The organism is Tsukamurella hominis, assembly GCF_965137015.1.
In the GTDB taxonomy this organism is placed as follows: domain Bacteria; phylum Actinomycetota; class Actinomycetes; order Mycobacteriales; family Mycobacteriaceae; genus Tsukamurella; species Tsukamurella hominis.
In genome coordinates this window covers 55405-110257 of sequence record NZ_CBCRZG010000011.1, presented here as the reverse complement: position 1 = coordinate 110257, position 54853 = coordinate 55405, and the positions used below count along the sequence as shown (strand labels likewise).

Annotated in this window: 53 protein-coding genes, 2 tRNA genes and 2 pseudogenes (2 of these 57 running past the window's edge); 25 read left to right on the top strand and 32 right to left on the bottom strand. The window is 71.3% G+C overall.

Annotated features, from left to right (window positions below; genetic code table 11):
• Window positions 1-347, bottom strand: partial view of an HhH-GPD-type base excision DNA repair protein gene (locus ACM9LD_RS15145; RefSeq protein WP_415677438.1) — the 5' portion only. Its footprint begins 229 nt before the window's first position; only the first 347 of its 576 coding nucleotides appear in the window; the start codon lies at window positions 345-347; the stop codon falls past the left edge of the window.
• Window positions 348-447: 100 nt separating this feature from the next.
• Here ACM9LD_RS15145 and ACM9LD_RS15140 point away from each other — a divergent pair, with 100 nt between their 5' ends.
• Entirely contained in the window at window positions 448-1239 is a 792-nt protein-coding gene (locus ACM9LD_RS15140) for a crotonase/enoyl-CoA hydratase family protein (protein WP_415677437.1), read from the top strand.
• A 39-nt stretch (window positions 1240-1278) separates the two neighbouring features.
• On the opposite strand, the gene ACM9LD_RS15135 is transcribed toward ACM9LD_RS15140, so the two are convergent.
• Window positions 1279-1947 (bottom strand): response regulator, encoded by a 669-nt coding sequence (locus tag ACM9LD_RS15135; RefSeq protein WP_415677436.1) that lies wholly within the window; start codon window positions 1945-1947, stop codon window positions 1279-1281.
• Entirely contained in the window at window positions 1944-3137 is a 1194-nt protein-coding gene (locus tag ACM9LD_RS15130) for a sensor histidine kinase (protein WP_415677435.1), read from the bottom strand. Before ACM9LD_RS15130 ends, ACM9LD_RS15135 begins: the two co-directional genes overlap by 4 nt.
• A 174-nt stretch (window positions 3138-3311) precedes the next feature.
• On the opposite strand from ACM9LD_RS15130, the gene ACM9LD_RS15125 reads away from it, so the two are divergent.
• On the top strand, window positions 3312-3464 hold the full coding sequence (locus ACM9LD_RS15125) for a hypothetical protein (RefSeq protein ID WP_415677434.1): 153 nt from the start codon (window positions 3312-3314) through the stop codon (window positions 3462-3464).
• A gap of 61 nt (window positions 3465-3525) precedes the next feature.
• Window positions 3526-5022 (top strand): cytochrome P450, encoded by a 1497-nt coding sequence (locus ACM9LD_RS15120; RefSeq protein WP_415677433.1) that lies wholly within the window; start codon window positions 3526-3528, stop codon window positions 5020-5022.
• Window positions 5023-5049: 27 nt separating this feature from the next.
• Here the strand turns inward: ACM9LD_RS15120 and ACM9LD_RS15115 are convergent, their stop codons facing one another.
• Genes ACM9LD_RS15115 through speB form a run of 4 tightly spaced genes read right to left on the bottom strand, consistent with a single transcriptional unit; the run spans window position 5050 to window position 9975 of the window.
• On the bottom strand, window positions 5050-6750 hold the full coding sequence (locus ACM9LD_RS15115) for a flavin monoamine oxidase family protein (RefSeq protein WP_415677432.1): 1701 nt from the start codon (window positions 6748-6750) through the stop codon (window positions 5050-5052).
• 23 nt (window positions 6751-6773) lie between these two features.
• Window positions 6774-7565, bottom strand: a complete 792-nt coding sequence (locus ACM9LD_RS15110) for a carbon-nitrogen hydrolase family protein (protein ID WP_415677431.1) — start codon at window positions 7563-7565, stop codon at window positions 6774-6776.
• Entirely contained in the window at window positions 7562-8998 is a 1437-nt protein-coding gene (locus ACM9LD_RS15105) for an amino acid permease (protein ID WP_415677430.1), read from the bottom strand. The genes ACM9LD_RS15110 and ACM9LD_RS15105 overlap by 4 nt, the downstream gene beginning before the upstream one ends.
• Window positions 8995-9975: an agmatinase gene (speB, locus tag ACM9LD_RS15100; protein ID WP_415677429.1), complete on the bottom strand. Its 981-nt coding sequence runs from the start codon at window positions 9973-9975 to the stop codon at window positions 8995-8997. Before speB ends, ACM9LD_RS15105 begins: the two co-directional genes overlap by 4 nt.
• A gap of 138 nt (window positions 9976-10113) precedes the next feature.
• Between speB and ACM9LD_RS15095 the strand changes: the two genes are divergently transcribed.
• A complete protein-coding gene (locus ACM9LD_RS15095; RefSeq protein WP_415677428.1) occupies window positions 10114-10674 on the top strand; it encodes a helix-turn-helix domain-containing protein in 561 nt (186 codons plus the stop codon).
• On the opposite strand, the gene ACM9LD_RS15090 is transcribed toward ACM9LD_RS15095, so the two are convergent.
• The 3 genes from ACM9LD_RS15090 to ACM9LD_RS15080 are packed head-to-tail and all read right to left on the bottom strand — an operon-like array spanning window position 10671 to window position 13911.
• Entirely contained in the window at window positions 10671-12287 is a 1617-nt protein-coding gene (locus ACM9LD_RS15090; RefSeq protein ID WP_415677427.1) for an FAD-binding protein, read from the bottom strand. The two genes, ACM9LD_RS15095 and ACM9LD_RS15090, sit on opposite strands and share 4 nt — an antisense overlap.
• Window positions 12288-12338: 51 nt before the next feature.
• The gene (locus ACM9LD_RS15085) at window positions 12339-13139 is read right to left on the bottom strand and encodes a crotonase/enoyl-CoA hydratase family protein (RefSeq protein WP_415677426.1); all 801 of its coding nucleotides are present in this window, start codon (window positions 13137-13139) and stop codon (window positions 12339-12341) included.
• A 10-nt stretch (window positions 13140-13149) separates the two neighbouring features.
• Window positions 13150-13911: a helix-turn-helix domain-containing protein gene (locus tag ACM9LD_RS15080; RefSeq protein ID WP_415677425.1), complete on the bottom strand. Its 762-nt coding sequence runs from the start codon at window positions 13909-13911 to the stop codon at window positions 13150-13152.
• Window positions 13912-13991: 80 nt separating this feature from the next.
• On the opposite strand from ACM9LD_RS15080, the gene ACM9LD_RS15075 reads away from it, so the two are divergent.
• Window positions 13992-14780, top strand: a complete 789-nt coding sequence (locus tag ACM9LD_RS15075) for a sulfite exporter TauE/SafE family protein (protein WP_415677424.1) — start codon at window positions 13992-13994, stop codon at window positions 14778-14780.
• Between the two features lie 3 nt (window positions 14781-14783).
• Here the strand turns inward: ACM9LD_RS15075 and ACM9LD_RS15070 are convergent, their stop codons facing one another.
• The 4 genes and pseudogenes from ACM9LD_RS15070 to ACM9LD_RS15055 all read right to left on the bottom strand — a co-directional run bounded on the left by ACM9LD_RS15070 (window position 14784) and on the right by ACM9LD_RS15055 (window position 17960).
• Window positions 14784-15521: an ArsR/SmtB family transcription factor gene (locus ACM9LD_RS15070; RefSeq protein ID WP_415677423.1), complete on the bottom strand. Its 738-nt coding sequence runs from the start codon at window positions 15519-15521 to the stop codon at window positions 14784-14786.
• Window positions 15511-16878: pseudogene (locus tag ACM9LD_RS15065) on the bottom strand (MFS transporter); the annotation flags it as partial. The gene ACM9LD_RS15070 and the pseudogene ACM9LD_RS15065, both read right to left, overlap by 11 nt.
• Before the next feature lie 85 nt (window positions 16879-16963).
• Window positions 16964-17037: transfer RNA gene (locus ACM9LD_RS15060), tRNA-Gly, on the bottom strand.
• A gap of 86 nt (window positions 17038-17123) precedes the next feature.
• A complete protein-coding gene (locus tag ACM9LD_RS15055) occupies window positions 17124-17960 on the bottom strand; it encodes an NAD(P)H-binding protein (protein ID WP_415677422.1) in 837 nt (278 codons plus the stop codon).
• Window positions 17961-18066: 106 nt separating this feature from the next.
• Between ACM9LD_RS15055 and ACM9LD_RS15050 the strand changes: the two genes are divergently transcribed.
• A complete protein-coding gene (locus ACM9LD_RS15050) occupies window positions 18067-19335 on the top strand; it encodes a proline-rich domain-containing protein (protein WP_415677421.1) in 1269 nt (422 codons plus the stop codon).
• A 9-nt stretch (window positions 19336-19344) separates the two neighbouring features.
• Here the strand turns inward: ACM9LD_RS15050 and ACM9LD_RS15045 are convergent, their stop codons facing one another.
• From ACM9LD_RS15045 to ACM9LD_RS15035, 3 genes are all read right to left on the bottom strand, one after another.
• Window positions 19345-20538 (bottom strand): acyltransferase, encoded by a 1194-nt coding sequence (locus tag ACM9LD_RS15045; protein ID WP_415677420.1) that lies wholly within the window; start codon window positions 20536-20538, stop codon window positions 19345-19347.
• Window positions 20539-20639: 101 nt separating this feature from the next.
• Window positions 20640-21773, bottom strand: coding sequence for an alkaline phosphatase family protein (locus tag ACM9LD_RS15040; RefSeq protein ID WP_415677419.1), 1134 nt, complete (start codon window positions 21771-21773; stop codon window positions 20640-20642).
• Between the two features lie 74 nt (window positions 21774-21847).
• Entirely contained in the window at window positions 21848-22486 is a 639-nt protein-coding gene (locus ACM9LD_RS15035) for a Type 1 glutamine amidotransferase-like domain-containing protein (RefSeq protein ID WP_415677418.1), read from the bottom strand.
• Between the two features lie 152 nt (window positions 22487-22638).
• On the opposite strand from ACM9LD_RS15035, the gene ACM9LD_RS15030 reads away from it, so the two are divergent.
• Window positions 22639-23205 carry a hypothetical protein gene (locus tag ACM9LD_RS15030; RefSeq protein WP_415677417.1) on the top strand — a complete coding sequence of 189 codons (567 nt, stop codon included), beginning with the start codon at window positions 22639-22641 and terminating at the stop codon, window positions 23203-23205.
• On the opposite strand, the gene ACM9LD_RS15025 is transcribed toward ACM9LD_RS15030, so the two are convergent.
• Entirely contained in the window at window positions 23202-23714 is a 513-nt protein-coding gene (locus tag ACM9LD_RS15025; protein WP_415677416.1) for a helix-turn-helix domain-containing protein, read from the bottom strand. The two genes, ACM9LD_RS15030 and ACM9LD_RS15025, sit on opposite strands and share 4 nt — an antisense overlap.
• A gap of 22 nt (window positions 23715-23736) precedes the next feature.
• Here ACM9LD_RS15025 and ACM9LD_RS15020 point away from each other — a divergent pair, with 22 nt between their 5' ends.
• A complete protein-coding gene (locus ACM9LD_RS15020; protein ID WP_415677415.1) occupies window positions 23737-24921 on the top strand; it encodes a benzoate/H(+) symporter BenE family transporter in 1185 nt (394 codons plus the stop codon).
• Here the strand turns inward: ACM9LD_RS15020 and ACM9LD_RS15015 are convergent.
• Window positions 24910-26310, bottom strand: coding sequence for a protein kinase domain-containing protein (locus ACM9LD_RS15015; RefSeq protein WP_415677414.1), 1401 nt, complete (start codon window positions 26308-26310; stop codon window positions 24910-24912). The two genes, ACM9LD_RS15020 and ACM9LD_RS15015, sit on opposite strands and share 12 nt — an antisense overlap.
• 274 nt (window positions 26311-26584) lie before the next feature.
• On the opposite strand from ACM9LD_RS15015, the gene ACM9LD_RS15010 reads away from it, so the two are divergent.
• Window positions 26585-26995, top strand: a complete 411-nt coding sequence (locus ACM9LD_RS15010; protein WP_415677413.1) for a hypothetical protein — start codon at window positions 26585-26587, stop codon at window positions 26993-26995.
• 60 nt (window positions 26996-27055) lie between these two features.
• Here ACM9LD_RS15010 and ACM9LD_RS15005 read toward each other — a convergent pair.
• Window positions 27056-27129: transfer RNA gene (locus tag ACM9LD_RS15005), tRNA-Pro, on the bottom strand.
• Window positions 27130-27382: 253 nt separating this feature from the next.
• On the opposite strand from ACM9LD_RS15005, the gene ACM9LD_RS15000 reads away from it, so the two are divergent.
• The 3 genes from ACM9LD_RS15000 to ACM9LD_RS14990 are packed head-to-tail and all read left to right on the top strand — an operon-like array spanning window position 27383 to window position 28958.
• On the top strand, window positions 27383-27919 hold the full coding sequence (locus ACM9LD_RS15000; RefSeq protein WP_415677412.1) for a GNAT family N-acetyltransferase: 537 nt from the start codon (window positions 27383-27385) through the stop codon (window positions 27917-27919).
• A gap of 30 nt (window positions 27920-27949) precedes the next feature.
• Window positions 27950-28615 carry a DUF1361 domain-containing protein gene (locus tag ACM9LD_RS14995; RefSeq protein WP_415677411.1) on the top strand — a complete coding sequence of 222 codons (666 nt, stop codon included), beginning with the start codon at window positions 27950-27952 and terminating at the stop codon, window positions 28613-28615.
• A 19-nt stretch (window positions 28616-28634) separates the two neighbouring features.
• The gene (locus tag ACM9LD_RS14990) at window positions 28635-28958 is read left to right on the top strand and encodes a hypothetical protein (RefSeq protein WP_415677410.1); all 324 of its coding nucleotides are present in this window, start codon (window positions 28635-28637) and stop codon (window positions 28956-28958) included.
• Between the two features lie 16 nt (window positions 28959-28974).
• Here the strand turns inward: ACM9LD_RS14990 and ACM9LD_RS14985 are convergent, their stop codons facing one another.
• From ACM9LD_RS14985 to ACM9LD_RS14950, 8 genes and pseudogenes are all read right to left on the bottom strand, one after another.
• Window positions 28975-29103 carry an MFS transporter small subunit gene (locus tag ACM9LD_RS14985; RefSeq protein ID WP_255602921.1) on the bottom strand — a complete coding sequence of 43 codons (129 nt, stop codon included), beginning with the start codon at window positions 29101-29103 and terminating at the stop codon, window positions 28975-28977.
• On the bottom strand, window positions 29100-30515 hold the full coding sequence (locus ACM9LD_RS14980; protein WP_415677409.1) for an OFA family MFS transporter: 1416 nt from the start codon (window positions 30513-30515) through the stop codon (window positions 29100-29102). The genes ACM9LD_RS14985 and ACM9LD_RS14980 overlap by 4 nt, the downstream gene beginning before the upstream one ends.
• Before the next feature lie 58 nt (window positions 30516-30573).
• Window positions 30574-30942 carry a DUF488 domain-containing protein gene (locus tag ACM9LD_RS14975; RefSeq protein WP_415677461.1) on the bottom strand — a complete coding sequence of 123 codons (369 nt, stop codon included), beginning with the start codon at window positions 30940-30942 and terminating at the stop codon, window positions 30574-30576.
• Between the two features lie 27 nt (window positions 30943-30969).
• Window positions 30970-31713 (bottom strand): annotated as a pseudogene (locus ACM9LD_RS14970) (uracil-DNA glycosylase); the annotation flags it as partial.
• A 179-nt stretch (window positions 31714-31892) separates the two neighbouring features.
• Window positions 31893-33170, bottom strand: a complete 1278-nt coding sequence (locus tag ACM9LD_RS14965; protein WP_415677408.1) for an ATP-binding protein — start codon at window positions 33168-33170, stop codon at window positions 31893-31895.
• An 87-nt stretch (window positions 33171-33257) separates the two neighbouring features.
• A complete protein-coding gene (locus ACM9LD_RS14960; RefSeq protein ID WP_415677407.1) occupies window positions 33258-34595 on the bottom strand; it encodes an MFS transporter in 1338 nt (445 codons plus the stop codon).
• Between the two features lie 66 nt (window positions 34596-34661).
• Window positions 34662-35087, bottom strand: a complete 426-nt coding sequence (locus ACM9LD_RS14955; RefSeq protein WP_415677406.1) for a tautomerase family protein — start codon at window positions 35085-35087, stop codon at window positions 34662-34664.
• 32 nt (window positions 35088-35119) lie between these two features.
• On the bottom strand, window positions 35120-35821 hold the full coding sequence (locus ACM9LD_RS14950; protein ID WP_415677405.1) for an SDR family oxidoreductase: 702 nt from the start codon (window positions 35819-35821) through the stop codon (window positions 35120-35122).
• Between the two features lie 88 nt (window positions 35822-35909).
• Here ACM9LD_RS14950 and ACM9LD_RS14945 point away from each other — a divergent pair, with 88 nt between their 5' ends.
• On the top strand, window positions 35910-36434 hold the full coding sequence (locus tag ACM9LD_RS14945; protein WP_415677404.1) for a winged helix-turn-helix transcriptional regulator: 525 nt from the start codon (window positions 35910-35912) through the stop codon (window positions 36432-36434).
• Here the strand turns inward: ACM9LD_RS14945 and ACM9LD_RS14940 are convergent.
• From ACM9LD_RS14940 to ACM9LD_RS14930, 3 genes are all read right to left on the bottom strand, one after another.
• Entirely contained in the window at window positions 36394-37149 is a 756-nt protein-coding gene (locus tag ACM9LD_RS14940; protein WP_415677403.1) for a YoaK family protein, read from the bottom strand. The two genes, ACM9LD_RS14945 and ACM9LD_RS14940, sit on opposite strands and share 41 nt — an antisense overlap.
• 98 nt (window positions 37150-37247) lie before the next feature.
• A complete protein-coding gene (gene speG / locus ACM9LD_RS14935) occupies window positions 37248-37772 on the bottom strand; it encodes a spermidine N1-acetyltransferase (RefSeq protein WP_462933952.1) in 525 nt (174 codons plus the stop codon).
• Between the two features lie 128 nt (window positions 37773-37900).
• A complete protein-coding gene (locus tag ACM9LD_RS14930; protein WP_415677401.1) occupies window positions 37901-38284 on the bottom strand; it encodes a DUF1304 domain-containing protein in 384 nt (127 codons plus the stop codon).
• 190 nt (window positions 38285-38474) lie between these two features.
• Between ACM9LD_RS14930 and tig the strand changes: the two genes are divergently transcribed.
• The 4 genes from tig to clpX all read left to right on the top strand — a co-directional run bounded on the left by tig (window position 38475) and on the right by clpX (window position 42761).
• On the top strand, window positions 38475-39887 hold the full coding sequence (gene tig, locus ACM9LD_RS14925; protein WP_415677400.1) for a trigger factor: 1413 nt from the start codon (window positions 38475-38477) through the stop codon (window positions 39885-39887).
• 135 nt (window positions 39888-40022) lie between these two features.
• Window positions 40023-40616: an ATP-dependent Clp protease proteolytic subunit gene (locus tag ACM9LD_RS14920; protein ID WP_415677399.1), complete on the top strand. Its 594-nt coding sequence runs from the start codon at window positions 40023-40025 to the stop codon at window positions 40614-40616.
• Window positions 40617-40659: 43 nt separating this feature from the next.
• Window positions 40660-41301, top strand: coding sequence for an ATP-dependent Clp protease proteolytic subunit (locus ACM9LD_RS14915; RefSeq protein WP_068525836.1), 642 nt, complete (start codon window positions 40660-40662; stop codon window positions 41299-41301).
• Window positions 41302-41486: 185 nt separating this feature from the next.
• On the top strand, window positions 41487-42761 hold the full coding sequence (gene clpX, locus ACM9LD_RS14910; protein ID WP_415677398.1) for an ATP-dependent Clp protease ATP-binding subunit ClpX: 1275 nt from the start codon (window positions 41487-41489) through the stop codon (window positions 42759-42761).
• Window positions 42762-42831: 70 nt separating this feature from the next.
• On the opposite strand, the gene ACM9LD_RS14905 is transcribed toward clpX, so the two are convergent.
• Window positions 42832-44451: an ABC-F family ATP-binding cassette domain-containing protein gene (locus tag ACM9LD_RS14905; protein WP_415677397.1), complete on the bottom strand. Its 1620-nt coding sequence runs from the start codon at window positions 44449-44451 to the stop codon at window positions 42832-42834.
• Window positions 44452-44562: 111 nt separating this feature from the next.
• Here ACM9LD_RS14905 and ACM9LD_RS14900 point away from each other — a divergent pair, with 111 nt between their 5' ends.
• The 8 genes from ACM9LD_RS14900 to obgE form a co-directional block, all read left to right on the top strand.
• A complete protein-coding gene (locus ACM9LD_RS14900; protein ID WP_415677396.1) occupies window positions 44563-47250 on the top strand; it encodes a valine--tRNA ligase in 2688 nt (895 codons plus the stop codon).
• Window positions 47247-48665, top strand: coding sequence for a bifunctional tetrahydrofolate synthase/dihydrofolate synthase (folC, locus tag ACM9LD_RS14895; protein ID WP_415677395.1), 1419 nt, complete (start codon window positions 47247-47249; stop codon window positions 48663-48665). Before ACM9LD_RS14900 ends, folC begins: the two co-directional genes overlap by 4 nt.
• Window positions 48662-49063 carry a DUF4233 domain-containing protein gene (locus ACM9LD_RS14890; RefSeq protein ID WP_415677394.1) on the top strand — a complete coding sequence of 134 codons (402 nt, stop codon included), beginning with the start codon at window positions 48662-48664 and terminating at the stop codon, window positions 49061-49063. The genes folC and ACM9LD_RS14890 overlap by 4 nt, the downstream gene beginning before the upstream one ends.
• 19 nt (window positions 49064-49082) lie before the next feature.
• Window positions 49083-49496: a nucleoside-diphosphate kinase gene (ndk, locus tag ACM9LD_RS14885; RefSeq protein WP_068524796.1), complete on the top strand. Its 414-nt coding sequence runs from the start codon at window positions 49083-49085 to the stop codon at window positions 49494-49496.
• Between the two features lie 320 nt (window positions 49497-49816).
• The gene (locus ACM9LD_RS14880) at window positions 49817-52909 is read left to right on the top strand and encodes a translation initiation factor IF-2 N-terminal domain-containing protein (RefSeq protein WP_415677393.1); all 3093 of its coding nucleotides are present in this window, start codon (window positions 49817-49819) and stop codon (window positions 52907-52909) included.
• Window positions 52910-53057: 148 nt separating this feature from the next.
• On the top strand, window positions 53058-53369 hold the full coding sequence (gene rplU / locus ACM9LD_RS14875) for a 50S ribosomal protein L21 (protein ID WP_146562262.1): 312 nt from the start codon (window positions 53058-53060) through the stop codon (window positions 53367-53369).
• Between the two features lie 45 nt (window positions 53370-53414).
• The gene (gene rpmA, locus ACM9LD_RS14870; RefSeq protein WP_013126135.1) at window positions 53415-53678 is read left to right on the top strand and encodes a 50S ribosomal protein L27; all 264 of its coding nucleotides are present in this window, start codon (window positions 53415-53417) and stop codon (window positions 53676-53678) included.
• 123 nt (window positions 53679-53801) lie between these two features.
• Window positions 53802-54853 carry the 5' portion of a GTPase ObgE gene (gene obgE / locus ACM9LD_RS14865; RefSeq protein WP_415677392.1) on the top strand. It continues 409 nt past the right edge of the window, so the window shows 1052 of its 1461 coding nt (coding positions 1-1052); the start codon lies at window positions 53802-53804; the stop codon falls past the right edge of the window.

The following is a 54853-nucleotide window of genomic DNA, read 5'->3' as shown; positions in this document are numbered from 1 at the left end:
ACCAGATCGGCGCCGGACGCGGCCTCCGTCCAGATCCGCTCGGCGTGCCCGTCGTACTCGTCGACGACGATCTGGGCGAGGGTCTGCAGGCGCGCGGCCATGGCACGGCCGTACCGGTGGATCGCGGGCGGCGTGGTGCACAGTTCCTCGAACCGGACCGGGTCCGCGACCGCGATGTCGCGCGGGTCGATACTGCCGAACCTGTCGAGGACCTTCCACGGGCCCGCGAACGCGCGTTCCATCGGGAACTGCTGATCGAGAAGCATGCCTGCGAGCAGCGCGAACGGATGCTCCGAGAGCACCGCGTCCGACTCGGGTTCCCCCGTGATGTGCAACGTGACCGCCATGAGCGCCACTTTACTTCAGCCGTGCCTTCCCATACGGGGACCGACGCGGCGGCTAGGGTTGCAGAAGACGGCCAAGGCGAGGCGAAACGAGGAGAAGCGGATGTCGAACATCGACTACGAGGTGCGCGACGAGGTCGCCCATGTGCGGATCAACCGGCCCGAGAAGCACAACGGCCTCACCCTGGACATGATCGACGACCTCGCGAAGGCCGCCGACCGCGCGAAGAACGACCGCTCGCTGCGTGCCGTGATCCTCTCCGGCGAGGGCAGCTCGTTCAGTTCCGGCCTCGATTTCGCGTCCGCGGGCAAGGAGCAGCGCCGCCTGCTCATGAACTTCGTGCCCAAGCGCATCTCGGCCGCCAACAACTTCCAGGCCGCCGGCTGGGCGTGGCGCAGCGTGCCCGCGCCGGTCATCGCCGTGGTGCACGGCCACTGCTACGGCGGCGGCCTGCAGATCGCGCTCGGCGCGGACTTCCGCTACGCCTCCAGCGAGGCGGACTTCTCCATCCTCGAGGCCAAGTGGGGCCTCATCCCCGACATGTCGATCTCGGCGTCCATCGCGCAGCTCACCACCATCGACGTCGCCAAGCGCCTCACCATGACCGGCGAGATGTTCTCCGCGAAGCAGGCGCTGGACTGGGGCATCGTGACCGGTGTGTCCGCCGACCCGATGAAGGACGCCCTGGAGCTGGTGGAGAAGCTCAAGGAGCGCTCGCCCGACGCGGTGGCCGCGTCGAAGGCGCTGTTCGAGAACACCTGGTACAGCGGCTCGCGCCTGTCCTTCCCCGTCGAGCAGGCCCTGCAGCTGGGCCTCATCCGCGGCAAGAACCACGTGATCGCCCGCACCGCGGCCGCCAACAAGGAGAAGCCGGTCTTCATCGAGCGGCAGTAAGCACTCTCCACCCGTTCTAGCGCGTCAGGCGCCGGGCCGTCAGCCGCCGGGCCGGACGATTCCGTGATCGAACGCGAAAACTATCGCTTCCGCGCGGTTGCGCACGCCGAGCTTGGTGAAGATCGAGCCGATGTGGCTCTTCACGGTGACGATCGAGATCACCAGTTCGGCGGCGATGTCGTCGTTGGACAGCCCGCGGCCGACGAGCTCGAGCACGTCCACCTCGCGGGACGTCAGGCGCGTCGCCTCGCCCGATGGTGCCGCCGGCGCCGGTGCGGCGGTGCGGTAGGTCTCGAGCACGCGGCCGGTGACCGCGGGGTCGAGCACCGCCTCGCCGCCGGCGACGAGCCGCACCGCGCGGATCAGCTCCTCCGCGGGCGAGTCCTTCAAGACGAATCCGGACGCGCCCGCGCGAAGGGCCTCGGAGAGCAGGTCGTCGTCGCGGAAGGTGGTGAGCACCAGCACCGGTGGCGCGCCCGCGGACGCGGTGAGGCGCCGGGTCGCCTCCATCCCGCTGACCCGCTTCATCCGCAGGTCCATGAGCACCACGTCCGGTGCGGCCGCGGCGACGGCCGCGGTCACCTCGTCGCCGTCGGCGCACTCGCCGACCACCTCGAACCCGTCGCGGCGGCGCAGGATCCGGCGCAGCCCGAGGCGCACGAGGTCCTGGTCGTCCACGAGGAGCAGTCGGATCGGTCGGTCGGTCACGGTCGTTCTCCTTCGATCGAATCGGTTGCGCCGGAACCGGTCCCGGTCGGGAAGGATGCGTCCACCAGCCAGGTGCCGTCGACGGGGCCGGCGCTGAGCGTGCCGCCCGCGCTCTCCACGCGCGCCCGCATGCCCGTCAGCCCGGATCCCCCGGGGGCGCGCCGGGCACCGTCGGGCACGGGGCACGAGACCCGGACGCCGAGCCGGCCGGCCGGTCCCGGCCCGACGCGGACGGAGACCTGCGCGCCCGGCGCATGTTTCACGGCGTTGGCGAGCGATTCCTGCACCACCCGGAAGGCCGCGAGCCCCGCGCTCGCGGTGAGCTCGGTCGACGGTGCCCGGTGCTCCAGGTCCACGGCGAGGCCGGCGCGCTCGAACGACGCGACGAGTTCGGGGACGTCCGTGAGACCGGGCTGGGCCGATCCGGCCCCGTCGGTGCGCAGCAGCTCGATGGTGGTGCGGATGTCCTTCATCGCGGAGCGGCCCTGGGTCTCGGCGTCCCGGAGGGCGTCGACGGCCTCGTCCCGGTCGTCGCCGGATTCGAGTGCCCGACGGGCTGCGGTCACGTTGAGCAGCACCACGGCCAGCGAGTGCGCCACCACGTCGTGCACCTCGCCCGCGATGGTCGCGCGATCCAGGGCGATCCGCGACGCGTGGGCGTCGCGCTCGGCGCGGAGCAGTAGCAGTTGGTTCTGCAGCAGCTGCCCGACGGCGGCGCCGAAGCAGACGGTGAGCGCGATGAGCCAGGCCTGGTGGATCGCGCCGAGCAGGCCCGCGGTGATCACCACGGCCAAGTAGGCCACGAGGTGCGCCACCGTCACCCGCAAGGGCGTCACGGCCGCGACCTGGGTGATGCCGAGGATCACGATGAGCGGCACCACGTCGAACGGCGTGGGCGCGCACCAGAACAGCGCGGAGGCGGTCAGGACGGCGATCGAGTGCGCGGTGAGGGAGACGCTGCCCTTGCGCAGGAGACTCGCCGCGGTGTGCACGAGCGACAGCACGACGGCCGCGGTGAGGAACCCCCACTGCGCACCCTGCGGCCCCGCGAGGTAGCGGGGGACCGCGGCCTCGACGACCAGCGCGAGCATCGCCGCCTCGGTGATCATCATGTAGTACGGCGGGTACTCGTAGCCGAGCAACTCGAAGTCCCGCCGGTACCGCGCCTCCAACCACCGCAGCCAGCGCATGGTGTGCATCGTAGCCGCGCGGGGCCGCCCGGTCGCCCACCCTGGGGCGGATCCGCGCGCCCGCCTCCGGGCGGACCCGGATTTCCTTCCTGGGCACGCTGACCTGCGCGGATCGGGTTCGTAGCGTCGAAGGCGACCCGGAACACCGACCGGGCACCGGAGAAGGAGAAGGCCATGATCACCGTTCTCGTCCTGGCAGCGTTCGTCCTCGCGATCCTGTGGCTCACCCACGATCGCGACGGCCTCGACTTCGGCGCGCGCGACATCCACCGCGCGATGGCCGCCCGGGATCGCCGGACCGGCCCCGGGGGCACCGTCGTTCCCTGACGATCCCGACGGCCCGCCCGCGCGCCGCGTTCGGCGTGCACAATCGACGTAGGAGGACGCCATGACCACGATCACACGAGCCTTCCGGACCGGTATCGGCACCGGGCTCGGCGGCACCGTCGCGCGCACCCTGTCCATCCCCGAGCCCGAATGGCACCTGCGCGATCCCGCGCGCCCGGGCCTCGACGGCCGCAACGCCGCCGAGGCGGGTCCCGTCGGCGCCGGGGAAGCCGCTGCCCTGCGCGCCGCCCCGTCGCTCCCGATGGGCCCGCTCCGGGCCTCCCTCAGCTACACGCTGCGCGAGGGCGATGTGACCTTCCGCGCCGCGGAGCGGTACGGCGACGTCTTCCGGTCCGAGTTCGCCGGCGGCCCCGGGCAGATCGTGATCGTGTCGAACCCCGCGCACGTCGCCTCGCTGATGTCGCGGCCCGACGAGGCGCCGTCCGCCACCCGCTTCTCGCCGCTGCGGCCCATCGTGGGCCCGGACTCGGTGCTCACGGCGCTCGGCGCGCGGCACAAGCAGCAGCGCGGACTGCTACTGCCGCAGTTCCACGGCCGGGCGGTCACCGAGTACCAGCGGCGGATCGACGCCGCCACCGCGCACCGCATCGACGAGTGGCCGACGGGCGAGCCGGTGGCCCTGGCGGACATCGGCCAGCAGATCACGCTCGACGTCATCATGTCGGCCGTCTTCGGGATCGAGGACGAGGCGGGTGCCACCGCCGCCGAGAGTGGGGTCCGCACGTCGATGATCCGGCTGCTGCAGCTCTCGACGCACCCGCTCGCGACCGCCGTGCAGTTGGTGAACGCGCGCAGCCCCGAGCCGCGGGGCGTGTTGAAGATGATCCTGCGTCCGCTCGACCGCGCCATCTACGCCGTGATCGCCGAGCGGCGGCGCGAGGGTGCCGACGGCCCCGACGGGGCCGGCCGCTCGGACATCCTCACCGTGCTCATGGCGGCCCGCGGCGACGACGGTGCGCCCCTGGCGGACAGCGAGATCCGCGACGAGCTGCTCACGCTGGTCCTCGCCGGGCACGAGACGACCTCGAACTCGGTGGCGTGGACCTTCGAACGGCTCACCCGCAACCCCGAGGTGTACCGCCGCTCCGTGGAGGCCGCCCGCTCCGGCGACGACGCGTACATCGAGGCGCTCATCAACGAATCGATGCGCAACCGCCCGGTGGTACCGGTCGTCGCGCGGGAACTGCTGTCGGACTGGCGGTTCGGGCCGTACGTCGTGGAGCGCGGCGTGATCGCGCTGGTCTCGATCCTGCTTCTGCACCACCGCGAGGACCTGTACCCGCGGCCCTACGCCTTCGACCCCGACCGCTTCCTCGGCGTGAAGCCCTCGCCGCAGAAGCTGATGCCCTTCGGCGGCGGCACCCGCCGTTGCCTCGGCGCCGGCCTGGCGATGGCCGAGTTGCGGGCGGTGATCACGCAGATCCTGCTGCGCGTCGATCTGGCGATGACCGACGCGCCCGCCGAGCAGCCGCGGCACCGCAACGTCACCATGATCCCCGCCGACGGGGGCGTGGTGACCGCGCTGCGCCGCGACTGACCGCGCCGACCGATCTCGCGACCGACCTCAGGCGCGCGCGCCCCGCTCGTCGCCGAGCCGGACCGGGGCGATGTCGGCGAAGACGTCGCCCGGCCCGGGGTTGGTCTCCGCCGTACCCCCGCCGAGGTGGTGCACGACGCCCCAGACCGCGTTGAGCGCCGTCTGCAGCGCGCCCTCGGCCCACCCGGCGGTCCACGAGATGTCGTCGCCGGCCAGGAAGAAGCCGCGGTGCCGCGGGTCGAGGGTCTCCTGCATGAAGTGGGTGTACAGCCGCTCCTGGTAGCGGTAGTGCCCGGGCAGGTTCGCCTTGAAGGCGCCCATGAAGTACCGCTCCGTCTCCCACGAGACCGTCTTGGGGGTGGCGATGATGTGGCTGCGGATGTCGACGCCGGGGTAGATCTCGCCGAGCGACTTGAGCATGAGGTCCAGCCGCGCGTTCACGTCCAGCGGCAGGACCTTGAGCGAGTCGTCGGACCAGGTGTAGGACAGGCAGATCACGCCGGGCCGGTCGGGCCCGTGGTCCAGGAGGTAGGTGCCGCGGCTCATGCGGTCGGTGAGTGTCATGGACATCGTGTCGCGGCCCGTCGCCGGGTCGACGTCGCGCCAGAAGGGGCGGTCCACCAGGGCGAAGACCTTGGAGCTGCCCATGTAGTGGGTGCGCTCCACCGCGGTCCAGTGGTCGATCGGCAGTAGGTCGTCGTCGCAGTCGATCGTGTTGAGCAGCATCCACGCCTGGCCGGTGAAGACCGCCGCCGGGAAGGTGCGGGTCTCGCCCGCCGCGTCGGTCAGGGTGTACGCCGGGGCGCCGCCGGGGCCGGCGGTGCGCCGGATCGCGGTGACCGCGGGACGGTGCGCGCCGTCGTTGAGGTCCCGGACGGACCGCGCACCGTCGAACGGGCTCTCCCACAGGTGCTTCGGCAGCCGGTCCGCGCCGCCGACGATGCCGCGGTGGTGGTCGTCGGCCGCGGTGCAGGTGACGCGGAGGATCTCCAGCATCGAGTTGGGGTAGTCGGTGTCCCAGCCGCCCGTGCCGAATCCGACCTGCCCGAACAGCTCCCGGTGCGCGAACGAGCGGAAGTGCTTGGAGGCGGTGAGGAAGCCGTAGAAGGTCTGGTCGTCGAGTTCCTCCACCAGGCGCGACCACACGGCGCGGATGCGCGGGACGTCGCGCGCGCGGATCGCGTCCTGCAGCTCGGCGGCGTCGGCGTAGTCGGCGAGCGTCGCGTCCCAGGCGCGGGCGACCTCGGCGAACTCGGGCGGGAGATCGGCGGTGGTGCGGGCGTAGTGGCTGCGGCCCTTGAGGTCGATGACGGTGCTCGGCGTCGCCTCGGCGAGGGGGTTGGGGAAGGCCTCGGTCTCCAGACCCGCGAGGTCGAGGTAGTGCTGCAGCGTGGTCGACGACGGCGGGAAGCGCATGGCGCCCATCTCCGCGACGAGGTCGTCGGCGTAGCCGTCGAAGCGCTCGCTGCGCATCCGCCCGCCGATCCGATCGGCCTCGTAGACCACGGGTTTCAGTCCGAGCCTGGCCAGCTCGTAGGCGGCGGTCAGCCCGGCGAGCCCAGCACCGATGACGGCGACCTCGGTGCCGCGCACCTCGTCGGGCACCGTACCCAGGCCGTCGGGGTGCGCGACCCAGTCGTCGTAGGCGAAGGGGAAGTCGGGCCCGAACATCGTCAGGGGAGCGTCGGAGGCGGACGGTTCGTGGGCGGGCATGGCGGGCTGGGTCATGTGGGCTCCTGGGGTGGCGGGGCTCAGTACAGGTCGGTACGCCGGTCGCGCAGGTAGGTGTTGGCGATCCGCGCCGCGCGCAGCGCTTCGAGGTCGGCGGTGAAGACGAGCAGTTCCTCGTCGCGCCCGGCCCGGGCCACGACGTCGCCGTCGGGTCCCGCGGCGGTGCTCAGGCCGCAGTACTCGAGGGAGGTCTCGCGGCCGCAGTGGTTGGTGTAGGCGATGTACAGCTGGCTCTCGAAGGCGCGGACGGGCACGACCTGTTCCGCGATGCGGCCGAACGGCTCCATCAGTCCCGTGGGGATCAGGAGCAGGTCGGCGCCCGCGTCCGCCTGGGCGCGTACGGCTTCGGGGAACTCCACGTCGTAGCAGATGAGGAGCCCGCACCGCAGGCCGCCGAGGTCGAACTGCACGGGCAGCTCGCCGCCCGGCGCGAACATCGCGCGGTCGAGCTCGCCGAACAGGTGCGTCTTGCGGTAGTGCGCGAGCTCGGCGCCGTCGGGCGCGACGACGGTGACGGCGTTGAAGACGGTGCCGTCGTCGAGCTCCGGGTAGCCGGCGACGATCGCGACGCCGTGCCGGCCGGCGATGCCCGCGATCGCCGCGTGGTATTCGCCGCCGCGCGGGCGGGCGAGGGCTCGTGCGGCCGTTCCGATGTCGTAGCCGGTCACCGACATCTCGGGCGTGACCAGGATCTGGGCTCCCGCGGCGGCCGCGCGGGCGGCGGCGCCGTCGATCGCCGCCAGGTTCCGCGCGACGTCGGGCTCCGGACCGAGGCCCTCCGGCCCCTGGAACATCCCGACGGTGACCGTCATCGCGCGTCCTTCGCGAGGTCGACGTCCTGCCGCAGCCGTGAGTGCTGGTAGCCGTAGGCGAAGTACACCGCGAGGCCCACCGCGGACCAGACGGCGAAGGCGATCCAGGTCTGCACCTCGAGCTGGAGCATGAGGTAGATGCAGAAGCCGATGCCGAGCACCGGGATCAGGGGGAACAGGGGCGTCTTGAAGCTGCGAGGCAGATCGGGGCGGTTGATGCGCAGCAGGATCACACCGACGTTGACCAGCGCGAACGCGAACAGCGAGCCGATCGACGTGGCGTTCGCGAGTTCGCCGAGGGGGACGAAGCCCGCGAGCACGGCGATGATCACGCTCACGATCACGATGTTGCGGACCGGCACGAAGGTGCGGGGGTTGACCTTGGCGAAGACGCGAGGGACCAGGCCGTCGCTTCCCATCGTGTAGAGGATGCGGGTCTGCCCGTACATGACGGCGAGCACCACGCTGGCGATCGCGATCACCGCGCCGATGGAGAGGATCACCGCGGGCCAGGTCTGGCCCGTGACGTCCGTGAGGATCTTCGCGAGGGACGCCTCGGTTCCGCCGAACTCCTGCCAGGGCATCGCGCCGACCGCCGCGAGCGCGACGAGGCAGTAGAGCACGGTGATGATGCCGAGCGAGAGGATGATCGCGCGCGGCAGGTCGCGGGTGGGGTTCTTCGCCTCGTTGCCCGCGGTCGAGGCCGCGTCGAATCCGATGTAGGAGAAGAAGACCATCGCCGCCGCGGCGGTCATCCCGTCGACGCCGAAGGGCATGAACGGGCTGAGATTGCCGGACTTGAAGGCGGTGAAGGCGATGGCGCAGAAGAAGACCAGGACGCACACCTTGAGGACGACCATCGCCGTGTTCAGGCGAGCGCTCTCGGTCGCGCCGCCGACGAGCACGAGGCAGGCGAGGGCGACGATCACCATGCTCGGGATGTTGACGATGCCGCCGTCGCCCGGGGGTGCGGCGATCGCGGTCGGCAGCTCGATGTCGAAGAGGGTGCGCAGGAGCTCGTTGATGTACTGGCCCCACCCGACGGCGACGGCGGCCACGGAGACGCCGTACTCGAGGAGCAGGCACCAGCCGCAGACCCACGCGAAGAGCTCGCCGATGGTGGCGTAGGCGTAGGAGTACGAGCTGCCGGAGACGGGGATGGTGCCCGCCATCTCGGCGTACGAGAGCGCGGAGAACAGCGCCGTGACCGCCGCCAGGATGAAGGCGACGATGACGGCGGGCCCCGCCTTGGGCGTCGCCTCGCCGAGGATGACGAAGATGCCGGTGCCGAGCGAGGCGCCGATCGACAGGGCGGTGAGGTGGCCGAGTCCCATCGAGCGCTTGAGTTGCGGGCCCTCGTGCGCGGCGGCGCTGTCGGCGAGGATGCGATCGACGGACTTGCGGGCGAGGAGACTCTCGGTGAAGGTGCTCATCGGGCGTTCACCGCGAGCACGGACAGCAGCTCGTACGCCACGTGGGCGGCGGCGACGCCCGTCAGTTCGGCGTGGTCGTAGGGCGGCGCGACCTCGACGACATCCGCGCCCACCACGTCCGTGCCGACCAGGGCGCGGAGCGTGTTCAGCAGCTCGCGGCTCGTCATGCCGCCGGCCTCGGGGGTGCCGGTGCCGGGCGCGTGCGCGGGGTCCAGCACGTCGATGTCGACGGAGACGTAGACGGGGCCGCCGGCACCGTCGGGCCCGGCGAGGCGCCGACGCATGCGCTCGATCACGCTGGCCAGGCCGTCGTTCTCGTAGTCGTCGGAGCGCACCACCTGGAAGCCGAGCACGCCGTCGGCGGTGAGGTCCTGCTCGCCGTAGAGCGGGCCGCGGATGCCGATGTGCATCGAGCGTTCGAGGTCGATCAGGCCTTCCTCGCTGGCCCGCCGGAACGGGGTGCCGTGCGTGTACGGGGCGCCGAAGTAGGTGTCCCAGGTGTCGAGATGCGCGTCGAAGTGCAGCACGGCGACGGGGCCGCGGTCGGCGGCGACGGCGCGCAGGATCGGCAGCGCGAGGGTGTGATCGCCGCCGAGGGTGAGCACCTTGGACCCGCCTCCGCGCAGGCGCGTGATCTCGGCCTCGACGGTCCCCAGCGCCTCGACGATGTCGAACGGGTTCACCGCGAGATCGCCCGCGTCGGCCACCTGGTGCACCGCGAAGGGCGAGACGTCCAGCGCGGGGTTGTAGGGCCGCAGCAGCTTCGACGAGGCCCGGATGTGGCCGGGGCCGAACCGCGCGCCGGGGCGGTAGCTCACGCCCGAGTCGAAGGGGATCCCGAGGACGGCGACGGCGGCACCGTCGACCTCGTCGAGGCGGGGCAGGCGGGCGAAGGTCTCCGGCCCGCAGTAGCGGGGGATGAGGCTCGCATCCACCGGTCCGCGGGGCTGAGAAGGGCGCTGGGTTTCGTCAGACACGGATGGATCCTCTCGCAGGGGCTGCTTTTGTGGGCCGGATCACATAGTGTGGGACGTCGACCGACTTGTCAACTCGAGTTTCCTGAAAGGAAACATCTGTTGGATGCCATTGCTGTGCGGGCGGATGACGTTCTCGCCGTGCCGGATCAGGTGGGCGCCGCGCTGAAGGCGGCACGCCGGGCCCGCCGCCTGACGCTCGCGGACGTCGCGGAGCGCATCGGCGTCACCAAGGGCTATCTGTCCAAGGTGGAGCGGGGCCTGGCGGCACCGTCGATGGCGGTGCTGGTCCGGTGGTGCGAGGCCCTGGAGGTCCCCGTCGGATCGCTCTTCGACGGTGGCGCCGCCGGCTCGATCGTCCGCGCGGGCGCCTATCCGCAGGTGCGTTTCGGCGGCGACGGCCTCGCGGAGTTCCTGCTGACCCCGTCGGGGGAGCAGCGGGTCCAGGTGTTGCTCAGTGACGTCGAGCCCGGTGGCGGGAGCGGCGACGAGGCTTACGCCCTCCCCGCCGAAGTGTCGTTCGTCCTGGTGCAGCGCGGCGAACTGCGGCTCGCGTTCCCGCCGGAGCCCGGCGTCGACCTGGCCGCGGGGGACGCCATGACCTTCGACCCGGGGCGGCCGCACACGTTCGTCGCGGGCCCCGACGGTGCCCGCGTCCTGTGGGTGATGGCCCCGGCGCTGCCCGCCGGGGAGCGGCGCTAGGCCCCGTCGAGCGCGGCGGACGGCGTGACGGCGGCGGCGCCCGCGCGCCGGCCCGAGAAGATGCAGTCGGCCAGCGAGAGGCCGCTGACGTAGGAGTTCGAGCAGATCCCCACGGCGGTGCGGCCCGCGGCGAACAGGCCCGGGATCGCGGTGCCGGCGTCGGTGCGGACCGCGCCGGAGTCCTCGTCGACGACCAGCCCGCCCAGCGTGAGCATCGGCATGGGGTAGGTCATCCGGTCGGTGAACGAGATGTCGAGCAGGGTGAACGGGGCCCTGGTTGCGGGCCGGCGGAGGTCGTCGGGCTTGCCGAACGGGTCCGGCCGGCCCTGCGCGATCGCCTCGTTGTGCGCGTCGACGGTGCGCCGCAGCCCGGCGGGGTCGACCCCCGCGCGCCGCGCGGCCTCCTCGACGGTGGGCGCGGAGACGCTGCCGATGCGGAGGAGGCGTTCGAACTGGAGCCGCTGGAACCACACGGTCTGCTCGCCGATCTGCTCCCGCACCCGGGCCGCGAGATCGGCGTCGACGAGCAGCCAGGCGCGGTGCCCCGGCGCGTCCGCGATCGCGGCGCCCAGGGCGGCGCCGTACCGGGACTCGTCGACCATCCGGCGCCCCTCCGCGTCGACGGCGAGCGCGCCGAGATAGCCGCTGGGCGGCGCGATGAACCGCCAGTTCGAGAGGGAGTCCATGCGGTCGGTGGCGCCGCCCGCCGCGATGCCCAGCCGGATGCCGCTGCCGTCGTCGCCGGCGGTGCCGAGCGGCAGGCCCTGTGACCAGGGGTAGCCCGGCGCGTGCTCGCCGACCATCGCGCCGTTGGCGATGAACCCGCCGGTGCTCAGGACGACGCCGGAGCGGGCGCGGATGCGGATCGGCCGGCCGTGGCGGCGTTCGATCCGGTCCAGCAGGCGCTGCATCGTCGCGCGTAGGCCCTGATGGTAGACACCGGGTTTCGCCGAGATCCGGGTGAGGAGGGCGAACCGTCGGCGGACCGCGGCGGGCGCGTTCTCGATCGTCCGCGCCTCGACGCCGACCACCCGCCCGTCCTCGAGGATCAGGCCGGTCGCGCGGGTGCCGGTGCGCACGCGGACGCCGTGCGCCGCGGCCGATGCGGCGAGTGGCCCGTAGAGCTTCTTGCCCGAGACGCCGGGGCCGTGGGCGCGGTGGCCGCGCTGCCGGGGCACCGCCGCGTCGCGGAAGCCGCCGGAGTTCTCGCTGCCGGAGAAGTACAGGTAGTAGTCGTCGGTGGGGTAGGACGTCTTGAACGGGCACAGTGACGGGTCGAAGGGCACGCCGTGGTCCATCAGCCAGTCGATCATCGCGGGCGACTGCTCGCAGAAGCGCCGCAGCGTCTCCTCCGATACGGCATCGCCGACCTCGAGGCGCAGGTAGGCGAGCATGTTCTCGACGTCGTCGGCGACGCCCGCCGCCCGCTGGATCCGGGTGCCGCCGCCGGCGTAGACGATGCCGCCCGACAGGTTCGTCGCGCCGCCGCCGAGATACCGATCCAGCGCCAGCACGTCGGCCCCGGCCTCGCGGGCCGCCAGCGCCGCCGCCGCGCCCGCGCCGCCGAATCCGACCACTACCACGTCCGCCGTCGCGTCCCAGTCCTGCGCCATGCGCGGACTATAACGTGTTCTAGAAATGTGCGGGATCGGTTCCCGCGAAGGTCAGTTCCCGGTGAACCGCGGCGGCCGCTTGTCGAGCATCGCGGCGACGGCCTCGTGGTGATCCGCGGTGGAGTGCGCGATCGTCTGCATGGCCGCCGAGAGCTCGAGCAGCGCGTCGAGGCTCTGGTGCTGGCCCTCGCGGAGCAGGCGCTTCGTCATGCGCAGCGCCTGCGGCGGATTCGCGGCCACCCGGTCCGCGAGCGCCCGAGCGGCAGCGGGCAGCTCGTCGGGCTCGACGACGCTCGAGACCATGCCCCAGTCCAGCGCGGTCGCCGCATCGACGGCCTCGCCGGTGAGCGCCATCTCCGTGGCCCGCGCCATGCCGACGATGCGCGGCAGCAGCCAGGCACCGCCGTCCCCCGGGATGAGCCCCACCTTGACGAAGCTCTCGGCGAAGACCGCCTTCGTGGACGCCACCCGCAGGTCGCACATCATCGCGAGGTCGCAGCCCGCGCCGATCGCCGGGCCGTTCACGGCCGCCACCGTCGGGACCTCGCAGTGGTACAGCGCGCGGGGGATGCGCTGGATGCCGTGCCGATAGCCCTGCCGCTGCTGCGCCGCGGTGCCGCCGAACATGCCCTCCTTGTCGCGCATGTGCTTGACGTTGCCGCCGGAGCTGAACGCCGAACCGGCGCCGGTGAGGATCGCGACCCGCACCTCGTCGTCGCGGTTCACCGCATCCACGGCGCGCTCGATCGCCTCGATCATGGCCTCGTCGGAGACGGGGTTGCGGGCCGCGGGATCGTTCAGGGTCCAGGTGACGACGGGGCCGTCGCGCTCGATCAGGAGTGGTTCGGTCATGGGGGAGACCCTATGTGGTTCGGAACCGCGACGGGGGCGTCCCGAACTCGGCGGTGAAGGCCGCGGTGAACGCCGCGGGCGTCGCATAGCCGAGCAGCCCCGCGGTCTCCGTCACGGTCGCGGTGCGCAGGACCGGCAGCGCGGCGAGCAGCCGCGCCCGTCGCCGCCACACCGCGGGACTCGTCCCCGTCGAGGCGCGGAACCGGGCGGTGAAGGCGCGCTCGCTGAGCCCGCACCGCTCTGCCCACGTGGCGTTGTCGACGGCGACGTCCGGCGCGGCGAGGTAGTCCCGGCACAGGGCGCGCACTTCCGGGTCCGCGGGGAGCGGCACGTGCAGCGGGAGCGGTGCCAGCGCGGCGATCTCGTGCAGCAGGAGCGAGGCGATCGCCCCGTCGCGGCCGGCCTCGTCGTACTCGGCCTCGAGGTCGACGGCAGCGAGTAGGAGTTCGCGGAGGAGGGGCGTCACGTCGACCACCGTGCACCGCGAGGGCCACCACGGCGCCGCGGCCGGCTCGATGTACAGGCTGCGCGTGCTCACGCCGGAGTAGCGGACGCCGTGCGGCACGCCGGGCGGGATGAGCACGCCGCGGTCGGTCGGCACGGTCCACGCCCCGTCGTCGGTGTCGACCTCCATGACGCCCGTGGCGGCGTACAGGAACTGCGCGCGCCGGTGACGGTGCCGGGCCTGCGCGTAGCCGTCGGGGTAGTCGGTGCCGACGGCGAGCAGGTCGCGCGGGAGGTCCTCCAGCGTCGCGACGGGGATGTTCCGCATGGCGACAGGCTACCGAGATTCGAAGGTATCGAACCGAACTTCGATTGCCGGAAGGGGCGCCGTGCGGTGGACTCGGAGCAGTGAGTGCACTGATCCTGATTCTGGTGGGCGCCGCGTCGGGCGTCACCACGGCCCTCTTCGGCTTCGGCGGCGGCTTCGTCGCGGTGCCCGTCCTCGTCTGGGCCGACGCCGCCCTCGGCGGCGACGCGCCCCGCGTCGCCGTCGCCACCTCGTCCGTGCTGATGGTGATCGCCGCCGCGGTCGCGACGGCCTCCACGTCGCGCGCCGTGCTCGCCGAGCTGCGGGGGAGCGCGCGCCTGCTGATCCTGTTGGCCCTCGGCGGCGCGGCCGGTGCCGTGGCGGCGCGGCACGTACCCGGCGACGTCATCGCTGTGGGCTTCGTCGCGTACCTCCTGCTGACGATCGTCTCGGTCACCGTCCGGCGCGGATTCCTTCAGGCCGGGGACGACGGTGCGCGCCCGATCCGGCCCGGCGCCGGCCTCCCGATCGGCGCGGTGGCGGCCTTCCTGGGCGTCGGCGGCAGCGTGCTGACGGTGCCCCTGATGCGCCGCAACGGCCACCGGATGGCGGTCGCGACGGCCCTGGCGAACCCGCTGACCCTGGCGGTGGCACTGCCCGCGACGGCGATCTTCCTCCTGCTCTCGGGCGGACGGCCCGCGGGCGCCGGGACCGGTTTCGTGGGCGCCGTGGACATCCGCGCCGCCGTCGCGCTCCTCGTCGGCTCGCTGCCCGTGATCGTGCTCCTGCGTCGCCGCGGCCCGCGCTTGTCCGACCGCGCGCATGCCCGCTGGTACGTCGGGCTGCTGGTGGCGGTCACCGCCGCCATGGCGGCGACGCTGTTCCGGTGACGGTCAGCCGGGCCAGTCGACGGCGAAGCGCCGGGCCAGGACGCGCTCGCCCGCAGTGGTCACGCGGACGGCGCGGTACGTGGGGAGTCGCTCCGCCCATCCGGCCGCGAAGAAGCGGTCGCACAGCGCGCGCCCGGCGCCGCCCGCGAGGTGGTGCCGGGTTTCGGTCCAGTCGATGCAGTACCGCACGACGGGGCGGGAGGATCCGTCGGGCAGCGCGACCCCGAGATCCGCGAGGAAGGCGTGCCCGTCGTCCGTGAGCCGGTAGTCGAGCTCGCGGCCCGCGGAGGCGGGGCGGTCGGCGCCGTCGGCGTGGAAGAGCCCGTCGCCGCCCGTGATCCGGCCGTGGTCGAGCAGCGAGCCCATGATGGCTACGCCGAGCCGTCCGGCGAAGTGGTCGTAGCAGGTGCGGGCGGTCCGGAGCCGGTCGGCGCGGGTGGACGCCTTGAGCGACGCCACCGGCAGCGGCGGCGCCAGCGCCGCGAGCCGCTCGACGAGGTCGCCGACCTCCGGCCCGGCGATCCGGTACCAGCGGTGGCGGCCCTCCGCGCGGACGGCCAGCAGCCCACCGTCGACCAGCTTGCGCAGGTGGCCGCTCGCGGTGGGGCGGGAGACGCCCGCCTCGTCGGCGAGGACGCCGGCCGCCAGCTCGCGGCCGCCCAACAGCGACAGGAGGATCCGGCTGCGGGTGCGGTCGGCGAAGAGCTCACCGACGCGCGCCAGATCCGCGTCACCCGACATCGCAGCCCACCTCCGTCCGGTCCGTCGCGGTGGCGCTGATGCTGGTGGCCACCCCGACCACGAGTATGGCTGCGGCCACGCCGAAAGTGAGCCCCAAGGCCGTCGAGGAGCGGCCCGCGGCGTTGTAGACGGCCCCGAGGGCGGCGACGCCGAGTGCGCCGCCCGCCTGGCGTGCACTGTTGAGCACGGCACCGGCGAGGCCGGTGCGCCCAGGCGGGGCGGCGTCGAGGGCGACGGCGGTCATGGCGGGCATCCCCAGCGAGACGAGGCCGAGCACCGTCATCCCGGCGACGATCGCGGTGGGGTGCGCGGCCCCGGCGGCGACGATGAGCGCGCCCGTCGCCGCGTAGGCGAAGCCTGCGATCATGGGCGCGCGAGGTCCGGTGCGGGCGGTGATCACGCCACTCGCCATGGAGCCGATCCCGACCAGGATCGTCATCGGCAGGATCGCTGCCGCCGTGCCGACCACGCTGACGCCGTGCACCTGCTGCAGCCCCAGGCCGACCACGAACAGCGCGCCCCACGGCGCGAAGTTGAACAGCAGACCTGTGATGACTGCGCTGCGGAACGGGCCGCGGGCCAGCATGCCCGGGGGTATGACGGTGTCCCGCACACGACGCCGCGACGCGACGAACGCGCCGGCCGCGGTCGCCGCGGCCACGGTGAAAGTCAGCGCGAGGGCTCCACGGCCTTGTCCGAGCTCGATCAACGCCGCGATGCCGCCGCCGAGTGTCATCGATGCCAGGGCGGTCCCCACCAGGTCGAGCGGCTGTGCGCGACGGGGGGACTCGGGCACGATCCGCGCGACGACGATCCCGGCGAGGACGGCGACCGGAGCGCCCACCCAGAACGCGGCCCGCCATCCCGCACCCGACGCGAGGAAGCCGCCGATCGGCGGGCCGGCGGCGAAGCCCGCGCTCGCGATCCCGCCCCAGATCCCCAGCGCGCGGGCCCGCTCGGCGCCGTCGGGGTAGAGCTCGCCGATCATCGCGAGCGAACTGGGCAGGATCATCGCGGCCGCCATGCCCTGCACGATTCGCGCACCGATCAGGACGGGCCAGCCCGGGGCGAGCGCGCACGCCGCCGTGGCCAGCGCGAACAGCGCGAAACCGAGGACGCAGACCCGGCGCCGCCCGAACCGGTCCGCCGCCGGCCCGGCGATCAGCATCAGGGCGGCGAAGGGGATCGCGTACCCGTCGACTGCCCACTGCGCGAGCCCGAGCCCGCCGCCGAGGTCGCGGGTCATGGCCCCCAGGACGACGTTGACGACGGTGGCGTCGAACTGGATCAGGCCGAACGCGACGGAGAGGGCGAGGAGGGCGACGGTGCGCCGCCGGGCGGGATGCATGCCCCCAGCCTGGTGCCGGAACGGTTCGGCCCCCGCCGAACAGTTCGCGCCCGGGAGACGACGAAAGCCCCGGCCGGGGCCGGGGCTTTCGTGCTGGAGCGGGCGACGGGAATCGAACCCGCGTAGCTAGTTTGGAAGACTAGGGCTCTACCATTGAGCTACGCCCGCGTGCGTCGAATTCGGCGCGCGAGACATGTTACGGCATGCGCGACCAGAGGCGGAATCCTGCCCGGGTCGCGGCGCGGACCTGCGGATCAGCGGAACTGCTCGACGTGGTCGACGACCCACTGCCCGTACCTGCGGGCCGGTCGTCCGGTGATCCGCTCGACGACGCCGCTCGGAGTCACTGGGTGCTCGGCCGCGAGCTCGAAGGACTGCAGCAACGACTCGACGGCGGGCGCGGGCACGCCTGCCCCGGCGAGTCGCCTCCGCACCTCGTCCGGCTCGATCTCGCGCACGTCGAGGGGAGTGCCCAGCGCTTCGGCCAGCAGTCCGAGCTGCTCGCGCGAGCTGAGCGCCTCGGGCCCTGTGAGGTGCAGCGGACCGTCGGGCTCGGGCGTACCGAGTAGGAGCGTCGCGGCGACGTCGGCGACGTCCCGTTCGTCGATGGGCGCCATCGGGACGTCGAGGTAAGGGGCCTCCGCGAACCGGCCGGCGCGCACCGTCGGGCCCCACCAGTGCAGCGTGTTCAGCGCGAACGGGACCGGACGCAGCACGTGCCTCGTCCCGGCGAAGCCGGCGCTGACCTCCTCGAGGGCGCGGTGGTGCGCGCCGGTCGGGCTGCGCGGGTCGGTGACGGACGCGGTCGAGAGGTGCACCAGACGACCCACTTGCGCGGCGTTCGCGGACGCGACGAGCTCGGCGAGGCGGTCCTGCTGCGCGGCACCCAGTGCGGACGCGACGATCAGGACGGACGAGCACCCGTCCAGGAGCGCGTGCGCGGGGGCGGACGACGACAGCGTCTCGATATCGTCCGGCAGGTCCGCGGCGTCCGGCGTCCGGCTCGTCGCGCGAACCGACGCCCCGTTCGCCGCGAGGTGCGCGACCACGCGGCGTCCGACGACCCCCGTTGCTCCGGTCACCAGGATCATGCGTTCCTCCGGTCGGATGGCGCGTCGAGCATGTCGTTGCTCACCCTACGGACATCGAGCCTCCGGCAAGTTGATAAGAGTGCATTCGCAATGCAGGATGTGTGCTGTGAATCCCGACGGAACCGGCAATCAGCCCAGCTACGGCCCCGATGGTCAGTGGGCCGGCCCCACCGGTGGCTACCCGCAACAGGGCGACCCGCAGTACGGGTACCAGCAGCCGGGCCCGCCGCAGTACCCCTACGGCGACCCGTGGGCACAGCAGTACGGCCAGCCGCAGCCCGGGTACGCCCAGCCGGGATACCCGCAGGGGTATCCCCAGCAGGGATACGGGCAGCCCGGCCCCGGCTGGGGCGCGCCGGCGCCCGAGGTGAAGGTCGGGATCGTCGCGCTGCGCCCGCTCGACCTGGGCGACATCTACGGCGGGGCGATGGCCGCGATCCGTAGCAACCCCGGTGTCATGGTCGGGCTGACGGCTGTGCTCGTGCTGGTCACGCAGCTGGTCACCTTCCTGGCGCAGATTCCCATGACGCGCATCGCGGTGGACCCGGACGCCGAGACGGACGCGGCGCTCGGTGATCTCGCCGCCGCGACGGGCCTCAGCATCGGCGTCGGCCTGATCGCGGGCATCGCCTCGCTCTTCCTCACGGGCGTCCTGACGGTCGCGGTCGCGCGTGCGGTGATGGGGGAGCGGACCAGCGCCGGCGATGCGGTACGGGCGATCGGGCCGCGCCTGCTGTCGCTGATCGGGCTCAGCCTGCTGCAGTTCCTCATCTTCCTCGTACCCACCGCGCTGGTGGTGGGCCTCGTCGTCGTCCTCGCGGTGGCGGCGGGCGACGCCGGCCCCATCGTCGCGGTCCTCGTCGCGTTCGTGCTGTTCCTCGTGCTGATCGTCGGGTACCTGGCGGTCCTGCCGACGGTCTCCCTCTCGTACCCCGCCGTCGTCCTCGAACAGCTCGGCCCGATCGCCGCGCTCAAGCGCGGCTACGAGCTGCAGCGGCCGGGCTTCTGGCGGGTCCTCGGCATCCTGCTGCTCACCTACCTCATCACTGGCATCATCACGCTCGTCGTCTCGATCCCGTTCGGCGTCGTCAGCGTGCTCGTCGACGACGGTGCCGGGCTCGAGACCCTCGCCGGCTCGACGGTGACGGGCCTCGCCATCGCCGGTGTCGGTGCTGCGATCGCGCAGATCCTGACGGTGCCCTTCCTGGCCGGCGTGCAGACGCTGCTGTACGTGGATCAGCGGACGCGCAACGAGCAGTTCGACCAGGTGCTCCGCGACGAGGCGCTCCGCCGTTGGCAGTTCGGTACGCAGAACCTGTCGACGGACGCGCTGTGGCTGCAGAAGCCGCAGGCGGCGCAGTCGAGCTGGTACTGACGAGCGAGCTCAGGCCCGTTCGCGGGCCACGATCCAGCGGCTGACGGGGGTCCGCAGCACAAGATCGACGAAGAGCAGCGACATCGCCAGCACGACCACTGACAGCGTCGCGGCGCGCAGGAAGGCCGACGCGGGGAACCAACTGCCCAGCAGCTCGAAGAAGCCGGCTTTGCTGAGGATGTCGAGCATCAGCGGGTGCACGGCGAAGACGCCGAAGGCGCGGATCGTCGCGTAGGAGACCACACGCTCGCCCACGGCCCGGCCGGAGGCGCGGAGGTCGTCCCACATCATCGCGCCGAGCCAGATCAGGATCGTCGCGGCGACGTACCAGGGCAGGTACAGCGGGTTCCACGCCGCGGTGGCGGCGTCCGGGACGTTTCCGGGCTCGGTGTCACGCAGGTAGATCACGAGGCTGAAGGCGCCCGCCGCGAGGCAGAGGGCTACCAGCCGCAGGGCGTGCGACCGGAGCCAGGGGCCGACCTTCTCGTAGTGCTGCGCGGCGAGCATGCCCATCGCCACGAACAGCACGTACATGGGCAGCAGCTTCCACATGTGGTTGAACAGCGTCTCCCACGGCTGGCCCGCCGGGCGCGGCGCGTACTGGTAGAAGGCGAAGAAGCCGAGCTGGATCGCGCCCGCGGTCAGCAGCACCGTCCACGGGTGGCCCTCGAGCTTGCGGAAGAGCTTCTGCAGCGCGGGGAAGAACAGGTAGATCTGCATCGAGATCAGCAGGAAGTACAGCTGGTACTTCGCGTCACCGGTCAGGGTGGTGCGCGCGAGATCGCCGAGCCAGCGCCCGGGTGAGGGGAACGGATCGCCGGCGATGAGCAGGTGGTCGGTGATCGAGTAGACGAGGGTCCACACCAGGTACGGGCCCACGATGAGCCCGAAGCGCTTGCGCCAGAATTCCCGGGCCGTCATCGTGCGGCCGCGCATGCTCAGGACCAGCACGAAGAGCGTCACCGCGACGAAGCCGTAGCGGGTGAGGTGCAGCGCCGCCGAGACCAGCCCGGTCTGGCGGATCACGTCCGGGGAGTAGTTGATCGTGGTCACGCAGTGCGCGATCACCACGCCGAGGAACAGCAGGACCCGGGTGAGGTCCGCGGTCTGCTCGCGCTTCGGCTTCGCCGGGGCCCTCTCGGGCGCGGCGAGCTGCGGCGGCTTCGTCGTTTCGATGGTGGGCACCACCCTGGTGTCGTGCAAGGGCTGAGCGTCTTCACCCCGGGCTGCGGTCGTGTTTGTTTCGGTATCCTACGTGATACTGCTGCAAGAATCGGACAAGGGGCGCGTGCGCCCGTGTCCGGTCAGGGCGTCGTGGTGATCAGCGGGATGGCCTGTTCGTCGACGGTCCACGCACCGTGATGTCCGAGCATCCGTGACTCCATCGGCTCCTGGCTGGGCGTGACCAGGACCGAACCGCCCTGCGCGACGGCGAGGACGTGGCCGATCCGGTGGGCGACCACGGGGTTCGGCGGCGTGGGGCCGAACCAGTGCTCGTCGAGCGCCTGTTCGCGGGTCACCACGTGGGCGTGGGCGCCGAGGGTCTCCGACCAGCGCGCGCGTACGTCGTCGACGTGGTGGCCCCGCGAGAGGTACACGTGCCGCACCCGCGCCTCGCCGGCGATGATCCGGACGCCGCGGTGCAGGGCCGGCAGTGCGTCGAGGTTCACCAGCGACTCGGCCTGGATCATCCCGTGATCGCCGGTCACCAGAAGAGTGCATGTACCGGGCAGGTCCGCGAGGAGGTCCGCGAACATCGCGTCGACGGCGCGCAGCACGCCCAGCCACTCGGGCGAGCCGGGGCCGTGCACGTGCCCCGCCGCGTCCAACAGGCCGGTGTACGCGTAGGCGAAGCGGCGGGCGGTTGTGTCGTGCCGGGCGACGGCGAGCACGCCCTCGCGCACCTCGTCGAGGTTCGCGGCGGGGTGCTGAACGCCCGTGGCGCGGAACGCCGCCCTGGTCAGGCCCGACGTCTCCTGATACGCGGGGACGACGTAGTGGATCTCCGCGCCCGCGTTGGCGAGGTCCTCCAGGCGACTGCGGCGGCGCTGCAGCTCGTGGGGCGGGTGCGATGCGCGGGCGTCGGGCCCGCTCGCGCCGTCGATGGTCCAGCGCAGCGAGTTGAACAGGCGCCGGCCGTGTTCGTCGGGCACGCCGAAGCTGTAGCCGACGATGCCGTGCGCCGCGCAGGGCGCGCCCAGGGCGAGGCTCGACAGGCTGCTCGCCGTGGTCGCGGGGAAGCCCGCGTTGAGAGTGGTGCGCACGTGCGCGGCGAGCGTCGGGGCGTCGTCGGCGTGGCGGCGCAGGAGCTCCGCGCCGAGGCCGTCGATGAGCAGCAGGACGACGTCGCGTTCGACCGCCAGCCCCAGCGGGTTCTCCCCGGCGATGCCGAAAGCGGTACAGACCGAGGGCAATACGTCGGACAGCATGCCGGTCATCCGTCGATCGTAACGCTCGCAAAGGCGCGCCGAGGCGGGAACCGCGGCGTGTGACGCGCTCTCCGGCGCGCCCGCTACGTGATCGCCGAGGAGATGAGGGTGGCGACGCCGCGCTCGACGAGCAGTGCCTGATCGTCGTTGACGCGGGTCAGCGGGAAGCGGTCGCCGTAGGTGCGGACGACGTCGTCGATCATGGCCGGGGGATAGGGCGGGAGCGCGCCGTCGGCGTGCGGGATAACGACGGTGTCGACCAGGCCCAGCCCGGTGTAGTCGGTGACGCCGGGCGCGTCGGCGGGGTCATCGAGGGGAGCGACCGGCTCGACGTTCGGCCCCGCGACGACCGAGCCCGCGCTGAGCCCGACGTACGGGAGGCCCGCGCGCACCCGCGCCTTGAGCACCTCGCCGCAGCCGCTGGACTGCAGCGCGCCCAGCAGCACGAAGGTGTGGCCGCCGGAGAGGTACACGGCGTCGACGGCGTTCAGGTCGGAGTCGAAATCGGCCGGGTCCGTGTACTTCGCGAGGGTCATCCGGGTCAGCCGGAAGCCGAGGTCCGTGAGCTGCGTCCACTCGAACGAGCCGAAGGGCTGGTCGGCGTACGGCGCGCCGGCGTCGTCGATGAAGCCGATCCGCAGGGCGCTCGGTTCCCGCCCGGTGTGCCGGCGGAGGAAGTCGGGCAGGGCGCCCGCGTTGAGCGACAGCAGCAGGAGATTCACGATCGCGACGCTACGCCGGGAGTCTCTGGATCGGCGCGGACCGGCCGGGAGTGTGAGCCGGTCGGACGGGCGTCGCGGGCGCCGTCCGTGCAACGAGTGGGATGGAAGTCTACGCTTGTGGCAGAAGTGACGAGAATGATGCGGAGGACCGGATGCGTGCAGGACTCGTGCCGGCGGTAGTGGCGGGCTGCTGCGCGCTCCTCGCGGGATGCTCGGCGACGGTGTCCGGGAACGGCGCCGGTGTCACGGTGATCCGCGGCGGGGTCGGCCCGGGGATCGCCACCCCCGCGCCGGCCACGCCCGCACCGGTCACGACGACCACCGCACCGTCGACGACGAGCAGCGCGCCCCCGCCGAGCGGACCGACTGCGGCGATAGTCCTGCCCGACAACGGGAACGGCTTCACCTTCATCCAGACCCGCAGCGGCCGCACGCGCTGCCAGATCAGCGCGAGCAGCGCCGGCTGTCAACTCGTCTTCGATCAGCCGCGGCCACGGACCGACTCCGGCGACGAGGCGAACGGCGTCAACGTCACCAGCGACGGCGAGCTGTCCTACGTGCTCGGCAACCTGGGGGCGATCGACCCGGTGACGCTCGACTACAAGACCTACACCGCCCGCGGGTGGTTCATCGTCGCCAACGAGTACGGCACGGCCTTCACCAACCGGACCACCGGGCACGGCATGGTCGTGAGCGCGCAGGGCGCGAAGTCCTTCTAGCGGGGCGTCGTGATCACCACGACGGCCTCGGCGCCGTCGACGGTGGCGAACCGGTGCGGCCCGTCGCTGGTCCACGAGTGTGAATCACCCTCGTGCACCGTTGTTTCGGCGCCCACCGGGCCGACGGTGAGGGCACCGTCGACCACCGTGAGGTTCTCCCGGACGGCCGGACCGTGCCCGGGGGAGACGTGATCGGAACCGGCAGGGAACTCGAGTCGGAAGACCTCGACGGTGACGTGCGGCAGGTGGCGCACCGAGAGCAGAGCCGTGCGCATGCCGCCGTCGGCGACGCTGTGCGCGCCGGGCGACTCGCCGACGAGGGCCGTGAGCGGGACGTCGAGCGGGCCGCACAGCGCGTAGAGGGTCTCGACCGTCGGATTGCGACCACCGGCCTCGATCTCCGAGAGCGAGCCCTTGCCCACGCCGGCCCGGCGCGCGAGCTCGGACAGGCTGAGGCCGCGCTCGGTGCGCAGCTCGCGAAGGCGTCGGCCGACGTCGGGGGAGGGCATGACCCCATGCTACGTTCTGTTCATGGAACGTTCTGAGAACGGAACGATGGTGCCGGTGGGCGCGGGCATCGTGACCGCCCTGGTCGGGTACACCTCCGCCTTCGCGGTGGTGCTCGCGGGCCTGCGTGCGATGGGCGCGAGCCCGGGCCAGGCCGCGTCGGGCCTGCTGGCCGTCACGGTGACCATGGGCGCCGCGTCCGCCCTGCTCTCCTGGAGACACCGGATGCCGATCATCAGCGCCTGGTCCACGCCCGGCGCGGCCCTCCTCGCGACCACCGGCGCCGTCGCGGGCGGCTGGCCTGCGGCGGTGGGGGCCTTCGTCATCTGCGGCGTGCTGTTCGTGCTCACCGGGCTCTGGCCGGCCCTTGCGCGCTGGGTGCAGAAGATTCCGACGCCCATCGCCCAGGCCATGCTGGCGGGCGTGCTGTTGCCGCTGTGCATCGCGCCGGTCACGTCGCTCGCGAAGCACCCGTGGGCGGTCGCGCCGGTGCTGGTGGTGTGGCTGGTGCTGCTCAAGCTCCGCCCGCGATGGGCGGTACCGCTGGCCTTCGTGGCCGCTCTCGTCGTGATCGCCGTGGCCCTCGTGCGCGACGACGCCGTCCCCGCCGTCGCGGAGCTAGTCCCGCACGTCGAGTGGACGACACCCTCGATCACGCTGCAGGCGCTCACCGGGGTGGTGTTGCCGCTGTACATCGTGACCATGGCGTCGCAGAACATCCCCGGGGCCGCGGTCCTCGCGAGCTACGGGTACTCGGTGCCGTGGCGGCCCTCGCTCGCCGTGACCGGCGTCGGCAGCGTCGTCGGGGCGCCCTTCGGCGGGCATGCGATCAACCTCGCCGCGATCAGCGCGGCGCTCGCGGCGGGGCCCGACGCGGGGTCGGACACGTCTCGGCGGTGGATCGCCGGCGTCTCCTCGGGCGCGGCGAATCTCGTTCTGGGCGTGCTGAGCACGGGTCTGACCGCCGTGGTGCTGGCCGCGCCCGAAGGCGTGATCCAGGCGGTCGCCGGCGTCGCGCTGGTCGGCGCCTTCGCCGCCGCGTGCGCCGGTGCCATGGCCGACGAGTCCGCGCGCGTGCCCGCGGCCGTCACGTTCATCGTCGCCGCCTCGGGCACGACGGTGGCGGGCGTCGGTTCCGCCTTCTGGGCTCTGGTCGTCGGGATCCTCGTGTACGTGATCCTGGGAGTCCGCCGGTCCCTAGACGCGTGATTCGGCGTTCGGCTTCGACGACGACGCGGTCGTCGTCGTGGTCGAGGACGTGGTCGTCGGCGTCGTTGTCGTCGTGCTCGTCGTGGTCGTCGTCGTGGTGGTAGTCGACGTCGGCGTCGTCGAGGTGCTGGTCGGCGACGTCGGCGTGCTGGTGGGCCGTGGAACGGTGGAGGTCGTGGTCCGCGGGACGTCCGTCGGCCGCGTCAACGGCGCGGGGTCGGCCCGGTCGGACGGGCGCTCCGCCATCGCCCGCGCCGTGGTCATCGCGCCGGGATTGTCGGCCGTCGGCCCCGCGGTGGGCGTGGCGTCGTCGTTCCCGCCCGAGCCGTTCACGGCGATCGCGCAGCCGAGGGCCATCGCGGCGACCGCCAGCGCCCCCGCGACGGCGACGGACCGCTTCCGGCGATGGCCGGTGGGGGAGCCGTGCGTGTGGTGCTGCGTCGGCGCGGTGGACCCGATGGGTGGCGTCGTCGCCGGACGGGTGACGGTGCGCGGCCCGACGGTGCGGCGGACCGTCGGGGCGTACGCGGCGGAGCGGCCGGTCCGGGGTCGGCGCGTCGGGGACAGCCGGGCCTGCGTGATCGCGTCCGCGAGCTCGCCGCCATCGGCGAAGCGGCGCCGGGGCTCCTTCGTGAGGGCGCGCATGATGACGTCGTCGACACCTTCTGGCACCCACGCGGGCAGCGCCGGCGGCTCCTGGCGGATGTGTTGAACGCACAGGGCCACCGCGGTCTCCGCGGTGAACGGCGGATGGCCGGTGAGGCATTCGTAGCCGACGACGCCGAGGGAGTAGACGTCGGAGGCGGCGGTGGCGTCCTCGCCGGAGGCCTGTTCGGGGGAGATGTACTGGGCGGTGCCCATGACCATGCCGGTCTTGGTGACGGGTGCGGCGTCGACGGCCTTGGCGATGCCGAAGTCGGTAATCTTCACCTGCCCGGTGGGGGTGATGAGGATGTTGCCGGGTTTGACGTCGCGGTGCACCAGGCCGGCGGTGTGGGCGACCTGGAGGGCGCGGCCGGTCTGCTCGAGCAGGTCGAGGGCCTGGGCCTGGCTCAGGTGCCCGAGGCGGGAGAGGACGGCGTTGAGGGGTTCGCCGTTGACCAGCTCCATGACGAGGTAGGCCAGGGGTGCGCCGCCGGCCTGGTCGGCGGTCTCGCCGTAGTCGTAGACGCCGGCGATGCCGGGGTGGTTGAGGGCGGCGGTGGTGCGGGCCTCGTTGCGGAAGCGGGCGAGGAACTCCTGGTCCTCGGAGAATTCGGCTTTGAGGACCTTGACGGCGACGCGGCGGTCGAGCCGTGTGTCCATCGCCTCCCAGACCTGACCCATGCCACCGGTGGCGATGAGCCGGAGGAGTTCGTAACGGCCGGCGAGTGCGGTTCCACCGCGCATGGCTGGTCCCTCCTGTGTCGGGATCGTCGTTGTTACTCCGGCGCGGGGTACCGGTGGAGGCGGGCGCGCATCATCGGCACGGCACCGCGCACGACGGATCGGGGTACGGCTGGTCGTCGGGCATATCGCCGGTGCTGGTCGAATCGTTACAGACCGCCGCGGCTCGGCGAGGGCGGGACGGGCCTCCGCCGGGATGACAGGCTGAGGATGCACGACCGGATCGGCTAGCTGGTCGGGGGTCTCCGGGCTTACACCCGGGTTGTCCGGAACGAAAATGAAGACCAGTACAGGAGATGCAGTGCCAGGTGGAAGTCGTGAGAAGTGGAATCCCTACGAAGACAAGGCCCTGGCCCGGATTGCTGTTGACATACTGGTTAACGCATTGGAGCGGTCTCAGTCAGTGCAATCGTTCTTGTCGGACTCGCTGGTGGCTGAGTTGCGCGGAATGCGTGAGGCCGACGTGCAGGCGTATCTCAAGACCATGATTTTCCATGACGGGATGGCGCCCAACCTCTCGAGCAGGAAATTTGCGGTCGACCTCAATCGCGGGGGTGACAGCTACATCAAGAGCGTGGCCTACTACGACAAAGACATTCGCCCGGGTGTGAATCATGAGAATGTCCGGGTGGACCTGCTTTTCGAGGATGGGGCATGGCATGTCGATCGTTGGACACGAGAGGGCTGATTGACCGCGACCTTCAGTCGGACTGCCCCCTCCTCGCGACTGGTCCTGCCGCATGTTCTGTCGGGATGACAGGATTCGAACCTGCGACCCTTCGCTCCCAAAGCGAATGCGCTACCAAGCTGCGCCACATCCCGTGATCGCTCGCGCGACCAGGTAAGAGAGTACCCGTGGCGAGGACCCCGACTACGCCCGCGTCGATGTGAGCCCTCCGGCTCCGGCCCGGCTCGAACGGGCAGCCGCCCTCACCATCGCGGGTAGGTCGCGTCCTTACCGGGTAGACGCGACGTGGGCGGAGTCGGCACCGACGGTACGGGCGCTGCCGCGGAGCGGGCAATCGCTTTTCCGCGGGGCGGGCAGCGCGGGTGAGTCGGAACTACTGTTCATCGCATGGTCCTGAGCAGCGACGCGGGTACCGGCTACCTCATCCGGCGGCTCGAGGACGGCGACGCTCGAGCGCTCGCCGACGTGCACGTCCGCGTCTGGAAGGCGACCTACCCCGGCCTGGTGGACCGAGTGAAGCTCGACGCCCTCACCGTGGTGGACGGGACGGAACGCTGGCAACGGATCATCGGCGGTCTGGATCGTCAGGAATCGGAGGGCGTCCGTACTCGCTGCGCCGTGCACACGGCGACGGGGAGGATCGTCGGATTCGCGACGGGCGGTCCCGCGCGCGACGCCGGCGCACCGTCGACCACGCAGCTCTGGTCCTTGAACGTCCTACCGGACCACCACGGCGCGGGGGTGGCGGCGGATCTCATGGCCGCGGTGATCGCGGAGCGCGGGGCGTACCTGTGGCTGGCGACGGGCAACGCCAGAGCGCTCGCCTTCTACCGCAAGCACCGGTTCGAGCTCGACGGTGCCGTCCAGCTCGACGAGGAGTGGTCGTGTCACGAGTCGCGGATGGTCAGACCTGACCTTTGTTAACGACTCCGGGCGCTTTGGCAAACTGATCTGATGACGAGAACCCGCGCCGTGCTGCTGCTGGCCTCCCTGCTCGCCACGACGGCGCTCACCGTGGTCCTCGGCACCACCGACACCTCGGCCCCGCTCACCTATCCCAGCCGGTTCCTCATCTGGAACCTCTTCCTCGCGTGGATCCCGATGGTCTTCGCCGTCGGTTTCGCGACGGTCCGCAGCCGGTGGGCGCTCGTGCCGCTCGGCCTCGGCTGGCTGGCCTTCCTGCCCAACTCGCCGTACCTGGTGACCGATCTCGTGCACCTCGGCGACGACGAGAACATGTGGCGACACGTGCTGCAGTACGGCTTCGCCGCCTGGACGGGGATCCTGCTGGGCGTCGTGTCGATGCTCCTGGTGCACCGCCGCCTGCAGCGGGAGTTCGGCGCGCGCTGGGGCTGGCTCGCCGTCGTGCTGTCGGTGGGGCTGTGCGCGATCGGGGTGGTGATCGGCCGGTTCCAGCGGTGGAACTCGTGGGATCTGGTGACGCGGCCGGACGCGGTCGTGATCGCGACGCTCGACTGGGTGACCTCCCCGTTCTCCTACGTCCAGTCCACCGGCGTCGCGGTCGCGGTCGCCGCCTTCTTCGGCCTCGCCTACCTGACCATCTGGTCCCTCACCCCGCCGGTCACGGCCCCCGCCGCGAACACGGCGGAACGCGACTGAGCGGCGTACCGTCGACCCCGTGTACCTGGAGCGGTTCGTCGCGCACGGCTATCTCGATGCCGATCGCGCCGCGCGCCTGAGCTGGGAGAGCTCGCAGTACGCCTCGCGGATCTACCTCATCGTGGGGGAGCGGCGCCTGCTCGCGCAGAACCTCTCGCTCTGCTGGGACGATCTCGGCGTGGGGCCGGGGACGCCGATCGCGGTCGAGGTGACCAGCGGCAACCGTCGGCTCCTCGACGACGAGCAGCGCGCCATCGCAGGCTTCGCGGATCGCTTTCGCGAGGCCCTGATCCCGCCGGAGCCCCGCCCGCCGCGACGCGGCTTCTTCCGCCGCGGCCGCTGATCGGTCCCGCCGCGGCTCAGCCCTGGAAGAGTTGCAGCGCCGCGTCGACGGCGTTGTACAGCCCGTACAGCAGCGGGATCGTGACCAGGGTCCACGTCACGACCAATTGGACGGGGTGCCGCCCGTCGGATCCGGTGTCGGTCATCGGGACTCCTTCGGTCCGTGTGCCGCGTCGACCGCATCGACGACGGTGCCCTGCTCGTGCCACCGTTGGGCGACGGGGCGGATGGCGAGGTTCGCGAGAAAGCCGACGACGAGCACGCCGACCATGATGTAGAGCGCGAGGTGGTAGTCGGCGGCCTCGAGCGGGATCGCCTTGCCTGCCTCGTCGACGCGATCCTTCTTCGAGTCCAGCACGCGGTTGACGATGAGCGGGCCGAGCACGCCCGCCGTGGACCATGCGGTCAGGAGCCGGCCGTGGATCGCCCCCACCTGGTAGGTCCCGAAGAGGTCCCGCAGGTAGGCGGGCACCGTCGCGAAGCCGCCGCCGTAGAACGAGATGATCACCGCGCAGAACAGCACGAACAGCGCCGTCGACGTGGCGCCGATGGTCGCGAGCCCGAGGTAGAGCAGGATTCCGCCGCCGAGGTAGATCATGTACGTCGGCTTGCGGCCGATGTAGTCCGACGTCGTCGACCAGCCGAGCCGGCCCGCCATGTTCGCGACCGACAGCAGCCCGACGAAGCCGGCGGCGACGGTCGCGGTGACGGCGGAGACGCCGGTGTCGTCGCGGAAGAAGTCCTGGATCATGTCGGCGGCCTGCTCGAGGATGCCGATGCCCGCGGTCACGTTGCACAGCAGCACGATCCACAGCAGCCAGAACTGCGGTGTCTTGATCGCGTTGGCCGCGGAGACGTTCCCGGCGCTCACCATCGCCTTGGAGGTGACGGTCGCGGGATCGAAGCCCGCGGGGACGTAGCCGGGCGCGGGCACGCGAATGGTGAAGACGCCCATCATCATCACCACGAAGTAGACGATGCCGAGCGTGATGAACAGCTTGGTCACCGCGCTGCCGCCGGCCTCGGCGCCGCCGTAGAACTTCATGAGTTCCTTCGACATCGGCGAGGCGACCATCGCGCCGCCGCCGAAGCCCATGATCGCCATGCCGGTCGCGAGCCCGGGCCGATCGGGGAACCACTTCATGAGGGTGGATACGGGCGAGATGTAGCCCAGCCCCAGGCCGATGCCGCCGACCACGCCGTACCCGAGGTAGACGAGCCAGAGCTGGCCGGTCGCGATGCCCGCCGCGGCGATGAGGAAGCCCGCGCCCCAGCAGCTCGCCGCAGTGAACATGGTGCGCCGCGGCCCGACCCGGTCCACCCAGGTGCCGAAGACCGCCGCGGAGAGACCGAGCATGACGATGGCGATGGAGAAGACGATGCCGATCATCGTCTTGTTGGTGTCGAAGTGTTTGACCAGCGCGTCCTTGTAGACGCTCGTCGCGTACACCTGCCCGATGCAGAGGTGGATCGCCAGCGCCGCCGGAGGGATCAACCACCGGTTGTAGTTCAGCGGTGCGACGGAGTGCTCTCGGTCGAGGAAGGACAACGCGGCCACGGCGCGACGCTAGCAGTCGGACGATGCCCGACGGTGCCGGTCGGCGAAGTTCGATACCTCACCGTACGAGTGGGTCGCGCCCGGTCAGGAGCGCGGCGAGCACGTGCGCGTGGCTGATGTCCTCCGCCTTGGAGGCGGTGAGCAGTGTGACCGGCCCGGCGTCGACCCGGGCCCGCAGGCCCTCGAACGCCGCGGCCGCCTCGGGCTCGGCGAGCTCGGCCCGGTACCGCTCGACGAACTCTGGGTACTTCGCCGGATCGTGCTCGTACCACTTCCGCAGCTCCGTGGACGGCGAGACCTCCTTGCACCACTGCGCCAGATCGGCGCGGTCCTTGCTGATCCCGCGCGGCCACAGCCGATCGACGAGGATCCGCTCGCCGTCGCCCGCCGCCTCCGCCTCGTACACCCGCTTGACCCGGACCGTCATCGTCCCTCCTTCCGCCGCACCGTCGCCCGCGATCGTCCGCGCGCGATGGAGGACGTCCTCCAGCATGGACGGTGTGAGCCGCCCGGTGAAGGTGTTGTGCTGGCTCACGTGGAAGCAGCCGAGGACGGCGAGCGAGCGACCGTCGGGGTGGACGAGGTCCACGCGGGCGCCGTGGCCGAACGCGGGCCGCGGCCTCGGGATGCGCCAGCCGCCGTCGGCGAGCACGGAGAACAGCGCCTGCCAGCCGAACGCGCCGAGGACCACGGCGACTCGGACGCGGGGGAGCAGCTCGAGTTCGCGCGCGAGGAAGGGCGCGCACGCACGGCGCTCCGCCGGCGTCGGCTTGTTCTCCGGCGGCGCGCAGCGCACGGGCGAGCTCATCCGAACGTCGAACAGCTCCATCCCGTCGTCGATCGCCACGGCCCGCGGCTGATTCGCCAGGCCGACGGCGTGCAGGGCGGCGAAGAGGACGTCGCCGCTGCGGTCGCCGGTGAACATCCGGCCCGTCCGGTTCGCGCCGTGCGCCGCGGGCGCGAGGCCGACGATGAGGATGCGCGCCTCCACGGGGCCGAATCCCGGCACCGGCCGTCCCCAGTACTCCTCGTCGGCGAAGGCGGCGCGCTTGACGCGGGCCACCTCCTCGCGCCAGGTCAAAAGGCGCGGGCACGCCCGGCACGTGCGGATCAGGGTGTCGAGCTCGGGAATCGTCCGCGCATCGTTCGCCGCCGACGGTGCCGCCTCCGGCGCGGTCACGCGGGCTCGCCTGGACATGCCCCGAGATTAGGCGGGAGGCGGAGCATCCTGCTCCGGATATGGGCGAGGCCGGTGGCACCTGTAACGCGCCCCGGCCTCTGTTTCACTGAGCGGTTTACAGTCACGCTCACGAACTTGTTCGAAACTGTATCAGACGGCGCTCCTTTGTTCCAATTCGTTGCGCCGGTACGCGGGTGTCAAAGGCGCGCGTAAGTCTCGATGTCCTCCGAGAACTCGGCCGCGACGGCGGGAGAGACGGTGGCCCGGGTGGCGCCCAGGGCGGCCAGGTAGTCGTCGGTGCTCAGTTCCTCGGTCCGGGCGCCGTCCGGCGCGTCGAGCGCACGCGCGAGGGCGTCCTGCGAGGCTCGGCGGGCCGCGTACTCGATGTCGGCGGGCGTCATCCCCTCACTGGCCGCGGTGAGTGCGGCGATGTCCAGCGTGCCGACCACGTGGTCGGGGATGTAGCGGCCCCAGATGGCGGAGCGGGCGTCCGCGTCCGGCAGACCGATCGGCATGACGTAGTCGAAGCGCCCGTGCCGCAGGAAGGCGTCGTCGAGGGCGCGAACGAAGTTGGTGGCACACACCAGCAGCCGCCCCTCCTGGTCGCGGAACTCGGCGACCTGCTTGAGCAACTCATTGGTCACGCCCTGCGTGGGCGACGGGGGATCCCCGCGTCGATGCGACGCGATCTCCTCGACCTCGTCGATGAACACCACCGCGTGCTCCAGGGAGGCGATCGCCTCGAACGCGGAGCGCAGCGCGCCCGCGAGCCCGCCGGGGGAGTCGGCGAGCCGGGACGGGAAGAGTTCGACGAAGGGCCAGTCGAGGCGCGAGGCAACGGCTTTCGCGAACGTGGTCTTCCCGGTCCCGGGCGGGCCGAAGAGCATCACCGCGTGCGGGGGCATGACGCCGAAGCGCTCGGCCATGTCGGGCCGGGCGAGCGGGGTGACGAGGCGCTGCTCGAGCATCTCCTTCTCCCGCCGCATCCCGCTCACGCGGTCCCACAGCTGGCGCGGCAGCAGTCGCCCACCGACCTCCTTGAGCAGGTCCAGTTCTCGGCGCTGCACGGGCATGGGCCGCTCCAGGTAGCGGACCGGATCGCGCACGACGAAGCCGTTCTTCGAGAGTGCGGCGGAGGCGTCGTCGTCGCCCGCGGTGAGCACCGACAGCTTGCCCAGGCCGAGCGGCGCCATGCGTCGTTCCAGTGCGTCGAGCACGAGCCCCGCGACGGCCGGATCGGTGTCGGGCGCGACGTCGAAGAAGACGATCCAGCCCTGGGCGTGCGCCGCACGGCCGACGGCCACCGCCACCACGCGATCGCCCTCCGTCGCGACCATCGCGTGGTCCTGCTGGCACGAGGCGATCACCTCCGCCATGGAGTACACCGGCGGCGTTCCGCGATGGTAGGCGGCTTCCCAGAGCCGGACGATGGTGTCCAGGTCGTCGTCATGGAACTCGCGGATGTGGGCCGTCATGCACGCAGTGTGGCACGCATCACAGGTCGATGCTCAGCGGTTTTGCGGCCGCACCTGCACCCGCCCCCCGCACCGGGCCGGAGGTGATCAGGCGTCGAGCGTCGAACCCGCGGGTTGCGCGACCCTTCGGATCCAGACCGTCGCCGCCAGCGAGATGAGCGCGGTCGCCACCAGGTAGCCGGCCGCGGTCCACGGCGCACCGTCGGCGCTGTGGATGAGCGCGGTGAGGATGAGGGGAGTCAGCCCGGAGGCGTAGATCCCCGAGAACTGATAGACGACGGATAGACCGGTGTACCGGACTTCGGTGGGGAACAGGCTCGCGAAGAACGTGCCCTGTGCGGCGTAGAAGACGCCGTGGATGAGGCCGAAGACGATGACGAGGCCGACGGTGAACCACACGATCGACGCGGTGCCGAACAGCGCGAACACGGGGAACACCGCGAGCCCGTAGAGCAGCACGCCCGTCCCGTAGACGCGCGCGGGGCCGAACCGGTCCGCGAGCACACCGGCGAAGGGGATCACGACGGCCATGACCAGCGCCGCGGCGGTGACCGCGAGGAGGACGTCCACCTTGTTCATCGCGAGCGTCGCCGTGGCGTAGGTGATGGCGAAGACGCCCCACGTGTTGAACGCGCTGCCCTCCGCCCACCGGGCGAGGCAGCCCGCGATCGTGTTGCGGCGCAGGACCGGATCGCCGAGCAGCTGTCGCAGGGGAGTGCGGGTGGTGTCGAGGGTGGCGCGCGCGGCCACGAAGGCCGGGGTCTCGTCGACCGCGAGACGCACGACGATGCCGATCACCACCAGCACGATCGACACCGCGAAGGCGATGCGCCACCCGAACCGGAGGAACTGGTCGTCGTCGAAAACCGTTTGCAGCAGCGCGAAGACGGCCGTGCCGAGCCCGAGGCCCAGCGCGAGGCCGACCTGCGGGACGGCGCCGAAGCGGCCCTTGCGACCCTCCGGGGCGTGCTCCACCGCGAGGAGCACCGCGCCCGCCCACTCGCCGCCCAGCGCGAAGCCCTGCACGATCCGCAGGAGCAGCAACAGGATCGGCGCCAGGATGCCCACCTGGCCGGCGGTGGGCAGCGCGCCCATGAGAGCCGTCGCGACGCCCATCAGCAGCATCGTCAGCGCGAGCGTCTGCCGGCGGCCGATGCGATCGCCGATGTGCCCGAAGACGAGGCCGCCGATCGGGCGCATGACGAAACCGACGGCGAAGGTCACGAAGCTGAGCATCGTGCCCACGAAGGAACTCGCGTCGGGGAAGAAGAGCTTGTTGAACACCAGCGACGCGGCGGTCGAGTAGAGGAAGAAGTCGTACCACTCCACCGTCGTGCCCAGCAGTGACGCCGCGATCACGCGCCGCAGCTGGGAGCGGTCGGGTGCGGACGGTGTGGGGGCGTCGTCGACGGTGGCGGTACTCACCGACCGGAAGCTATCGGGGGTCGGCGGTGCCTGTCACCGGTTGTGCTCGCGGTGACCGCAATCGGATCAGTAGGCGGCGGTCCGGTTCGTCGCCGCCCAGCTCCGCTCGGCCTCCGACTGCGCGGGCGGTGGCACGAGGCCGTTGATCATCCACATCTCCTCGCTCGTGTCGTCGACGTGGAACTCCCACTGCAGGTCCGGGTGTCGCGCGAGTGAGGGGGCGACCATCGCGCGGACCCATTCGGCGATCCGGGTGCGGCTCGCCGAATCGGATGCGTGCCGGGCGATGTGGTCGATGGCGATGCGCACCGCGGTCGGCGCGCTCACGCCGCCGATGAAGAAGTTCTCCGGCGCGACCTCGTGGAACAGGACGACGACGTAGAAGCGCGGCAGCCCGATGGCGGCGTACTGATCGGTGATCGCGGCGGCCAGGACCTCCTTCTCGGAGGGGGCGAAGACGCCGGGGGTGTGGTGGATGTTCCAGAGCGGCATGACGGTTCCTCGGTTTCGATGCGGTGCGGGGGTCAGGCGGGCGTGGGGAAGGCGAGGGCCTCGACGGGGCCCGACAGCGCCGCCTTCGTCGCGGCGGTGATCTCGTCGGCGAGGACCTCGACGTCGCCGGCCTCGACCCCGTCGAGGATCGCCGCGGCGATCGCGGCGGGCGTCGCCTTGGGCAGCGGGATCGCGGACACCATGTCGGTATCGATGAAGCCCGCGTGCACGCCGACGACCTGGGTGTTCTGGGCGGCGAGCTCGGCCCGCAGGGAGTTGGTGATCGACCACGCGGCGGCCTTGGAGGCGCCGTACCCGCCGGAGCCCGCGAGCCACGACAGCACCGAGTGCATGTCGACGAGGGCGCCACCGCCGTTCGCCGCCAGGACGGGCGCGAACGCCCGTGCCACGCGCAGCAACCCGAAGGCGTTCACGTCGAACATCGCCTCGATGTCGCGCGGATCCCCGGTGACGAGCGGGGTGGGCGTCATGATCCCCGCGTTGTTGAAGACGATCTCGGCGTCGGACGCGAGGCGTGCGAGCGCCTCGGCGGACTCGGCCGAACGGACCTCGAGCTCGACCGGAACGACCTCGGGGCGGGGATCGGTGAACGACCCGCGGCCGGTCGCATAGACCTTCCGTGCCCCGCGGGCCAGCGCACCGTCGACCAGTGCGGCCCCGAGGCCCCGTCGGCCTCCGGTGACCACGACGACGGCGTCCTTGATGGCGACCATGGTGACTCCTTCTGGGTAATGACTACGTTAGTCAGCTTGATTCAAGCATCGCCGCCTGACTAACGCAAGCGTTAGTTATCATCGGGGCATGGAGTTCGAGGAGCGGCTGCGGGACCGGGGTAGGTGGGCGATCGGCGACGGCTGCTCGGCCGCGCGCACGCTGGACCTGCTCAGTACGAAGACGGTCTTCCTCGTCGTCCGCGAACTGCTCTACGGCACGACGCGGTTCGACGATCTCGTGACCCGGACGGAGACCTCCGCGCCCGCGGTCTCGCGCGCGCTTAAGCAGCTCGCCACGGCGGGCCTCATCGCGGCGACCGAGTACCGCGAGCCGGGCGCGCGAGCCCGCGCCGAGTACCGACTCACCTCCGCGGGGCAGGATCTGCTGCCGGTCTTCCTCGCGCTGATCCAGTTCGGCGACGCCCACCTGCAGCCCGACGGTGCGCCCCTCGTCTTCGTGGACGTGGAGTCGGGAGAGCAGGTGCGCACTCGGCCCGCCGCCGGCGGGGTGGAGGTGTCCGCGGACGGTATCGAGATCCGGCTGAACCCCGCTCGGTGGGGTGCGTCGGACCTCAGCCGAGCAGCTTCCGCCGATCCGAGTGCAGGAACGTGACCAGTGTGATGGCGCCGCACAGCAGGCCCGCCACGAGGATCACCTGCGGGCCCGTGACGAAGGATCCGATGACGCCGCCCACGGCTGCTCCGAGGACGAAACCCGCGTAGACGAGGGCGTAGCCGAGCCAGTCGAAGACGGTGCCGTTGCCCGTCGCGTGCCGCTCGATGCCCTGGCCGAGCTTGACCAGCGTGCCGGTCACGTACGAGAGGGGAACGGAGACCTCGCCGTTCTTGGTGAACGAGGTGTTCAGCGCGCCCAGCGAGAAGGTGATGATGAGGATGGGGACGAAGCGCACTTCGGGCTCGTCGAAGCCGTCCAGGGCGAAGTCCGTCGCCGAGGCGATGAGGAGTCCCGCGGTGGTCAGGACAGTCGGGCCGTGCGGGTGGTTGTGCCAGAAGTAGCGGCGGCAGATCGACGCGACGACCACGCCGGTCACGAAGGCGACGATGAGGGCCGTCGCGGCGAGTGCGCCCGCGCCCGGGATCTGCTGCGCGTCGGACGCCTTGAACCACGTGAGCACCGCGCGTTCGGTGTTACCCGTCATGAAGGTGACGAAATACCCTGCCGAGTGCAGGAAGGCGACCGCGCCGACCATGCCGGCCATCCCGGCGAGGAGCCAGGACAGGCGGGCGTCGGGTCCGATCGCGGCGTCCCGGGAGACGACCGGGCGGGGCTGTTGCTTCGTGGGCTGTTGCTCCGTCGGGGTGGTCATTCCCCATGGTTACCGACGGGAAGCACCCTTCGCTGAGCGGCCGCATCGATTCACATTCGCGTTCCGGTGGGAGGCACATCACAGTGTGCGTCGTGTCGTCAGGCGGGCGGCGGGTCCGTGGCGAGGAAGTCCCGTTGGAACAGGCCCATCAACCGCGCATCCCGGTACTCGCCGTTCGAGAAGTACTGCTCGCGGAGCAGACCCTCCTCGGCGAAACCCAGCTTCTCGTACACGTGCGCCGCCTTCTCGTTGGCGACATCGACGTAGAGGTACACCTTGTGCAGGTTGAGGATTCGGAACGCGTAGTCGAGCGCCTTCCGGGTGGCCGGTGCCGCGTATCCCTTGCCCTGCGCCGACGGGGCGACGATGATCTGGAACTCGCAGTTGCGGTGGATGACGTTGATTTCGACGAGCTCGACCAGGCCGACCGGCAGCCCGTCGTACTCGATGATGAAACGCCGCTCGCGCTCGTCGTGGATGTGCCGCTCGTAGATGTCCTCGAGCTCGGCGAGCGCGTCGAAGGGCTCCTCGAACCAGTACGACATCACCGCCCGGTCGTTGAACAGGCCGTGCACGAACCGCAGGTCCGTGCGCTCCATGGCGCGCAGCTTCAGTTCCACCATCTCAGGGTAGAACGATCCCGCCCGCGTCGTGCCGAACCGCCGGCCGCCGCTCGGCGTCCGACGGGGCCTTCGGCGTCGCGCGGGGGACGACGCCCGCGCCGACGGCCCTCGCGGGCACCGTCGGATCGTTAGACCGCGAGCCCGATACCGAGGAATAGAACGGCGAGGAGTGGCGCCGTGCCCTGGACGGCGGCGGCGCGGAGCTTGGTGCGGTCCGACAGGGCGAGGACGAGTGCCGCCGCGAGCATCGAGCCGGCGCCCACGAACACCAGCGTCGCGCCGACCGCCCGCTGCCCGCCGAACAGCGCCAGCCCCAGGAACACGGCGATGGCGAGGAAGAGGTTGTAGAAGCCCTGATTGAACGCGAGCGGCCGGGTGATCTCCGCTGTCTCCGGCGTGGTGCCGAAGCTCGCGCGGGAGCGCGGCGAGGTCCACGCGATCGATTCCAGGTAGAAGATGAAGCAGTGCACGAGCGCCGCGACGGCGGCGAAGACGAGTCCGACCACGATCATCCGCTCATCATGGCCGATCGCCGGTCCTTCGCGCCCGGTAGGTGCGCCGGAGCCCCCGCCCGGCCTGTCACCGGCCGCGCACCGTCGCGTACGCTGATCCGAGTGCCGTGGGCCCGACGGGGTCCCGTGCTGCCCGCAGGAAACCGCACATCAGGCGGCCCTCCTGCTGATACCAACCCGAGGAGAACGAGTGAAGAGCACCGTCGAGCAGCTGAGCCCGACTCGCGTCCGCCTGAGCGTCGAGGTTCCCTTCGACGAGCTCGCGCCCGATTTCGATCGCGCCTACGAGACGCTCGCGCAGCAGGTCAACATCCCCGGCTTCCGCAAGGGCAAGGCCCCCGCGAAGCTGATCGAGGCGCGCGTCGGCCGCGACGCGGTGCTCTCGCAGGTGATCAACGACGCGCTGCCCGGCAAGTACAGCCAGGCCGTCCTGGACTCGGAGATCAAGGCGCTCGGCCAGCCCGAGATCGACATCGACAAGCTCGAGTACGGCGAGACCTTCTCGTTCACCGCCGAGGTCGACGTGCGTCCCGAGATCACGCTGCCCGAGTACTCGTCCATCGAGGTCGAGGTCCCGTCGCTCGAGGTCACCGACGCCGACATCGACGAGCAGATCGAGGGCCTGCGCGCCCGCTTCGGCACCCTCAAGGGCGTCGACCGCGCCGTCGAGACCGGTGACTTCATCACCATCGACCTGTCGGCGACCGTCGACGGCAAGGACGTCGAGGACGCCAAGACCACCGGCCTCTCGCACGAGGTCGGCTCCGGCAACCTCATCGACGGCCTCGACGAGGCCGTCGTCGGCCTGAAGTCGGGCGAGTCCAAGGAGTTCACGACCACCCTCGTCGCCGGCGAGTTCGCGGGCCAGGAGGCGGACGTGACCGTCGTCGTCGACTCCGTCAAGGAGCGCGAGCTGCCCGAGCTGGACGACGAGTTCGCCCAGCTCGCGAGCGAGTTCGACACCGTCGACGAGCTGCGCGCCGACCTGCGTCGGCGCGTCGAGCAGAACAAGAAGCTCGGCCAGGCTGCGGACATCCGCGACGCCGTCCTCGACAAGCTGCTCGAGGCCGTCGAGGTGCCGCTGCCCGAGGCCGTCGTCAAGGAGCAGGCCGACGCCAACGTGCACGACGTGCTGCACCAGGTGGGTCACAACGAGGAGCTCCTCGAGACCGCGCTCAAGGCGCAGGGCACCACCCGCGAGGAGTTCGAGACCCAGGCCCGCGAGTCCGCCGAGAAGCAGGTCAAGGTGCAGCTGCTCCTCGACGCGATCGCCGACGCGCAGGACGTGCAGGTCGACCAGCAGGAGCTGCAGGAGCACATCCTGTTCCAGTCGCAGCGCTACGGCATGCAGCCCGCCGAGTTCATCCAGCAGATCCAGCAGGCCGGCCAGCTGCCCGCCCTCTTCCAGGAGGTCCGTCGCGGCAAGGGCCTGGCGGACGTGGTGCTCGAGGTCTCGGTCAAGGACGCCGACGGCAACGTCGTCGACACCAAGGAGCTGTTCGACCGCGAGGACGCCGGCGAGGCGCTCGCGGAGGAGGCCGCGTCCGAGGAGGACGTGGTCGCCGAGGCCGAGGAGATCACCGCCGAGGCCGACGAGAAGTAGGACCCCGCGGAGCGCCCCGCAGCCGATCCGGCTGCGGGGCGTTTCTGCCCTCAGCGGAGCCGAGCGTGCCGGGGGACGGTTCGGTCGGCACCGTTCGTTACTGTCGATGTCAGAAAGAAAGGCAGGGAGCAGCGGATGAACTCCAACCCCACCATGCGGGCCGGAATTGCCGGCCTGAACCTCAACGATTCGGTGTACAGCCGCCTCCTGGAGTCGCGGATCATCTTCCTCGGCAGCGAGGTGAACGACGACATCGCGAACCAGCTCTGCGCGCAGATGCTGCTGCTGTCCGCGGAGGATCCGGCCAAGGACATCAACCTCTACATCAACTCGCCCGGCGGCAGCATCTCCGCCGGCATGGCGATCTTCGACACCATGGAGTTCGTCGAGTGCGACGTCGCGACCTACGCGATGGGCATGGCCGCCTCGATGGGTGAGTTCCTGCTCGCGGCGGGCGCCAAGGGCAAGCGCTACGCGCTGCCCCACGCGCGCATCATGATGCACCAGCCGTCCGCCGGTATCGGTGGCACCGCGGCCGACATCGCCATCCAGGCGGAGCTGTTCCGCAAGACCAAGGTGGAGATGAACCGGCTCAACGCCCAGTTCACCGGCCAGCCGATCGAGCGGATCGAGTCCGACGCCGACCGCGACAAGTGGTTCACGGCCGAGGAGGCCCGGGACTACGGTTTCGTCGACCACGTCGTCAGCCGCGCGAGCTCCGTCAAGTAGCGAGAGGACACTTGAAATGACCGAGGGTTACTACCCCACCACGATGTCGGCCCAGGGCCTGCACGTCCCCGCCACCAACCGCTACGACGTCCCGTCGTTCATCGAGCGCGCGGCGAACGGCAACGAGCGCGTCACGAACCCGTACTCGAAGCTGTTCGACGAGCGCATCATCTTCCTCAAGAACCAGATCGACGAGGTCTCGGCGAACGACGTGATGGCCCAGATCCTGGTGCTGGAGTCGCAGGACCCGGACCGCGACATCACGATCTACATCAACTCGCCCGGCGGCAGCCTGTACGACGCACTCGGCATCTACGACACGATGCAGTACGTGCACTGCGACGTCGCGACCGTGGTGCTCGGCACCGCGGCCTCCGCGGCCGCGATCCTGCTGGCCGGCGGCACTCCGGGCAAGCGCGCCGCGCTGCCCAACTCGACGGTGCTCATCCACCAGCCCCGCACGGGCGGGTCGATGCGCGGCCAGGTCTCCGACCTCGAGATCCAGGCCGCCGAGATGGAGCGCGCCCGCAACCGCCTCGACGAGATCCTGGCGAGCCACACGGGCCAGACCGTCGAGCAGATCCGCAAGGACACGGACCGCGACAACATCCTCACGGCCGACCAGGCCAAGGAGTACGGCATCGTCGACACGGTGTTCCCGTACCGCAAGGCGTCCGCGAAGTAATCATCAGCAGGACACCGGGGGTCGCGACACGCCGCGTGAGCGGGTTCCGCGGCCCCCGGTGCCACCTCTAGCAAGCTATTCATATCGGTCGCCGGGACGGAAGTTCGCGGGTACCGTCGACAACAGACGCCACCTGCTGAGCATTGCGGCAGGCGAGTCATCGGCAAGGGAAGTGGGCACAGGGCATGGCACGGATCGGGGACGGCGCAGACCTGTTGAAGTGCTCTTTCTGCGGAAAGAGCCAGAAGCAGGTCAAGAAGCTGATCGCGGGTCCCGGCGTGTACATCTGCGATGAGTGCATCGACCTGTGCAACGAGATCATCGAAGAGGAACTGGCCGAGACCAGTGACGTGAAGCTGGACGAGCTGCCCAAGCCCGTCGAGATCCGCGACTTCCTCGACAACTACGTCATCGGCCAGGACTCCGCCAAGCGGAACCTCGCCGTGGCGGTCTACAACCACTACAAGCGCATCCAGGCCGGCGAGCGCAAGGACGCCCGCGGCGAGGGCGTCGAGCTGGCCAAGTCCAACATCCTCATGCTCGGCCCCACCGGCTGCGGCAAGACCTACCTCGCCCAGACCCTGGCGAAGATGCTCAACGTGCCCTTCGCCATCGCCGACGCGACCGCCCTCACCGAGGCCGGCTACGTGGGTGAGGACGTCGAGAACATCCTCCTCAAGCTGATCCAGGCTGCGGACTACGACGTCAAGCGCGCCGAGACCGGCATCATCTACATCGACGAGGTCGACAAGATCGCCCGCAAGAGCGAGAACCCGTCGATCACGCGCGACGTCTCCGGCGAGGGCGTGCAGCAGGCCCTCCTGAAGATCCTCGAGGGCACGCAGGCCAGCGTCCCGCCGCAGGGCGGGCGCAAGCACCCGCATCAGGAGTTCATCCAGATCGACACGACGAACGTCCTGTTCATCGTGGCCGGTGCCTTCGCCGGACTGGAGAAGGTCGTGGGCGACCGGATCGGCAAGCGCGGCCTCGGTTTCGGCAACGAGGTGCGCACCAAGGCGGAGGTCGACACCGTCGATCACTTCGCCGACGTGCTGCCCGAGGACCTGATCAAGTTCGGCCTGATCCCGGAGTTCATCGGCCGCCTGCCCGTCATCGCCTCCGTCTCGAACCTCGACAAGGAGTCGCTGGTCTCGATCCTCTCGGAGCCGAAGAACGCGCTCGTCAAGCAGTACCAGCGCCTCTTCGAGATGGACGGCGTGGAACTCGAGTTCGACGAGGACGCCCTCGGCGCCATCGCCGACCAGGCGATCCACCGCGGCACCGGTGCCCGCGGCCTGCGCGCCATCATGGAAGAGGTCCTCAACCCCGTCATGTTCGACATCCCGTCGCGCGACGACGTGGCGAAGGTCGTCGTCACGGGGGAGACGGTGCGCGACAATGTGCTGCCGACCATCGTGCCCCGCAAGCGCTCGCACGCCCGCCAGGAGAAGAGCGCGTAGCCACGCACATCGACTGCGCCCCCGGCCGAATCAGCCGGGGGTGCAGTCGTTTCCGGTCAGCCGCGCGCGGTCACCGCGACCGCTGCACCCGCGCCTCGTGCCAGACGGGTTCCGCGGCCTCGCGGACGGCACCGTCGGAGCCGAACACCAGGAACCGGTCGAAGGACCGCGCGAACCACCGGTCGTGGGTCACCGCCAGCACCGTGCCGTCGTACGCCTCCAGGGCGCCCTGCAGCGCCTCGGCGCTCTCGAGGTCCAGGTTGTCCGTCGGCTCGTCGAGCAGCAGGGCCGTGCTTCCCGCGAACTCCAGGAGCAGTACCTGGAAGCGCGCCTGCTGGCCGCCCGAGAGGCTCTCGAAGCGCTGGTCCGCCTGCCCGTGCAGCTCGTACCGGCGCAGCGCCGGCATGGACCGGCCCAGGTCGGCCGCGTGCTCCCGGCGGAGGATCTCCACGAGCGTGCGGCCCTGCAGCTCCGGGTGCGCGTGTGTCTGGGCGAAGTGCCCCGGCACCACCCGGGCGCCGAGCGTCGCGTCGCCGGTGTGTGCTACATCCTCGCCCGCGAGCAGGCGCAGGAAGTGCGACTTCCCGGAGCCGTTCGAGCCCAGTACCGCGACCCGCTCGCCGTAGAAGACCTCGAGGTCGAAGGGCTGCATCAAGCCCGTGAGCTCGAGGTTCTTCGCCGTGACGGCCCGCACGCCGGTGCGGCCGCCGCGCAGCCGCATGGTGATCTCCTGCCGCCGCGGCGGCTCGGGCGGGGGACCGGCCTCCTCGAACCGGCGCAGTCGCGTCTGCGCCGCCTGGTACCGCGAGGCCATGCCGTCGTTGAACTTCGCCTGCTCGCGCAGGGTCAGCACCAGCTTCTTGAGCTGCTGGTGCCGCTCGTCCCACCGGCGGCGGAGCTCGTCGAACCGCGCGAAGCGCTCGTCGCGGGCCCGGTGGAAGGTCGCGAAGCCGCCGCCGTGCACCCAGGTGTCCGAGCCGCCGGGCGCGGGTTCCACGGCGACGATCCGCGTGGCCGCGCGGGAGAGCAGCTCCCGGTCGTGGCTCACGAAGAGCACCGTCTTCGGCGTCTGTCGGAGCTGCTCCTCGAGCCACTCCTTGCCGGGCACGTCGAGGTAGTTGTCCGGCTCGTCGAGGAGCAGCACCTCGGCGTCGCCGCGCAGCAGGGCCTCCAGCGCCAAGCGCTTCTGTTCGCCGCCGGAGAGGGAGGTCAGGCCGCGCCAATGCGCCCGGTCGTAGGGCACGCCCAGCGCGGCGACCGTGCACGAGTCCCACAGCGTCTCCGCCGCGTAGCCGCCCGCGTCGCCCCATTCGGCGAGCGCTGTGGCGTAGCGGATCTGATTCGCGTCGCCGTCGTCGTCCATCAGCGCCAGCTCGATCGCGTCCAGCTCCCGCGCCGCCGCCTGCAATCGCGGGGGCGACACGGACACCAGCAGGTCGCGCACGGTCCGGTCGTCGCGCACCGAGCCGATGAACTGCGGCATCACCCCGACGCCGCCGCTCGAGGTCACGGTGCCGCCGTGCGGCTCCAGCTCGCCCGCGAGCAGCCGCAGCAGGGTGGTCTTGCCGGCGCCGTTGCGCCCGACGAGTGCGGCCACGGCACCGTCGCCGATCCGGAACGAGACGTCGCCGAGCAGCGCCCGCCCGTCGGGCAGGAAGTACTCCACGTGTGTCGCCTCGAGATGTCCCATTCGTCCCATCCTGCGGGGCGGGCCGGTGCGCGCGCCACCTGTTTTCCTGGGTGTCGCGCACCGTCAAAAGCCCCGCGGAAGCCGCTCGCACCCGCTGACTAGAATCGTGGGGTGACTACTGAGCCGCAGAACGCCGCAGACCGACTTCCCGCCGCCTGGGAGCCCGGTGCGGTAGAGGCGGACCTGTACCGCGGCTGGGTCGACGCCGGATACTTCACCGCCGACAACAGCTCGCCGAAGCCGGCGTTCTCCGTGGTGCTGCCGCCCCCGAACGTGACCGGCAGCCTGCACCTGGGCCACGCACTCGACCAGACCATCACCGACGCCCTGTGCCGCCGCAAGCGGATGCAGGGCTACGAGGTGCTGTGGCTGCCGGGCACCGACCACGCCGGGATCGCGACCCAGTCCCTCGTCGAGAAGCAGCTCGCCGCCGAGGGCACCAGCCGCCGCGAGATCGGGCGCGAGAAGTTCCTCGAGCGCGCCTGGGCCTTCAAGGAGGCCAGCCACGGCAACATCACCGGCCAGATGCGTCGCATCGGCGTCGGCATCGACTGGTCCCGCGAGCGGTTCACCATGGACGACGGCCTCTCCCGCGCCGTCCAGACCATCTTCAAGCAGCTCTTCGACGCGGGCCTGATCTACCGCGCCGAGCGCCTCGTCAACTGGTCGCCCGTGCTGCAGACCGGTATCTCCGACCTCGAGGTCGATCACAAGGAGGTCGACGGCGAGCTCGTTTCCTTCCGCTACGGCTCGCTGAGCGACGACGAGCCGCACATCGTCTGCGCCACCACGCGACTCGAGACGATGCTCGGCGACACCGCGATCGCCGTCCACCCCGAGGACGAGCGCTACCGCGCCCTCGTCGGCACCACGCTCGAGCACCCGTTCCTGGACCGCCGCATCCCGGTGGTGGCCGACGACTACGTCGACCCCGAGTTCGGTTCCGGCGCCGTGAAGATCACGCCCGCGCACGACCCCAACGACTTCGCGCTCGGCCAGCGGCACGACCTGCCGATGCCCACGATCATGGACGAGACGGCCCACATCGCCGGCACCGGAACACAGTTCGACGGCCTCGACCGCTTCGCCGCCCGCAAGGCCATCCGCGAGGCGCTCGCCGAGCAGGGCCGCATCGTCAAGGAGGTGCGCCCGTACCGGCACAGCGTCGGCCACAGCGAGCGCTCCGGCGAGCCGATCGAGCCGCGCCTGTCGATGCAGTGGTGGGTCAAGGTCGACCGCCTCTCCAAGGCCGCGGGCGACGCGGTCCGGGGCGGCGACACCACGATCGTCCCCGAGTCGCTCGCGCCGCGGTTCTTCGACTGGGTCGACGAGATGCACGACTGGAACATCTCCCGCCAGCTGTGGTGGGGCCATCGCATCCCCGTCTGGTACGGCCCCGCCGACGCCGAGGGCAACCGCGACGTGGTCTGCTGCGGCCCGGACGACGTGCCGCCCGCCGGCTACGAGCAGGACCCCGACGTGCTCGACACCTGGTTCAGCTCCGGGCTTTTCCCGTTCTCGACCATGGGCTGGCCCGAGCAGACCGCCGACCTGGCGAAGTTCTACCCCACGTCGACGCTGGTCACGGGCTACGACATCATCTTCTTCTGGGTCGCCCGGATGATGATGTTCGGCACGTTCATCGGCGAGGAGCCCCAGGCGCCCGGCAAGGTGCCCTTCCACGAGGTGCTCCTGCACGGCCTGGTGCGCGACGAGTTCGGCCGGAAGATGTCGAAGTCGAAGGGCAACGGCATCGACCCCCTCGAGTGGGTGGACGAGTACGGCGCCGACGCGCTGCGCTTCACCCTGGCGCGCGGCACCATCCCCGGCGCCGACCTCAACGTGGGCGCCGACGCCGCAGCCAGCAGCCGGAAGTTCGCCACCAAGCTCTTCAACGCCACCAAGCTCGCGCTGATGAACGACGCCCGCGTCGGCGAGCTGCCCGACCGCGCCGCCCTCACCGACGCCGACCGCTGGATCCTGGACCGCCTCGCCGCCGTGCAGTCGGAGGCCGACGCGGCGTTCGACGCCAACGAGCTGGGCAAGGCCTGCGAGGCGCTGTACCACTTCGCGTGGGACGAGCTGTGCGACTGGTACCTCGAGGTCTCGAAGCTGCAGTTGCAGGGCGAGGATGCGGCGGTCGCGGAGAACACCCGCCTGGTGCTCGGCAAGGCGCTCGACGTCGTCCTGCGCATGCTGCACCCGACGATGCCCTTCGTCACCGAGGTGCTGTGGACGGCACTCACGGGGGGCACCTCGCTGGTGATCGCGGACTGGCCGTCGCGCGACTGGGCGCCGGCCGAGATCCCCGCCGACGGCGCGGAATCCGCTCGCCGCTTCGCCGACCTGCAGCGCCTGGTCACGGAGATCCGCCGCTTCCGCAGCGACCAGCTGCTCAAGCCCGGCCAGCGGGTCGCCGCGCGGCTCACCGGCCTCGATGAGGCGGGTCTGACCTCGCTCGCGGCCGCCGCCGCGAACCTGTGCCGGCTCACTCCGCCGGAGGACGGCTTCGCCGCCACCGCCTCGCTGGAGGTCCGGCTCGCGGGCGGCACCGTCACCGTCGAGCTGGACACGTCCGGCACCGTCGACCTGGGGGCCGAGCGGGCGCGCCTGGAGAAGGACCTCAAGGCCGCGCAGAAGGAGCTCGACGGGACGTCCGCCAAGCTCGGCAACGAGGCCTTCCTCGCGAAGGCCCCCGACGCCGTCGTCGACAAGATCCGCGGCCGCCGGACGGTCGCGCAGGAGGAGGTCGAGCGCCTCACCGCCCGGATCGCGCAGCTCGGCGGGGGCGCCGCGTGACGGTGCCCGCCTTCGCCGCCGATCCCGACGACCTCGCCGAACTGGCCCAGGTCGAGGCCGAACTGGATCAGCGCTGGCCCGAGACGAAGATCGAGCCCTCGCTCACGCGCATCGCCGCGCTGATGCAGTTGCTCGGCTCGCCGCAGGACGCGTACCCGTCGATCCAGGTCGCCGGGACCAACGGCAAGTCCTCGACGGCGCGCATGATCGACTCGCTGCTGCTGGCCTTCTCCCGCCGCACGGGCCGGATCACCAGCCCGCACCTGCAGCTCGCCACCGAGCGCATCGCGATCGACGGTGCGCCGCTCACCGCGAAGCAGTACGTCGAGACCTACCGTGAGCTCGAGCCCTTCATCGAGCTCGTCGATGCGCAGTCCGAGGCCGCGGACGGCCCGCGGATGAGCAAGTTCGAGGTGCTGACCGCGATGGCCTTCGCCGCCTTCGCGGAGGCCCCCGTCGACGTCGCCGTGGTCGAGGTCGGGCTCGGCGGCACCTGGGACGCCACCAACGTGGTGACCGCCGAGGTCGCCGTCATCACCCCGATCGGCCTCGATCACGTGGAGATCCTCGGCCCCGACCTCGCGTCGATCGCGGGGGAGAAGGCCGGAATCGTCAAGCGCGCGCCCGAGCGGCTGATCCCCAAGGACACGGTGATGATCGTCGGCAAGCAGGAGCCCGCCGCCATGGACGTGCTGCTGCGCAAGGCCGTCGAGACCGACGCCGCGGTCGCGCGCGAGGGGTCCGAGTTCGCCGTCGTCGAGCGTCGCGTCGCCGTCGGGGGACAGCAGCTCACCCTGCAGGGGCTCGGCGGCGTCTACGACGACGTCTTCCTGCCGCTGCACGGCGAGCACCAGGCGAACAACGCCGCGGTCGCCCTGGCCGCGGTCGAGGCCTTCTTCGGCGCCGGCGCCGACCAGCAGCTCGACATCGACACGGTGCGCGAGGGGTTCGCGAAGTCGGCCTCGCCCGGGCGCCTCGAGCGGGTTCGCAGCGCCCCGACGGTGCTCATCGACGCGGCGCACAACCCGCACGGTGCGCAGGCCCTCGCCCGGACCATCGAGACCGAGTTCGGCTTCCGCACGTTGATCGGCGTCGTGTCCGTGCTCGCCGACAAGGACGCCGTGGGCGTGCTGACGGCGCTCGAGCCCGTGCTCGACACCGTGGTCGTCACCCACAACGGCTCGCCCCGCGCACTCGAGGTCGAGCGGCTCGCCGCCATCGCCGAGGAGATCTTCGGCGAGGAGCGTGTGGTCACCTCACCGACCATGGTCGATGCGGTGGAGACCGCCGTCGCCCTCGCCGACCAGGAGTCCGACGACGAGGACGGACCCGCGTCCGGGGTCGGCGTCCTCATCACGGGGTCCGTGGTCACTGCCGGCGCCGCGCGCTCGCTGTTCGGAAAGGAACCCCAGTGACCGAGCCCCAGCGGTTCACCCCGCCTCCCAAGGATCCGTGGAAGAGCTTCCGCGGGATCCTCTCCGGCACCCTCATCCTCGAGATGATCGTGATCCTGCTGGCCCTGCCGGTCGTGGTCCGACTCTCGCCGGGCCTGTCCTGGCTCAAGATCTCGTACGTCCTGATCCTCGCGGCGCTGATGTTCGCCGGCTGCATGGTCGTCAAGAAGCCGTGGGCGATCCCCGCCTTCCTCGCGCTGCAGGTCGCCGTGATCGCCGGGTTCGTCGTGCACTGGGGGATCGGCGCCGTGGGCGTCGTCTTCGGCATCGTCTGGGCGTACATCGCCTACATCGAGCGCGACGTGAAGCAGCGGATGGAGCAGGGCCGGCTGCCGGGGCAGGAGCCGATCGCCGAGTAGGGCCCGTTACGCTGTTGCCGTGACTGAGCGGACTCTGATTCTCATCAAGCCCGACGGCGTGCGGCGCGGCCTGTCCGGGGAGATCCTGGCGCGCATCGAGCGGAAGGGCCTCACCATCGCGGCCCTCGAGCTCAAGCACGTCTCGACCGAGGTGGCCGAAGGCCACTACGCCGAGCACAAGGAGAAGCCCTTCTTCGGCTCCCTGCTCGAGTTCATCACCTCCGGGCCCGTCGTGGCCGCGGTGCTGGAGGGCCCGCGCGCGATCGCCGCGTTCCGCCAGCTCGCCGGGGGCACCGACCCGGTGGAGAAGGCCGTGCCCGGCACGATCCGCGGCGACTTCGGCCTCGAGACCCAGGAGAACCTGGTGCACGGCTCCGACTCGCCCGAGTCCGCCGCGCGCGAGATCGCCCTCTGGTTCCCCGGTCTCGCCTGACCTGCCGGAACCTGTTCCACACCCCTGATCCCACGGGCCCGCCCGCGCGACATCGCGCGGCGCGGGCCCGATACTTTTCCGCACTGCCTGTGGCGTGTGGGATACTGACGGAGGACGCACGTCGGCGCGCGCAACCGCGCAGCGCCGACCGGCCCGGCTGGCTCACAGATCGTCGAGCCAGCGTGCGCCACGCACGAGACACGTGCAGACCTTGACAAACGTGGGGCGGTAGGAGAATTCCTTCGCCCGCACCACACGACACGCCCCCGCGTGGCCGCGACCAGCAGTGATCGCGCCCGGGGGTCGGTAGGAGATATTGAGTGGCCGACAACACGTCGCCGGAAGAACAGAACAACGAAGCTCGGGAGGAGTTCCCGCAGAAGCTGCGCGTGCACGCGCTGGCGCGTCTGCTGGGCCTCACCAGCAAGGAGGTGCTCGCGCACCTCGGCGAGCTGGGCTTCGTCGCGCGCAGTGCGCACTCGAGCATCGATCGCAGCGCCGCCGAGCGCGTGCGTGATCGCGTCGCCGAGTCGGCCGGCGCGGGAAGCGCGGACGCCGCAGTGACGGCGCCCGAGTCCGCCGCCGACGCGCCCCGGACCGAGCAGCCGGCCCCGGCCGAGAAGCCGGCCGCGGTCGAGCAGACGGAGCCCGAGAGCGCCCCGTCGCTGTTCTCGGCGGCGTCGGTCGCCGAGCCCGTCGCGGAGCGGGCACCGTCGACCTTCGATGCGAACGTGCCGCTGTTCCTGCAGCCCGAGCAGGTCGAGCAGGCGCCGCGCAAGGCGCGCGCCGCGAAGAAGGACGCCGACTCGGCGCCCGTCGAGCCCGCGCCGGCTCCCGAGGTCGCCGACGCCGCGGTGCCCACCGACGCCCCGGCCGAGGCAGAGGCCGAGACCGAGACGGCCGACGCGGCACCGCCGGCCGACCAGAACGGCGACGACGAGGCCGGCGGCAACCGCCGGCGCCGCCGCGGACGTCGCGGGCGTGGCCGCGGCCGCGGGGAGAACGCCGACGAGCAGGACGGCCAGGAGCAGAACGAGGGCGACAAGGCCGCCGAGGCCGAGGCGCCCGCCCAGGACGGTGCCCCGCAGGCCGACGGCGAGAAGGCGGACGGCCAGAAGACCGACGGCGAGAAGACCGACGAGGCGTCCTCGGACGACGCCGACGGGGACGACGTCGAGGACGTGACCGACGGCGGCTCGCGCCGGCGTCGCCGTCGGCGTCGGCGCCGCGGCACGGGGGAGGACGGCGCGGAGGCCGCCTCCACCGACGACCCGCCCAACACCGTCGTGCACGAGCGCGAGCCGCGGCAGCGCCAGCGTCGCGACGAGGTGCGCGGCATCACCGGCTCGACCCGCCTCGAGGCCAAGCGCCAGCGCCGCCGTGACGGCCGCGACACCGTCCGCCGTCGCCCGCCGATCCTCACCGAGTCGGAGTTCCTCGCCCGCCGCGAGGCGGTCGACCGCGTGATGGTCGTGCGGGAGCGCACCGGTGTCGGCCCGTCGGAGGGCCAGGACGGGCACACCGTGCCGCACCCGCAGGACTACACCCAGGTCGCCGTCCTCGAGGACGGCGTGCTGGTGGAGCACTTCGTCACGTCGTCGAGCTCGGCGTCGATGGTCGGCAACATCTACCTGGGCCGCGTGCAGAACGTGCTGCCCTCGATGGAGGCGGCCTTCGTCGACATCGGCCGCGGCCGCAACGGCGTCCTGTACGCCGGTGAGGTCAACTGGGACGCCGCCGGCCTCGACGGCAACGCCCGCAAGATCGAGCAGGCCCTCAAGCCCGGAGATCAGGTGCTGGTGCAGGTGTCCAAGGACCCGGTCGGCCACAAGGGCGCCCGCCTCACCACGCAGATCTCGCTCGCGGGACGCTTCCTGGTCTACGTCCCCGGCGGCGGCTCCGCGGGCATCTCGCGCAAGCTGCCGGACACGGAGCGCAAGCGCCTCAAGGAGATCCTCAAGGAGATCGTCCCGGCCGATGCCGGCGTGATCATCCGCACCGCCTCCGAGGGGGTCAGCGCGGAGGAGCTCGCGGGCGACGTCGCGCGGCTGCAGGCGCAGTGGGCCGAGATCGAGGAGGCGTCCTCGCAGAAGGGCGTCAAGGCGCTCTACGAGGAGCCCGACCTGCTGGTCAAGGTCGTGCGCGACCTGTTCAACGAGGACTTCAGCAAGCTCGTCATCGAGGGCGGCCGCGCCTGGGAGACCGTGGAGAAGTACGTCTCCACCGTGGCGCCCGACCTGCTGCCCCGCGTCGAGAAGTTCGAGAAGGCCCACGCCGATGCGCCCGACGTCTTCGCGACCTACCGCATCGACGAGCAGCTCGCCAAGGCGATGGACCGCAAGGTCTGGCTGCCGTCGGGCGGCACGCTGGTCATCGACCGCACCGAGGCCATGACGGTCGTCGACGTCAACACCGGCAAGTTCACCGGCGCCGGCGGCAACCTCGAGGAGACCGTCACCCGGAACAACCTCGAGGCGGCCGAGGAGATCGTGCGGCAGATGCGCCTGCGCGACATCGGCGGCATGATCGTCGTCGACTTCATCGACATGGTCCTCGAGTCCAACCGCGACCTCGTGCTGCGCCGCCTCACCGAGGCGCTCGGCCGCGACCGCACCCGCCATCAGGTCTCCGAGGTCACCTCGCTCGGCCTGGTCCAGATGACCCGCAAGCGGATCGGCACCGGCCTCGTCGAGGCCTTCTCCACGCCGTGCCAGGCATGCTCGGGCCGCGGCATCATCGTCCACGACGCGCCCGTCGAGTCGTCGGGCGGCGGCGAGGACGCCGGCCGCTCCGGCGACAAGGCGGAGGGCTCGGGGCGCAAGAAGCGCAAGCGCGCCAAGTCCGACGGTGCCGGCCAGGCCCCGGCGGCGCCGCCCGCCCCCGCCAAGGAGCCCGTCGCTCACAAGGGCGAGCACCCCATGTTCCGGGCGATGGCCGCGCACCACGACGACGAGGCGCCGGAGGACTCCGCCGTCGCGACGCAGGTCGACGACGCGCCCGTGGAGGGCGCCACTGCCGACCGGGCCGCCGTCGAGCAGGTCGTCGAGGCCGTCGCGGAGGTTTCCGTGACCGAGGCGCCCGAGTCGCCGGTCGCCGACGCCCCTGCTGTCGAGACCCCGGCCGAGCCCGAGAAGCCGGCCGAGGCCGCGGCACCGCCTGCGCCCCGGCGCCGGCGGGTGGCGCGCAAGGCGCCCACCACCACGTCCGCGGCACCGCAGACGATCGTCGTCGACATCGCGGCCCCCGCGCCCGACGCCCCGGCGGTCACCGCGCATGCGGCCGACGGCGCCGGCGCCTCGGTGGCGGAGCCCGCGCGTAAGCGGGCCCGTCGACGGGCCGCCGCCCGGCCCGCGGGCCCCGCGGCGGGCGGGCCCGGGAGTGACGGTGCCGACAAGGCGGACCAGCCGGTTTGACCCTGTCGCCGGCCTTCCCGTAACCTGGGAAGGTCGCTTTTCCGGCGGCGCGCTCGTGCGTGCGTGTTACCGGAGTTCCCGCGTGATACGAGCCGCGCACCTGGCGCGCGCTGAACTACGAGATGTGTTGAAGAGGTAAGTGGAGAAGATGGCCACGTATGCGATCGTCAAGACCGGCGGCAAGCAGTACAAGGTCGCCGTCGGCGACCTGGTGAAGGTCGAGAAGATCGACGGTGAGGTCGGCAGCAGCGTCACGCTGCCCGTCGCTCTGGTCGTCGACGGCGCGAACCTCACCACCGACGCCGCGGCGCTGGAGAAGATCTCCGTGACCGGCGAGGTCGTGGATCAGGTCAAGGGCCCGAAGATCCGGATCCACAAGTTCAAGAACAAGACCGGCTACCACAAGCGTCAGGGCCACCGGCAGAAGCTGACGGTCGTCAAGGTGACCGCGATCGCCTGACCGGCGAACCCAGACAACGAACACCCCTAGTACAGGAGTAGCCAGATGGCACACAAGAAGGGCGCGTCCAGCTCGCGCAACGGTCGTGATTCCAACGCCCAGCGACTGGGCGTCAAGCGGTTCGGTGGCCAGAAGGTCAGCGCCGGCGAGATCCTGGTCCGCCAGCGCGGCACCCACTTCCACCCCGGCGTCGGTGTCGGCCGTGGCGGCGACGACACCCTGTTCGCCCTCGCCGCGGGTGCGGTGGAGTTCGGCACGAAGCGTGGCCGCAAGACGGTCAACATCGTGCCGGTCGCTGTGGAGGCCTAGTCCCGCAGCGGCAGTACGAGTCTTTTCGAAGGCGGGCGTGGTCTCCATCAGGTGACCCGCCCGCCTTCGGCTTTTCGCCCCGCGCCCACCGGCGCAGGGCACACAGGTAGAAAGAGGTTTCCCATGTCCAGGTTCGTCGACCGGGTGACGGTGCACGTCACGGCCGGTAACGGTGGCCACGGCTGCGCCTCGATCCACCGTGAGAAGTTCAAGCCGCTCGGCGGCCCCGACGGCGGCAACGGCGGCCGCGGCGGCTCCGTGATCCTCGAGGTCGATCCGCAGGTCCACACCCTGCTCGATTTCCACTTCCGCCCGCACCTCAAGGCGACGAACGGCAAGCCCGGTGAGGGCGGCAACCGCGAGGGCAAGTCCGGCCAGGACGTTGTGCTCAAGGTGCCGGACGGCACCGTCGTGCTCGATACGGACGGGAAGATGCTGGCCGACCTCGTGGGCGCCGGCACCCGCTTCGATGCGGCGCAGGGCGGCCGCGGCGGCCGCGGCAACGCCGCGCTCGTCTCCAAGGCCCGCAAGGCACCCGGCTTCGCCCTGCTCGGCGAGGAGGGCCAGGCCCGCGACCTGGTGCTCGAGCTCAAGTCCGTGGCCGACGTGGGCCTCGTCGGCTTCCCGTCCGCGGGCAAGTCCTCGCTGGTCTCGGTCCTCTCGGCCGCGAAGCCGAAGATCGCCGACTACCCCTTCACCACCCTCGCCCCCAACCTCGGCGTGGTCTCGGCGGGGGAGACCACCTTCACCATCGCCGACGTGCCCGGGCTCATCCCCGGCGCCTCGACGGGCCGCGGCCTCGGCCTGGACTTCCTGCGCCACCTCGAGCGCTGCGCGGTGCTCGCGCACGTCGTGGACTGCGCGACCCTGGAGCCGGGCCGCGACCCGGTCAGCGACGTCGACGCGCTGGAGGCCGAGCTGGCCGCCTACCAGCCCGCGCTGGCGGCCGACACCGGTCTGGGCGAGCTGTCCGAGCGCCCGCGCATCGTGGTGCTCAACAAGGCCGACGTGCCCGACGCCGAGGAACTCGCCGAGATGGTGCGCCCCGAGTTCGAGGCACGGGGCTGGCCCGTGTTCGTGATCTCCGCGGTCGCCCACACCGGCCTCCGCGAGCTCACGTTCGCGCTCGCCGACCTGGTGCAGAAGTACCGCGCGGAGCTCGGCACGCCCGTCGC

Excerpts from the sequence above, each read along its gene's own strand:
- ACM9LD_RS14955 (WP_415677406.1), bottom strand. The coding sequence starts at position 35,087 with ATGCCGCTCTGGAACATCCACCACACCCCCGGCGTCTTCGCCCCCTCC.
- ACM9LD_RS15025 (WP_415677416.1), bottom strand. The coding sequence starts at position 23,714 with ATGCCCTCCCCCGACGTCGGCCGACGCCTTCGCGAGCTGCGCACCGAG.
- ACM9LD_RS15015 (WP_415677414.1), bottom strand. The coding sequence starts at position 26,310 with ATGCGCGGTGGAACCGCACTCGCCGGCCGTTACGAACTCCTCCGGCTC.
- ACM9LD_RS14995 (WP_415677411.1), top strand. The coding sequence starts at position 27,950 with ATGACGAGAACCCGCGCCGTGCTGCTGCTGGCCTCCCTGCTCGCCACG.
- ACM9LD_RS14950 (WP_415677405.1), bottom strand. The coding sequence starts at position 35,821 with ATGGTCGCCATCAAGGACGCCGTCGTCGTGGTCACCGGAGGCCGACGG.
- ACM9LD_RS14965 (WP_415677408.1), bottom strand. The coding sequence starts at position 33,170 with ATGACGGCCCACATCCGCGAGTTCCATGACGACGACCTGGACACCATC.
- ACM9LD_RS15125 (WP_415677434.1), top strand. The coding sequence starts at position 3,312 with ATGATCACCGTTCTCGTCCTGGCAGCGTTCGTCCTCGCGATCCTGTGG.
- ACM9LD_RS15010 (WP_415677413.1), top strand. The coding sequence starts at position 26,585 with ATGAAGACCAGTACAGGAGATGCAGTGCCAGGTGGAAGTCGTGAGAAG.
- speG (WP_462933952.1), bottom strand. The coding sequence starts at position 37,772 with ATGGTGGAACTGAAGCTGCGCGCCATGGAGCGCACGGACCTGCGGTTC.
- ACM9LD_RS15040 (WP_415677419.1), bottom strand. The coding sequence starts at position 21,773 with ATGACCGGCATGCTGTCCGACGTATTGCCCTCGGTCTGTACCGCTTTC.
- ACM9LD_RS14905 (WP_415677397.1), bottom strand. The coding sequence starts at position 44,451 with ATGGGACATCTCGAGGCGACACACGTGGAGTACTTCCTGCCCGACGGG.
- ACM9LD_RS15055 (WP_415677422.1), bottom strand. The coding sequence starts at position 17,960 with ATGATCCTGGTGACCGGAGCAACGGGGGTCGTCGGACGCCGCGTGGTC.
- ACM9LD_RS15080 (WP_415677425.1), bottom strand. The coding sequence starts at position 13,911 with ATGCGGAACATCCCCGTCGCGACGCTGGAGGACCTCCCGCGCGACCTG.
- ACM9LD_RS15120 (WP_415677433.1), top strand. The coding sequence starts at position 3,526 with ATGACCACGATCACACGAGCCTTCCGGACCGGTATCGGCACCGGGCTC.
- ACM9LD_RS15140 (WP_415677437.1), top strand. The coding sequence starts at position 448 with ATGTCGAACATCGACTACGAGGTGCGCGACGAGGTCGCCCATGTGCGG.
- ACM9LD_RS14985 (WP_255602921.1), bottom strand. The coding sequence starts at position 29,103 with ATGACCGACACCGGATCCGACGGGCGGCACCCCGTCCAATTGGTCGTG.
- clpX (WP_415677398.1), top strand. The coding sequence starts at position 41,487 with ATGGCACGGATCGGGGACGGCGCAGACCTGTTGAAGTGCTCTTTCTGC.
- ACM9LD_RS15085 (WP_415677426.1), bottom strand. The coding sequence starts at position 13,139 with ATGACCGAACCACTCCTGATCGAGCGCGACGGCCCCGTCGTCACCTGG.
- ACM9LD_RS14940 (WP_415677403.1), bottom strand. The coding sequence starts at position 37,149 with ATGACCACCCCGACGGAGCAACAGCCCACGAAGCAACAGCCCCGCCCG.
- ACM9LD_RS15070 (WP_415677423.1), bottom strand. The coding sequence starts at position 15,521 with ATGTCGGGTGACGCGGATCTGGCGCGCGTCGGTGAGCTCTTCGCCGAC.
- ACM9LD_RS15000 (WP_415677412.1), top strand. The coding sequence starts at position 27,383 with ATGGTCCTGAGCAGCGACGCGGGTACCGGCTACCTCATCCGGCGGCTC.
- rpmA (WP_013126135.1), top strand. The coding sequence starts at position 53,415 with ATGGCACACAAGAAGGGCGCGTCCAGCTCGCGCAACGGTCGTGATTCC.
- ACM9LD_RS14945 (WP_415677404.1), top strand. The coding sequence starts at position 35,910 with ATGGAGTTCGAGGAGCGGCTGCGGGACCGGGGTAGGTGGGCGATCGGC.
- ACM9LD_RS14975 (WP_415677461.1), bottom strand. The coding sequence starts at position 30,942 with ATGACGGTCCGGGTCAAGCGGGTGTACGAGGCGGAGGCGGCGGGCGAC.
- ACM9LD_RS15105 (WP_415677430.1), bottom strand. The coding sequence starts at position 8,998 with ATGAGCACCTTCACCGAGAGTCTCCTCGCCCGCAAGTCCGTCGATCGC.
- ACM9LD_RS15115 (WP_415677432.1), bottom strand. The coding sequence starts at position 6,750 with ATGACCCAGCCCGCCATGCCCGCCCACGAACCGTCCGCCTCCGACGCT.
- ACM9LD_RS14920 (WP_415677399.1), top strand. The coding sequence starts at position 40,023 with ATGAACTCCAACCCCACCATGCGGGCCGGAATTGCCGGCCTGAACCTC.
- ACM9LD_RS15090 (WP_415677427.1), bottom strand. The coding sequence starts at position 12,287 with ATGGCGCAGGACTGGGACGCGACGGCGGACGTGGTAGTGGTCGGATTC.
- ACM9LD_RS14930 (WP_415677401.1), bottom strand. The coding sequence starts at position 38,284 with ATGATCGTGGTCGGACTCGTCTTCGCCGCCGTCGCGGCGCTCGTGCAC.
- ACM9LD_RS15110 (WP_415677431.1), bottom strand. The coding sequence starts at position 7,565 with ATGACGGTCACCGTCGGGATGTTCCAGGGGCCGGAGGGCCTCGGTCCG.
- ACM9LD_RS15130 (WP_415677435.1), bottom strand. The coding sequence starts at position 3,137 with ATGCGCTGGCTGCGGTGGTTGGAGGCGCGGTACCGGCGGGACTTCGAG.
- ACM9LD_RS15020 (WP_415677415.1), top strand. The coding sequence starts at position 23,737 with ATGGAACGTTCTGAGAACGGAACGATGGTGCCGGTGGGCGCGGGCATC.
- rplU (WP_146562262.1), top strand. The coding sequence starts at position 53,058 with ATGGCCACGTATGCGATCGTCAAGACCGGCGGCAAGCAGTACAAGGTC.
- ACM9LD_RS14915 (WP_068525836.1), top strand. The coding sequence starts at position 40,660 with ATGTCGGCCCAGGGCCTGCACGTCCCCGCCACCAACCGCTACGACGTC.
- ACM9LD_RS15030 (WP_415677417.1), top strand. The coding sequence starts at position 22,639 with ATGCGTGCAGGACTCGTGCCGGCGGTAGTGGCGGGCTGCTGCGCGCTC.